Origin of the sequence: Xanthomonas hawaiiensis (genome assembly GCF_031834635.1) — a bacterium.
Classification (GTDB): domain Bacteria; phylum Pseudomonadota; class Gammaproteobacteria; order Xanthomonadales; family Xanthomonadaceae; genus Xanthomonas_A; species Xanthomonas_A sacchari.
Map to the genome: position 1 here is coordinate 3,579,825 of NZ_CP115873.1, position 57,671 is coordinate 3,637,495.

The window sequence follows — 57,671 nt, forward strand, 5'->3', positions numbered from 1 at the left end:
GGCATGCGCGCCGAGCGCTGCGACAGGTTGTCGCCTTCCAGCGCCGACAGCGGGATGCACTGCACGTCGGCGATGCCCAGTTGCGCGGCGAGCGCACCGTACTCGGCGGCGATGGTCTCGAAGGTCTCCTGTGCGAAGCCGACCAGGTCCATCTTGTTGACCGCCAGCACCACGTGGCGGATGCCCAGCAGGGCGACGATGTAGCTGTGCCGGCGGGTCTGGGTCAGTACGCCCTTGGCGGCGTCGACCAGCACCACCGCCACGTCGGCGGTGGACGCGCCGGTGGCCATGTTGCGGGTGTACTGCGCATGCCCGGGGCAGTCGGCGACGATGAACTTGCGCCGGTCGGTATCGAAATAGCGGTAGGCCACGTCGATGGTGATGCCCTGCTCGCGCTCGGCGGCCAGGCCGTCCAGCAGCAACGCATAGTCGATCGCCCCACCGCGGGTGCCGTGGCGCTTGCTGTCGGCGCCGAGCGCGGCCAGCTGGTCGTCGAACAGCCGCTTGCTGTCGTACAGCAAGCGCCCGATCAGCGTGCTCTTGCCGTCGTCGACACTGCCGCAGGTGATGAAGCGCAGCAGCGGCTTGTGTTCGTGTTGCTGCAGGTAGGCGGCGACTGCGTCGCCTCCTACGGGAATAGGGAATGGGGAATGGGGAATGGAAACAGCGGTCTCCTGCGACGCGTCAGATGGCGGCGATGCTTCTTGCTTTTGCACTTGCGATTCCCGATTCCCGATTCCCGACTCCCTGCTCATCAGAAATAGCCCTCCACCTTCTTCTGCTCCATCGAGGCGCCCGGATCCTGGTCGATGATCCGGCCCTGGCGTTCGGAGGTGGTGGCCTGCAGCATCTCGGCGATGATCTTCTCCAGGGTGTCGGCCTGCGACTCGATCGCGCCGGTCAGCGGGTAGCAGCCGAGGGTGCGGAAGCGCACGCGCCGCAGGTGCGGGGTTTCGCCGGGACGCAGCGGCAGGCGCGCGTCGTCGACCATGATCAGCGCGCCGTCGCGCTCCACCACCGGACGCTCGGCGGCGAAGTACAGCGGCACCACCGGAATCGCTTCGCGGTAGATGTACAGCCAGATGTCCAGCTCGGTCCAGTTGGACAGCGGGAACACGCGCACGCTCTCGCCGGGATGGATCCGCGGGTTGTACAGATTCCACAGCTCCGGACGCTGCTGCTTGGGATCCCAGCGGTGGTGCGCGTTGCGGAACGAAAACACCCGCTCCTTGGCCCGCGCCTTCTCCTCGTCGCGGCGCGCGCCGCCGATGGCGGCGTCGAACTTCCACAGGTCCAGCGCCTGCTTCAGCGCCTGGGTCTTCATCACGTCGGTGTGCACGCTGGCGCCGTGACTGAACGGGCCGACGTCCTGGGCGACGCCGTCGGGATTGATGTGCACGCGCAGTTCCACGCCGGTCTCGGCGGCGCGGCGGTCGCGGAAGGCGATCATCTCGCGGAACTTCCAGCGCGTGTCCACGTGCAGCAGCGGGATCGGCGGCGGCGCCGGCGCGAACGCCTTGAGCAGCAGATGCAGCAGCACCGAACTGTCCTTGCCGACCGAATACAGCAGCACCGGGTTGCGGAACTCGGCAGCGACCTCGCGCAGGATATGGATGCTCTCGGCCTCGAGGCGGTCGAGGTGGGACAGGGAAAACGCACTCATCGAGACGGCGGCGGCAGGCAGTGGAGGGACGGACCCGAAGCGTAACAGCGGGCGTGACGATCGGGGCGGCAGTGTGCGCGGCGTCTACCAACTGCAGAAATAAGCCACGGGCATGAGCCGATAACCCCTGTTCCTTTCTGTCGCGCGCAACGAATCCCTAACATCGGTCATCCCTTCCTCCTCCCCGGACCGGCCATGACCGCCGCCTCGCCCGCGTTGCCGCCCAGCCCCTTGCCCGAGGAGCGCAAGGCGCTGCTGGCGCGGACCGTGGAGGGCCTGGACGCGGCCGGCCTGTGGTGGCTGTCAGGCTATGCCGCCGGCCTGGCCCAGGCGCAGGGGCCGGCGACCCCGGCGCTGGCCGTGGTCGCCGGCGCCGCCGCGGCGCCTTCGCCCGCGCCGCAGCTGAGCATCGTCTACGGCAGCCAGACCGGCAACGCACGCCGCGCCGCCGAACAGGTGGCCGCCGAGGCCGAAGCGGCGGGACTGGCGGTACGCCTGCTGCGCGCCGACGCCTATCCCACCCGCGAGTTGGGCAACGAACGCCTGCTGTACGTGGTCATCAGCACCCAGGGCGAGGGCGACCCGCCGGACGATGCGATCGGCTTCGTCGAGTTCCTGCAGGGTCGGCGCGCGCCGAAGCTGCCGCAACTGCAGTACGCCGTGCTCGGCCTGGGCGATTCCAGCTACGCCGATTTCTGCGGCATCGCCCGGCGCCTGGATGCGCGCCTGGCCGAACTCGGCGCGCAGCGGCTGCTGCCGCTGGGCGAGGCCGACCTGGAGATCGAGACGGTGGCCGCCCCGTGGCGCGCGCAGGCGCTGGCGCAGGCGCGCGACATCCTCGGCCGCACGCCCGCGACGCCGTCGGCCACGGTGACGCCGCTGCGCGGCGCCGCCGCCGCGACCTGGAGCCGCACGCAACCGTTCGCCGCCGAGGTCCTGGCGAACCAGCCGATCAGCGGCCGCGACTTCAAGGGACCGCGCTACGCCGCGCACGGCCAGGCCGACAAGGACGTGCGCCACCTGGAACTGTCGCTGGCCGGCAGCGGCCTGCACTACGAACCCGGCGACGCCCTCGGCGTGCGCCATCGCAATCCGCCCGCGCTGGTCGAGGCGGTCCTGGCCGCGACGCGCCTGGACGGCGACGTCGCAGTCACTGTCGATGGGCAGACACTGCCCCTGCACGAGTGGCTCGCCAGCCATCGCGAACTGACCCGGGCCTCGCGCCCGTTGCTCGCCGCGGTGGCCGAACGCGCCGGCGCCAACGCGCTGACCGAGCTGCTCGCCCCCACCCAGACCGCCGGCCTGGCGGCGCTGCTCGCCGATCATCAGGTGATCGACGTGCTGCGTCGCTGGCCGGCGGATTGGGACCACGCCGCGCTGCTGCAGGCGCTGCGGCCGATGGTCCCGCGCCTGTACTCGATCGCCTCCAGCCGCAAGCGGGTCGGCGACGAAGCCCACCTCACCGTCGACGTGCTGGCCTACGACGCTCACGGCCATGCCCACGGCGGCGCCGCCAGCGGCTATCTGGCCGCCCTGGCCGAAGGCGACAGCGCCCCGATCTACATCGAGCCCAACGAACGCTTCCGGGTGCCGGCCGACGGCAGCCGCGACATCCTGATGATCGGCCCCGGCACGGGTGTGGCGCCGTTCCGCGGCTTCGTGCAGGAACGCGCCGAAAGCGGCGCCAGCGGCCGCAACTGGCTGTTCTTCGGCGCCCGCCACTTCAACCGCGATTTCCTCTACCAGGCCGAATGGCAGCAGGCGCTGCGCAGCGGCGAACTGCACCGGCTGGACCTGGCGTTCTCGCGCGACGTGCAGCCGCTGCGCGGCACCGCCGCCCCATCCAAGGTGTACGTGCAGCAGCGCCTGCGCGAACACGGCCGCGCCGTCTACGACTGGCTGCAGAACGGCGCGCATCTGTACGTGTGCGGCGCCATCGCCATGGGCAAGGACGTGCACGCGACCCTGCTGGACCTCGTCGCCGAACACGGCGCCCACAGCCCCGAAGACGCCGCCGCCTACCTCAGCCAACTGCAGCGGGAGGGGCGGTATGCGCGTGATGTGTATTGAAGCCGGGAATCGGGAAACGGGAATCGGGAATGGGGAACAGCCCACGTCGACAGGCTTTCCGTAATCCGACGCACCCGCTCTTGCCATTCCCTATTCCCCATTCTCGATTCCCTCCCCAATGTCCCACTCCGTCGAAGACATCAAGCACCACAGCCAGCGCTTGCGCGGGTCGCTGCTGCAGAGCCTGGCCGATCCGGTCACCGGGGCGCTGCGCGAGGACGATCAGACCCTGATCAAGTACCACGGCAGCTACCAGCAGGACGACCGCGACCTGCGCGAGGAGCGGCGCCGGCAGAAGCTGGAGCCGGCCTACCAGTTCATGATCCGCACGCGCACCCCGGGCGGGGTAGTGGATCCGGCGCAGTGGCTCAAGCTCGACGCCATCGCCACCACCTACGGCAACCACTCGCTGCGCATCACCACGCGCCAGGCGTTCCAGTTCCACGGGGTGATCAAGCGCGAGCTGAAGGCGACCATGCAGGCGATCAACGCTGCGCTGATCGACACCCTGGCCGCCTGCGGCGACGTCAACCGCAACGTGCAGGTCGCCGCCAATCCGCTGGCCTCGCAGGCGCACGCCACGCTCTACGCCGACGCCGCGCGGGTGTCCGAACACCTGCTGCCCAACACCCGCGCCTACTACGAGATCTGGCTGGACGAAGAGCAGGTCGCCGGCAGCGGCCAGGAGGACGAGCCGATCTACGGCAACGCCTACCTGCCGCGCAAGTTCAAGATCGGCTTCGCGCTGCCGCCGATCAACGACGTGGACGTGTTCGCCAACGACCTGGGCTTCATCGGTGTGCTCGATGCCGACGGCACGCTGGCCGGCTACAACGTCAGCCTCGGCGGCGGCATGGGCGCCAGCCATGGCGATGCCGAGACCTACCCGCGCGTGGCCAACGTGGTCGGCTTCATCGACCGCGCGCAGTTGCTCGACGTCGCCACCGCGGTGGTGACCACCCAGCGCGACCTGGGCAACCGCACGGTGCGCAAGCGCGCACGCTTCAAGTACACCATCGACGATCACGGCCTGGACACGGTGGTGGCGGAGATCGAGCGCCGCGCCGGCGTACGCCTGCAGGCCACGCGCGACTTCGCCTTCGCGCACAACGGCGACCGCGAGGGCTGGCAGGCCGGCGAGGACGGCCGCTGGCACCTGACCCTGTCGCTGCCGGCCGGACGCATCGCCGACCACGCCGATGGCGCGCAGCACCTCAGCGGCCTGCGCGCGATCGCCGCGCAGCTGCGCGACACCGGCGACGGCGCGCACTTCCGCATGACCTCGAACCAGAACCTGGTGATCGCCGGCGTCCCCGCCGCGCAGCGCGAGGCGATCGACGCCCTGGTGCGCGCGCATGCGCTGGACGTTGGCAACCGCGCGCCCACCGCGCTGGCGCGCGCGGCCATGGCCTGCGTGGCGCTGCCCACCTGCGGCTTGGCGATGGCCGAGGCCGAGCGCTACCTGCCGGCCTTCGCCGCGCAGCTGCAGCCGTTGCTGGCCCGCCATGGCCTGGAGGACGCGCCGATCCTGCTGCGCATCTCCGGTTGCCCGAACGGCTGCTCGCGGCCGTACCTAGCGGAGATCGCCCTGGTCGGCAAGGCGCCCGGCCGCTACAACCTGATGCTCGGCGGCGACCACCGCGGCCAGCGCCTCAACACCCTGTACCGCGAGAACATCGCCGAGCCGGAGATCCTCGCCGCGCTGGAGCCGCTGTTCGCGCACTATGCCAACGAGCGGGAAGAGGACGAGCGCTTCGGCGACTTCCTGCACCGCACCGGCGTGGTCGCCTTGCCCGCCTACCCCACCCACCGTCACCTGATTCCGTCGGAACTGCACGCATGAGCGCTCTGCCCGCCGCCTCCCAAACCGCCTCCGCCAACGCACCGGTGCCAGCCCTGGATCTCGATGCCGCCAATGCGCTGCTGGCGACGCTGTCCGCGCCGGAGCGGGTGGCCTGGGCGCTGCAGCACGGACCGGCCGAGGCGGCGCTGTCGTCCAGCTTCGGCGCGCAATCGGCGGCCACCCTGCACCTGCTGACCCGGCAACGCCCGGACATCCCGGTGATCCTGATCGACACCGGCTACCTGTTCGCGGAAACCTACCGCTTCGCCGATGCGCTCACCGAGCGGCTCAAGCTCAATCTCAAGATCTACCGCCCGCTGGTCAGCCGCGCCTGGATGGAAGCGCGCCACGGCCGCCTGTGGGAACAGGGCATGGTCGGCATCGAGCAGTACAACAACCTGCGCAAGGTCGAGCCGATGCGCCGCGCCCTGGACGAACTGAAGGTGGGCACCTGGTTCACCGGCCTGCGCCGCAGCCAGTCCGACAGCCGCGCGCAGACCCCGTTCGTGCAGAAGCGCGGCGAGCGCTACAAGATCAACCCGATCGCCGACTGGAGCGATCGCGACCTGTGGCAGTACATGCAGCAGCACGACCTGCCCTATCACCCGCTGTGGGAACAGGGCTACGTCTCCATCGGCGATTTCCACACCACCCGCCGCTGGGAACCGGGCATGCGCGAGGAAGACACCCGCTTCTTCGGCCTCAAGCGCGAGTGCGGGATCCACGAGGATCTGTGAGGCGCGCCAGCACCCGTTCGGGCTTTTTGTAGGCGCGGCGTCAACCGCGACGGGAGTTACCGACCACACCGCGTCGTTTCCGTAGGAGCGGCTTCAGCCGCGACCGGGTTTCGTGGGAACGCCCGATCGCGGCTGAAGCCGCTCCTAGAAGGGCAACCCCGTGTCTCCTGTGCAAGCCCTGACCACGAGTCGCTCCTTGTGGGAGGGACTTCAGTCCCGACTGCAGCCGATTCGGATGCACCGATGGTTTTGCTTATCGCCGCAGAATCACAGTGGATTCCTACACCAACGCCCTAAGCCCCCACCACCCGCTCGCGCCGCAGCACCAGCGCCCAGTCCAGCGCCAACATCAGCAGCAACGACACACCGACCAGCGGAAACAGCACTCCGCCCAGCACCAGCAGCGCGACCACGCCGCGCAGCGTGCGCCGGTCCGCCGGTAGCGGCGGCACCCCGAGCCCGCCCCGCGGACGCCGCTTCCACCACATCACCGCGGCGCTCACGCACAGCAGCATGATGCCCAGGCAGGCCACGATCAGCACGAGCTGGTTGAGCGCACCGTACTCCTGACCCAGGTGCACGTTGATGCCCCACTCCAGCGTCTTGGCCAGCGGACCGTAGTCGGCATAGCGCATGTCCAGCAACGCCTGACCGCTGTACTGATCCAGGTGGATCACCCGTTGCTGCGCCAGGTCCGGCGGATACACCGAGGCGGTATAGACCCCGCGTGCGCCGCGCGGCAGCGCCACGCTGTAGCCGGGCGCGATGCCGCGCGCCTGGAACCGCGCCACCGCCGCATCCAGGCCGATCGCGCCGACCACCGGCGCCGCATCCGCCATGCCGGCCATGCCGCCGTGGTCTCCGTGGTCTCCGTGGTCTCCGTGACCACCGTGCGCCACGTGCATGTCCGCGGCCGGCGGCGACGACTGCGGCAGGCGCGCCTGGCGCAGCGACCACGCCGGCACTTCGCTGTCGCTCAGCCGCTGCGTCGACATCGGCACATCCACCCGCACCCCCGACGGATAACCGTAGTGGTGGCCATTGGCCAGGCGATTGACCTGCGCGCCCCAGAAACACGACCACGGCATCCCGGTCAGCGCCAGGAACAGCAGGGCCACGCCGACCACGCTGCCGGTCAGCGCGTGCAGGTCGCGCCAGAACACGCGCTGCGGCGGCCGTCCGCGCACCGTGGCCACGCCGCCACGGCGCCCGCGCGGCCACCACAGGTACACGCCGGTCAGCACCAGCAGAATCGCCCAGCCGGCCGCCACCTCGATCAGCGCGTTGGCGAACCAGCCGACGTAGTCGAGGCTGTGCAGGCGGCGGATCGTCCAGGCCACGGTGCCGTGTTCGGGCAACTGGCCCAGCACCCGCGCCCGGTACGGATCCACGTACACCACGGCGTGACGGCCATCGGCGGTGGCGATGGTCACTTCCGCCGAGGCATCGCGCCGCGGCGGCGTGGTGTAGCGCAGCGCCTGGCCCGGTTGCGCGGCCAGCGCCGCATCCAGCAACCGCTGCGGCGCCAGCGCCTGCGCATGCGCCGGTACCGGTACGGTCTTCAGCGCGCGGTGGAAGTAGCGGTCGATCGGCTGCTGGTAGACGAAGGCCGCGCCGGTCAGCGCCAGCCACACCAGCAGCGGCAGCACCAGCAGGCCGGCATAGAAATGCCAGCGCCAGACTGCGCGGTAGAAGCGGGCTGGCGCCGCGTCGGCGGAGAGGGCGCGCGCAGCCATCACCAACCCCAGCTCAGCGTGGCGTACAGCGCGCGGCCGTCGCCGGGCGAGTAGCCCGAGGATCCGCTGTCGTACCAAGCGTAGACGTAGTGCCGATCGGTCAGGTTCTTCAATTGCAACGACACCTCGCGCTGCGCGCGCCAGCGCCAGGTCGCGCCGAGATTGGCCAGCGCATAGCCCCCGTAGCGACCCAGTGTGTTGGTGCGCTCCACGTAGTAGTCGCCCTGCGCATTGCCCCAGGCCGACAGCGTCAGCCTGGGCGTGGCCTGCCAGTCGATCCCCGCCGTCGCAAGGTAATGCGGCACGTTCTCGATCTCCTTGCCACGTGTATCAGGCGCACTCGGGTCGGGCGTGACGATCGACGCGCGTTGCCGCGAATACGCCAGCCACAGCGTCCAGCGTTCGTCCGGACGCAGGTTCAGTTGCGCATCCCAGCCGCGACGCAAGGTCTTGCCGACGTTTCCGACCTCGCCGGTGCCGACGCTGCCGTTCACGCCGAGGATGGTCGCCACCTCGTCGGAGGCGCGCTGCTCCCAGTAGGCCACGCGCGCGTCCCAGCGCTGCTGCGCGCCGGCGAACTTGAGGCCGGTCTCCCAGCCGTCGTTGTAGGACGGTGCCAGATTTCCTGCCTGGGTGCGGTAGGCGCCGTTGCCGCTGCCGATCTGGAACGTGCGGCCGATATTGGCGTACAGGCTGGACTGCGCGGTGAGCGCGTACACCGCGCTCAACTTGGGTTGGCGGATCGTGCCGTAGGCGTAGGTCGGATAGCGCGCGCCGCTGGCGAGGTCGCGGAACTGCCCGCCGACGCGGTCCACCCGATAGCCCGGCACCAGTTGCAGGCGCGCGGTCGGGCGCAGCACCGCCTGCACGTAGGCGCCTTCGGTGTGCAGATCGAAGTCCCAGTCGCGCAGCGGCGCGGTGCGCACGCGCGCCACCGTGCGGTAGCGCTGCGAGATGTTGTCCTGCCACTGCGCATCGACCCCACCCTCCAGCGCGAAAGCGTCGGCGCGGGCCAGCGCCGGACGCCAGCTGAGCCTGGCCAGCACGCCGCGCTGGCGCTCGTCGGTATCGCGCTCCTGCTGCGCACCGGCCGCGGTGAAGCGCACCCAGCGCTGATTGTCGTAGCGGTTCCAGTACGCCTTGGCGCTGCCCTGCACGGTCTCCGCCAGGCGCGCGTCCAGGTGCAGCGACACCTGCGTGGTGTGGCGCTGGCTGCGGTCGTCGCGCGCGTAGTCGGGGGAACTGCGCGGCGCACGCTGCGCGGTCGCATAGTCCAGATACCCCGCCTCCAGCGCCGTGTTGCGGTAGTCGCGCGCGCTGAGTCCGGCGCGCCAGCGCCCATCCGGATCGGTGTAGAACCACTTGCCGGAGAACGCGTGCTTGCGCGCGTCGGCGTGGTCGCGGTAGCCGTCGCTGTCGCGCCAGGCGGCGAAGTAGTTCTGGCTCCAGGCGCCGCGCTCGATGCCCTGCGTCGCCTGCACCTCACGGGTGCCGAAGCTGCCGACGGTGACGCTGGCGCGGCCGTCGTTGCCGCCGCTGCGGGTCAGCACGTCGACGCTGCCGGCGATCGCGTCCAGGCCATAGCGCGGGTCGTTGGTCCCGCGCACGATCTCGATCGCGGCGATGTCCAGCGGAAACACCGCATCCAGGTACGGCATGGCGCCGGCATTGTCGTTGCTGGGCACGCCGTCGATCAGCAGCTTGACCGCATTGACCCGGCCTTCGCCATTGAAGCCGCGGAAGGAGAAACGTCCGGCGTCGGTGCCCATCTTGAACTGGGTCACCTGCACGCCGGGCGCGCGCATCAGCAGCTCCCAGCTGTAGTCGACGTGCTGGTCCTGCAACAGGTCGCCGCCGAGGATGTCGACGGAACTGAACACGCTGCGCGCGTTGGACCCGGCGGCGAGCGGCGAGGTGGCCTGGACCTTGCCCAGGGTCAGCACGGAATCGCCGGCGCCTGGTGGCGCATCGGCGGCGAGGGCAGGCATGGCCGCTGCGAGATACACGCAGCAGCAGGCCGCCACGGGCGGCATGGCAGGAAAACGAAGCATGGCAACACTCCATCGGCACGAGGACGTGCCGCAGCGGCGCCGCGGCACGGAAACGGCAACCCGTGGATCAGGAGAACAGCGGCGGTCCGCGTGCCGGGTGTGCGCGGTGCAGGGTGGCCGTGACGACACGGCGGCGCAGCGCCGCCACCGGCGCCGGCGGACAGCGCCAGGGCAGCAGCGCCAGCAACAGCGCCACCCACGGCAGCAGCCGCGCGGCGAGCAGGCAGTAATCGCAGGCCGGCGCATGCGCCAGGCCGGCATCGTCGTGGTGGCCGCCATGCGCCGCCGCGACGGCACCCGCCAGCGCCGCCAGGCGCAGGCCGCCGCTGGTGCACAGCGCCTGGTCCTGCAGCGCGGTCGCCTCGGCCTGCGCCTGGCGCCACTGGCTGATCGGCGGCGCCAGCAGCAACAGGCCGAGCGCCAGCGCGGCGAGCGCGGCCCAGAGCGATGATGGCTGGCGGAGACGGGACATCGGCGCATTCTAGAGGCTGCGCCGGCCATTGAACCGCGTGCGATGCCATGTGCGGCGAAGTGACGCACGGACCGCGCGGCGGTGCAGGACGGCCACGTCCTGGGTCGGCAGGCCGCAGCCCGCCATGGCGGCCGCTGCCTCTGTCCGACCATGGCCGCAGCGTCGTCGTCTTGCCGCCCGCCGGGCGCCCGGCAAGGGCGTCCATCCGTGCCCGGCTGGACCATGCCGTCTGCGCAGATCGAAGACAGGCTGGCCGTTCCCATCCCGCGACGACCGCCAGGGGCGCCGTGCACGTGGCGTGTCCGACGCGCGCGGCCCTTGCATGGCGCCGCGATTGCGGCACCATCGGCCGCGGCCCCGCGGAGGATTCCGGCACGGCCGCCTGTGTTCCACCCCAGTCAGCGAGCCGCCCCATGCCCCCCATCACGATCTACCACAACCCCGCCTGCGGCACCTCGCGCAATGTGCTGGGGTTGATCCGCAACAGCGGCGTCGAGCCGACCGTGATCGAGTATCTGAAGACCCCGCCCGACCGCGCCACCCTGCAGGCGCTGGTGGTGGCCAGCGGGCTGCCGCTGCGGGAGCTGATCCGGCAGAAGGGCACGCCCTACGCCGAACTGGGACTGGACGACCCGACGCTGGGCGAGGACGCGCTGCTGGACGCCATGCTGCAGCACCCGATCCTGCTCAACCGGCCGATCGTGGTCACCCCGCTGGGTACGCGCCTGTGCCGGCCGTCGGAGACGGTGCTGGAGATCCTGCCGACGCCGCAACGCGGCGCCTTCGCCAAGGAGGACGGCACGCCGCTGGTCGACGCGCAGGGCCGCTGGGTGGGCTGATCCAGGCGACGCCGCCGGCGCAGCCGATTCGCTAAGCGCAGGTGCAGCGCACGCGAGCGCCGTGTGAACGCCGCGTCGGCATAAACCGTGACAGGTACCATAGACTGCGTGCCTTTCTGACCGAGTCGCGCTGCATGTCTCCTGTTGAACCCGCCGCCGACCCGGTGTACTGCGCGGCCAAGCCGCGCAACGAAGCGCTGCGCCTGGACGCGCTGCACAGCTACGCGATCCTGGACACCCCGCGCGAGCCGGCGTTCGACGACATCACCCGGCTGGCCGGCCTGATCTGCCAGGCGCCGATCGCGGTGGTCAACCTGATCGACAGCGAGCGCCAGTGGTTCAAGAGCGAGATCGGGCTGGGCACGCGCGAGACCCCGCTGGCGACCTCGCTGTGCGCGCACGCCCTGCTCGAGGACGACCTGCTGCTGGTGCCGGACACCCGCGAGGATCCGCGCTTCGCCTGCAACCCGCTGGTCACCGGCGACATGCGCCTGCACTTCTACGCCGGCGCGCTGCTGAAGACCTCCGACGGCCTGGCCCTGGGCACGGTGTGCGTGCTGGACCGGCGCCCGCGCCAGCTCAGCTACGAACAGATCGAAGCCCTTCGCGCGCTGGCGCGGCAGGCGATGGGTCAACTGGAACTGCGCAAGGCGCTGCATCTGGCGCAGGAATCCAACCACTACCGCAGCCGCCTGATGGCGATCGCCGGCCACGATCTCAAGACCCCGCTGCGCACCGCGTCCTATGCGTTGAGCAAGCTGCAGCGCCAGCACGACGCCGCGCTGGATGGCCCGCTGGACACCGCACGCGCGGCCCTGAACCAGGTCGCCGTCGGACTCGACCAGCTCGCCACCAACGCCGCCGCCGGCGAGCTGCGCCTGCCGGCGCTGCAGCCACTGGCCCTGGCCGACGTGCTGGCGCCGATCCTGGCCACCTGGCAGCCGCAGGCCGCGGCCAAGGGCGTGCAGCTGCGCAGCGTGCCGACCTCGCTGCGCGTGCGCAGCAGCGCGGCCCTGCTGTCCACCTTGCTCGGCAACCTGCTCGGCAATGCGGTCAAGTACACCACGCAGGGCAAGGTGCTGATCGGCTGCCGGCGCCGCGGCGACCAGGTGGCGGTGGAGATCATCGACCGCGGCATCGGCATGGACGAAGACGGCCTGCGCACACTGTTCCAGGCCTTCCGCCAGGCCGACCCGCGCAGCGACGGCCTCGGCCTGGGCCTGTGGATCGTGCGCCGCGCCGCCGAGACCCTGGGCTGCACCGTGGAAGTGCGCAGCCAGCCGGGCCAGGGCACCCGCTTCAGCGTGCTGCTGCCGGCGGCGGGCGCGGGCGCCTGAGCTGCGCTGGGTGCGGGTGCTGGCATTGGTGCTGGCACCCGCACCCTCATCCGCCCCTTCGGGGCACCTTCTCCCGAAGGGAGAAGGAAGATGTCAAGCGCAGCCGCGCAGCGTTGAGTCGCTAAGGCCCGGCAGGAACCAGTGAGGTACCAAGGTCTTCCGGCAGCATGCAGTCGGGACTGAAGTCCCTCCCACAACGCGCACGGCCGCTCAGTGTGAGGAGCCGGAGTGCAACCGCCGCGGAGATCCCGCTTTTGCGAATCCCCAATCCCGGCTTCACCCCATCACTCCTTCAACACCATATCGATGCACAACACCGCCGCCATGATCAGGATCCGCCGCGGATCCTCGGCCGGCACGCTGTCGGCGATAGACAGCATGTAGTTGTCGGCGCTGGTGAACAGTTCCTTGCCCAGCCCGGCCCACTTCTTGGACACCTGCGCCAGTTCGCGCTCGCCCTGCACGAAGCGGAAATCCCAGCTGGTCCACTTGCCGCGCAGCGTGCACACCGGCGCGCCCTGGGCATCGAGCACATCGAACTTGCCGCCGATGGAGAAGAACTTCTGGCTGAAGGAACCGACCAGCCGATCGTGCTCGTCCAGCACCTCCACCCTGGACAGGAACAGCGAGAAGCCGCGCTTCACCGTCAGTACCTTCTGCCCGTCCGGCGTCCGCACTTCCACCTGGAACGGGGTCATGCGCTTGTAGTCGGAGAACCGGAAGATCTTGGTGAACAGGCCCAGGTTCGGCTCGCGGCATTCCAGCAGCTTGCGGTTGCTGTGCGGATCGAACACGTCGTAGTTGTTGGCGGCCTTGAACATGCCGACCTGTTCCTTGACGAAGAACAGGTTGTGCTGAAGAACAGGATGCATCGGGCGTCCTTGCGTTGGGAAAGTCGACGCGCCCTGGGCGGCGGCCGCACAGCGGCGGCGCGGTGCCGGCAGGCGCCGGCACGTCCAGGGTCACGGTCTGCCGGATGGCAGAAGGGGCCGCATGATAGGGGGCGGCTCGGGCCGCGGCAACGCGCGCGGCAGGCAACCGCGCCGGTGCGGGGTCTTCATTCCAGTGCAGGCCGCAACGCCGTTGCCCTTGCTTCTTTTGCCAGACGTCTGTCCGAAGCCAATCGACGCATCAAGCACGGGGCATCGCTGTTGCCATTCCCCATTCCCGATTCCCTATTCCCGGCTTCTAGCTGGTAATGGTCTGGGTCAGATCTTCCCAACTCGGCGGCGCCGGCCAGTCCGGCTGCTGGTTGCCTTCCATCACCCGGCGCAGGTCGCGCGTGTCGATCTGCGGCGCCAGGACATGCACCAGTTCCAGCGCGTAGTCGCGCAGCACGCGGTCGCGCGGCAGCACCGCCCAGGCGATGCATTCGGGAATCTCCGGCGGCGCCGGCCATGCGCGCAGGTCGGTGTCGTTGGCGCTCACCGCCATTTCCGCCAGCAACCCCACGCCGAGTCCGGTGCGCACGTAGGTCTTGATCAGGTCGGCGTCGAGCGCGGTCAACGCGATCCGCGGCTCCAGCCCGAGGCGGCCGAAGGCGCGCTGCAGCGAGGAGCCGGCGCGCGTGGAGGATTCGTAGCTGATCAACGGCTGCGCGGCCAGTGCGGCCATGTCCGGCACCCGTTTGGGCACGTCCAGCGCATGCCCGCGCGGCACCAGCACCAGCCGCCGCCAGCGGTACAGCGGCACGGCGATGCCGGCGGCCGGCGCGGTGCCGGCGGTGCTGACGATGGCGATGTCGGCGTCGCCCTGGCTGAGCAGGTCCAGCGCCGCGCTCTCGGCGGCCTGCTGCAGGTGCACGCTGACCTGCGGATAGGCCTGCTTGATCTGCGCCACCGCCGGCGGCAGCACGAAGCGCGCCTGGGTGTGGGTGGTGGTGAGGGTCAGCTGGCCCTGGCTCTCGCGGCGCTGGTTGGCCGCGTAGGTGCGGATGTTGTTGGCTTCGGCCAGCACCGCACGGGCGCGTTCGATCACCTCGCGCCCGGCCGGGGTCACCGTCTCCAGGCTGCGGCCCTTGCGCACGAACAGCAGGAAGCCCAGTTCGTCCTCCAGTTGCTTGAGCTGCTTGGACAGCCCCGGCTGGGTGGCATGCACGCGCGCCGCCGCCAGGGTGATGTTCAGATCGGCATCGGCAATGGCGACGAGGTAGCGGAGTTGGGTCAGCGTCATCGGGACGAGGGCGAGGCGCCGCCTGGCGGGACGCTCGACTGTAGTGGAATTCGGCCTTTCACCTTATAACCGAAAGCTATCTGCGGTGGGCATGAAGTCATTTCCTGGGGCTATGAGCCGGCGCTACGGTCGTCGCTCCCGCCTGCCCCGCGTTGCGAGCCGTCCCTGTGAGCCCTGCCCCGATTGCCCTGTATCCGGACCTGCACGACCGGGCCGTGCTGGTGATCGGCGGCGGGACCGCCGCCGAGCGCCAGGTGCAGGCGCTGCTGGCCGCGGGCGCCCTGCCATGGGTGGCCGCGCCGACCCTGACCCCGGCATTGCAGGCGCTGTCCGCGCAGGGCCGGCTGGCGTGGCTACGCGGCGCCTTCGACAGCGCCTGGCTGGAGAGCGTGTGGTTCGTGATCGCGGCCAGCGAGGATCCGGCGCGCAACCGGCAGGCGCTGCAGGCCGCTGCGGCACGGCGTGTGCTGGCGCAGGCCGTGCCGGCCACGCCGGCGTCCGCCGCAGAGACCACCGAAACCGCCTCCCCCCAGGCGCTGCCGCTGCGCCCGGGCAGCGTGACCCTGGTCGGCGCCGGCCCCGGCGATCCCGGCCTGCTCACCGGCAACGCGCTGCAGGCCCTGCGCCAGGCCGACGTGGTCCTGCACGACCGCCTGGTCAGCGCGGCGATCCTGCAGTTGCTGCCGGCCGGCACCGAACGCATCGCGGTGGGCAAGTCGGCCGATGGCCACAGCGTGGCCCAGGAGCAGATCCATGCCTTGCTGCTGGAACACGCGCGGCGCGGACGCCGGGTGGTGCGGCTGAAGGGCGGCGACCCGTTCGTGTTCGGCCGCGGCGGCGAGGAACTGGAATACCTGCACGCGCACGGCGTGGCCTATGCCGTGGTGCCCGGCATCACCGCCGCGCTGGCCTGCGCCGCCTATGCCGGCATCCCGCTGACCCATCGCGACCACGCGCAATCGCTGCGCCTGGTCACCGCGCACTGCAAGGCCTCGCTGGACACCCTGGACTGGGCCGCGCTGGCGCAGGAACGGCAGACCCTGGCGGTGTACATGGGCGTGGCCGGGCTGGACACGGTGCGCACGCGTCTGCTCGCCGCCGGTCGCGCCGCCGGCACCCCCTTCGCGTTGGTGGAGAACGGCTCGCGCCCAGAGCAGCGGGTGGTGCGCGGCACCCTCGCCGACCTGCCCGACACCGCCCGCGCGCATGCGGTGCGCGCGCCGGCGCTGCTGATCCTGGGCGAAGTGGCCGCGCTGGCCGACACCCTGCACTGGTTCGGCGCCGCGCCGCTGGGCACAGTGCCCTCACCTTCCCCGACGCCGGCCGTGCCTACCCTGGCCCACGCCGCCTGACCCGCACTTTCCGGAGACCCCACGCATGGCCATCTACGACAACATCCTCGACACCATCGGCCACACCCCGATCGTCAAGCTGCACCGCCTGGCGCCGGCGCACGTGGACCTGTACGTCAAGGTCGAGGCGTTCAATCCCGGCGGCTCGGTCAAGGACCGCCTGGCGCTGGCGATCGTGCTCGACGCCGAGGCGCGCGGCCTGCTCAAGCCGGGCGACACCATCGTCGAAGCGACCTCCGGCAACACCGGCGTGGCCCTGGCGATGGTCGCCGCCGCGCGCGGCTACAAGTTCGTGGCGACGATGGTGGAGACCTTCTCGATCGAGCGCCGCAAGCTGATGCGCGCCTACGGCGCCAAGGTGATCCTGACCCCGGCCGCCGAACGCGGCAGCGGCATGGTGCGCAAGGCCGAGGAACTGGCCAGGCAGCACGGCTGGTTCCTGGCCCGGCAGTTCGCCAACCCGGCCAACCCGGCCTATCACCGCAGCACCACCGCCGCGGAGATCCTGCGCGATTTCGCCGGCCGCCGGCTCGACCATTTCGTCAGCGGCTGGGGCACCGGCGGCACCCTCACCGGCGTCGGCGAAGTGCTGCGGCTGGCCCGCCCGGACGTGCACATCACCGCCACCGAGCCGGCCGGCGCGGCCCTGCTGCAGGGCCAGGAGTGGAAGCCGCACAAGATCCAGGGCTGGACCCCGGACTTCGTGCCCGAGGTGCTCAACCGTGAGGTCTACGACGAGGTGCTGAGCGTGGAGGACACCGACGCCATCACCGTGTCGCGCCGCCTCGCCGCCGAGGAAGGCATCTTCACCGGCATCTCCGGCGGCGGCACCGTGGCCACCGCGCTGCGCGTGGCCGAGACCGCCGCGCCCGGCGCGGTGATCCTGGCGATGCTGCCCGATACCGGCGAGCGCTATTTCTCCACGCCGCTGTTCGCCGACATCAACGAAGGCAGCGACGACGACTGGCTGGCCGGCCTGCCGTAACCGCGCAGCGACAGACAGGCGCACTGGCGATGCCGCCCCGGCAGGGCGTCGCTACTGTGCGTGCGGATCGAAGTACGCCGTCCACGATACGGGCGCGGCATGCAGGCTGGCCGCGTGCTGGAACGCCGCCATGGCCTCGGCCTCCCGACCCGCGTTGAGCAAGGCCACGCCGAGATTGAAGTAGGTAGTGCGATCGTCGGACTGCAGGCGCACGGCGCGGCGCAGTGCCGCCACTGCGCGCCGGGAGTGCCCGCGATCGCACAGCACCGCGCCCAAGCAGGTGAGTGGGTGTGGATCGGCGGGTGCCGCCCCGGCCGCGGCGCGCAGCAGCGCCTCGGCCTCGGCCAGCAGCGCGTCGGCACGCTGCGGCTCGCGGACCGCCGCCATGGCCAATGCCTTCGCCTGCGCGAGGCGGTCATCGGGCACGGACGCGCTCATGCCGGCGCACCGCAGGCCGGCGTCCCGCCTGCGCCGCACGTCAGCGGCAGGACGACGACTCCGCTGCGCAGCAGGACGACGTGGCATGCACCGGACTGCACATCCGCGTACCCAAGCCTCAGCCCGGCAGCGGCGCGCCCAGCGCCGGCGGCTGCGGCGCGGTCAGGCGCTCCACCAGCAACCGCTCGATCGCGTCCACATCGACCTCGCGCACCACCTGCTGCGCCTGTTCGCCCAGGCCCGGCTGGTAGCCCGGCGCCCACGACAGGATGTCGCCATAGCCGGCGCCGAACTCGGTGTTGGTGTCCACGTACAGGGTCTCGCTGACCGTGGCCAGCTCCGGGCGCAGCCACAGCGCGGTGGCCAGCTCGTCCCACATCGGGAAGCCGGGTTCGCGCCGGCGCAGCGCATGGCCGATCGGCGTATCGGCCGCGCTCATCCGCGCCAGTAGCTGCGGGGTCAGCTCGGTGGCGGTGGACGGATCCACCGGCACCATCACCATGCGCCGCCACGGCGCGCGCATCACGATGCTGGCCGCTTCCGGATCCCAGCGGATGTTGAATTCGCGCCGCGGCGAATTGACGAACTCGCGCGCGAACTGCGCCGCCGAGACGCTGTCGCGGCGCTGCCGCGGATTGAGGCTGCCGCCCATGTAGACCAGCTCCTTGGCCAGCGCCGCGAACTCGGGGTCCAGCCGCTGCGCCAAGGCCAGGTTGGTCAGCGGCCCGGTGGCGACGATGCTGACCTCGCCGGGGAACTCGCGCACCTTGCGGATCATGAACAAGGCGGCCGGCTCGCTGGCCGCCTGCACCACGGTGGGATTGCCCAGCGGCAGGTCAGGGACCACGTCGTGCGCGTGGTAGCGCGGCGCGCTCTGCACCGTGTCGTGCTCGACCCATTGCCGGGTCCAGGCGCCCTTCCACAGCAGCTTGCCGTACAGCGCTTCCCAGCGCTCGGTGGCCAGTTCGCTGTTGAGCAGCGGGAACACCGGGCCGGGCAGCACCGGCACCTCGCCGCGCCCGGCGATTTCCAGCAGCCGGCGCGTATGCGCCAGCGCCTCGTCGCGCCAGATGTTGCCGCTGACCACCGAGATGCCGAGCACCTCGACGTCGGGCGATTGCAGCAACAGCAACTGCGCAGGGGTGAAGCCGTCGATGTCGTCCTCGAGGATGACCCGGCGGCGCGGGGCGGTGGGGGTGCTGGCGGTAGCGATCGGCATGAGGCGGGACAGTGGGTGGCGAAATGGGAGACAAGGCGCGATCGGCGTGTCGGGCGCGATCGACGTGGAACGAGGCGACACGTCGAGACGCAAGCGCCGGCGACGTACCGCGTGGGCGCTAGGGTAATCGGGTTTGCGCGCACTGCCACGCGGGGCGAGGCGCCGCCGGGCGCCGTCGGCTCGCGCCCGTGCCTATCCGTGACGCGCTAGCGCGCGTGCGCCGAGGGCAGCGGCGTAAACTTGCGTGGCCGTAACCGAACCAGGGAAGGACTGATGCACGAACGAACCGACCGCACCGAGCAACCGCCTGCGCGCGCACAGGCGCGCGTGCCGTTGCTGGTCCGCACGACCTCGCCGGCGCACTTCCTGCTGGCGCTGCTGCTCGGCGCCAGCCTGCAGCACGCCCTGCCGCTACCGCTGCCGCAGGGCGCCGCGCTGGCCTGGCTGCAACTGGGGGGCGGCGTGGTCGCGCTCGCCGGCCTGCTGCTGGCGTGCTGGTGCTTCGTGCTGTTCGCACGCGACCGCACCACCCTGCTGCCCGAGCGCGCGCCCTCGCACCTGGTCTGCCATGGTCCCTACCGGCTGACCCGCAACCCGATGTACGTCAGCCTGACCCTGAGCTACCTCGGCCTGAGCGTGCAGATCGGCTGGCCGTGGTCGGCGCTGTTGCTGCCCTTGCCGTTGCTGGCCTTGCAGTGGGTGGTGATCCCCTACGAGGAAGCGCGCCTGCGCGAGCGCTTCGGCAGCGCCTATGCGCGCTATTGCGCGCAGGTCGCGCGCTGGCTGTAGCCACCGGCCCGGCCGGCGCGCCTCAGCGTGCCAGCCACCAGGCCGCCGCCGCGGCCAGCAGCAGTGCCAGCAGCGCCCAGCGCCAGCGTCCGCCGCGGTCGCCGGCGACCACGGTCGACGCGGTGCCCAGCGTGGGCGACGCGCGCAGATGCCGCTGCACCATTTCCAGCGCCTCGCGCAGCGACATGTCCGGATACTGATCGAACACCAGCTTGGCGGCCTTGCGCCGCTCGCCGCGACGCAACGCCAGTTCCGCTGCCGGCGGCAGGCGCCGTTCCTCGGTCGGCGTGCATGCCTGGGATGACGTCGCCGGCGTCGCCCCCGCTCCGGCAGCGGACGCGTGGCGGTCGAGCAACTCCGTCACCGAGCGCGCCGCGCCGGCCAGCAGCCAGGCATCGACCTGCTCCTTGGCACTGCGCAGGTCCATGCCGCTGTGCCCGCGCAGCAGCTTGATCGCCTTGACGATCTGGCCCTGCGCGAGGGCTTCGGCAACCTGTGGCGGCGGCGGGTTCGGGGTCATGTCGCAGGTGCTGAGATGGGGGCGCGTCAGTCTTGCCGCTGGCCGGTTAAGCGACCGTGGCAGCGCGCGGCGGCGGTGGCGACACCCTCACGCATCCATCATTCGGCTCCCCTAAAGATCGGCGCATGAAGATCGAAATCTGGCAAGGCGACATCACCCAGCTCGACGTGGACGCGATCGTCAACGCCGCCAACGAGTCCCTGCTCGGCGGCGGTGGTGTGGACGGCGCCATCCACCGTGCCGCCGGCCCGGAACTGCTGGAAGAATGCCGGCGCCTGCCGGAACTCAAGCCGGGCGTGCGCTGCCCGGTCGGCGAGGTGCGCGCCACCGCGGGCTATCGGCTCAAGGCGCGGCAGGTGCTGCATACCGTCGGGCCGGTGTGGCGCGATGGCGCCCACAACGAACCGGCCCTGCTCGCCAACTGCTACTGGCGCACGCTGCGCCTGGCCGAGCAGATGGGCCTGCACTCGGTGGCGTTCCCGGCGATCAGCTGCGGCGTCTACGGCTACCCGCTGCACCAGGCCGCGCGCATCGCGGTCGCCGAAACCGACGCCTGGCAGCGCGCGCACGCAGTGCCGAAGCGGATCATCCTGGTGGCCTACAACGACGCCACCGCCAAGGCGTATCGGCAGGCGCTGCGCGACGCGCAGTGCGCCACCGCGGCCTGAGCAATCGACGTCTGGCGGAGCCACGCCAGACGTCGGCACCTGCCCCACGCCGGGCTTGCACTGCCCCGATCTCAGGCATCCGTTGACCGACTGACGTTGCGAGGTCTTGCAGTGTCAGTGTTTCCCCGACACCGTGTCGGGGGACGCCGCAAAGAGTGATTGCGCGCTCAGATTTGCTCAGATTGACTCACGGCGGGACGGCTACAGTGCGCGAGCCTCAATCCTAACGCCGCCTTAACATCATGACGATCTCCTGCCGCCCGCGCCCAAGCACGCTGGCGAATGCGCTGTTTGCGCTCCCGTGGGCCGCCGGCCTGGCCTTGACCCTGACCTGCGCGACGGCACTTGCCCAGGAGGCCGCCCCGGCCGCCGGCACCACCACCGACGCGGCGGCGCCGATCGCGGTCCAGGCGATCCGGGTGACCGGGGTCGGCGCGCATCCGCGCGAGCGGATCGACCCGGCGCGGCTGCAGGCGCTGGCCGATGCCCGCCTGCGCGCGCTCGGCGGCGGCACCCTGCCGGCCCAGCTCAGCTTCGCACAACTGCAGCAGATCGCCGACACGCTGACCCAGGCCTATCGCGACGCCGGCTTCCTGGTCGCCCGCGCGTATCTGCCGGTGCAGACCCTGGGGCCGGACCAGGTGGTCGAGATCCGCGTGGTCGAAGGCCGGGTCGGCAAGATCACCGTCGAGGGCGCGCGCCGCTACGACGACCGCCTGATCGCCAGCCCTGCCCTGGCCCTGCAGGGCCAGATCCTGCGCCAGCAGGACCTGCAGTCGGCGCTGCTGTATGCCCGCGACCTGCCGGGCGTCTCCGCGACTTCCGTGCTCAAGCCCGGCGCCAACCCCGGCGAGACCGACGTGGTGATCCAGGCGCGCGAGGAGCGACCGCTGCAGGTCAGCGTCGGCGCCAGCAACTACGGCACCCCGAGCATCGGCCGCTACCGCGCCCAGGTCGGCGTGGACTGGAACAACCCGCTGGGCCTGGGCGACCACCTGTCCGCCAGCTACGCCTATGCGCTGGATCCGGCCAACACCTGGCAGGGCAGCCTCGCCTACCAGGTGCCGATCGCCGGCGTCGACGGCCTCAGCGCCAGCGCGTCGTACACGCGCAGCGTGGTCAACCTCGACAACGGCGCGTTCGCCGCGCTCGACATCCAGGGTCCGACCCAGCAGAGCGCGCTGGGCCTGGACTGGAAGTTCGTCAATTCCGACGCCTGGCGCGTGCAGAGCTGGCTGCACCTGGTCAAGGAAAGCTCGCGCCTGCAGGGTCTGGGCGTGCTGTTGTCCAAGCAGAAGTTCGACGTGGCCGAGCTCGGCACCAGCGTGCGCCACGACGACCGCCGGCTTCACGCCATCGACCTGCTGCAGCTCAGCGTGCGCGGCGCGCTCGACGACGATTCGCCGCAGACCGACTACCTGTATGCGCGCCACGACCGCCACTTCACCGTCGCGCGCCTGAGCTACACCCGGCTGCAGGGGCTGACCGCCACGCAGCGTCTGCAACTGCGCGTCAACGGCCAGTACAGCGACGACACCCTGACCCCGCTGGAACAGTTCTCGCTGGGCGGACCGACCAGTGTGCGCGCCTTCCCGCTCGGCGCCGCGCTCGGCGACCGCGGCTTCGACTCCGGCCTGGAGTACCAGGTGGACGCACCGGGCTTCGCCAGCGCCGCCTCGCCGTTCGGCGGCCGCGCCTGGGGCCAGCTGCTGACCGCCAGCGTGTTCTACGACTACGGCCGGGTCTACCCGAACGGGGCCAACCGCGCGGTCTACGACAGCGTCACCACCTTCGAGGGTGCCGGTGTCGGCCTCAGCTTCCGGCTGCCCGACTGGCACGGGCTCTCGTTCGATCTGGCCGCGGCCAAGCCCACCGGCACCACCAAGCCGGGCGACGGCAAGGATGTGCGCTACTGGGCCCGCTTCGGCCTGACCTTCTGACCTGGGGATCTCCATGAACCGCATCTACCGCCTCGTCTTCAACCGCCACCTCGGCGTGCTCCAGGTCGCCTCCGAAGTCGCTACCGGCCACGCCGGCGCAACCGGCACCGGCGCGGCGCGCCTGGCCGCGCCGCTGCTGCCCTTCGCCCTGGCCTGCGCGCTGGCCGCACCGGCCTACGCCAGCGGCGTGCCGTCGCTGTCCAGCGCCACCGGCGCCACCGTGTCGCAGAACGGCGCCACGCTGCAGATCGACCAGAACGCCGCCAAGGCCGTGCTGAACTGGAACAGCTTCAACGTCGGCAAGGACGCCAGCGTGGTGTTCGTGCAGCCATCCAGCTCGGCGGTGGCGCTCAACCTGATCGACGCCAGCCGCGGCGCCAGCGTCATCGACGGCAGCCTGCGCGCCAACGGCAACGTGTTCCTGATCAACTCCGCCGGCCTCCTGTTCGGCAACCACGCGCAGGTGAACGTCGGCGGCCTGGTCGCCAGCTCGCTGGGCCTGGCCGGGGACGATGACAACGGCTACCTGCTCGCCCGCGGCGCGCATGGCGCCGCCAGCGTGGTCAACCAGGGCAGCATCCACGCCGGCAACGGCGGCTCGGTGAACCTGGTCGGCAACCATGTCGACAACCGCGGCAGCATCACCGCCGACGGCGGCGCCATCCGTCTGCTCTCGGCCGACCAGGTCAAGGTGACCATGGACGCGGCCGGCGCGATCGGCATGCAACTGGTCGCGGCCGCCAGCCAGTCGGTGGACGGCGCCGCGGCGGTGGAGAACAGCGGCAGCCTGCGCGCCAACGGCGGGCAGATCCTGCTGCAGGCCGGCAGCACCGGGCTGTCGCAGTTGCTGGTCAACAACACCGGCACGCTCGAAGCCACCGGCGTGGACACTTCCGGCGGCAGCGTGCGCCTGGTCGGCAGCGGCGGCGACGTGGCCAGCAGCGGCCGCATCGATGTCTCCGGCAGCCACGGCGGCAGCGTGCAGGTGCTGACCGATGGCGCGGTGCACGTCGATGGCCGCATCGATGCCAGCGGCACCGCGGCCGGCGGCAGCATCCGCATCGGCGGCGGCTACCAGGGCGGCGAACAACTGCAACACGCCAGCGCGGCCACCGTCGCCAGCGGCGCGACGCTCGACGCCAGCGCGACCGGCCAGGGCAATGGCGGCTCGATCGTGGTCTGGTCCGATGGCCACACCGCGGTGCACGGCGCGCTGCGCGCCGACGCGGCCGGCAGCGGCAACGGCGGCCTGCTCGAAACCAGCGGCCACACCGTCGACTTTTCCGGCATTGCCGTCGGCGCCAAGGCCGCCGGCCCCGGCAGCGCCGGCACCTGGCTGGTCGACCCGGAAGACCTGACCGTGGACAGCGCGGCCGCGAGCACCATCAACAGCACGTTGAATGGCGGCACCAACGTCACCCTGCTCACCAGCCTCATCACCGCCAGCGGCCCGGGCACCGTGAGCACCGGCAGCGGCGACATCAACGTGAACGCGGCGCTCACCTGGAGCGGCAACTCCACGTTGACCCTGGACGCGTACCACAGCATCTACCTCAATGCGCCGGTCACCGCGACCGGCGCCAGCGCCGGGCTGGTGCTGAACTACGGCGGCTACACCGAAAACGGCAGCGTCGGCGGCACGGGCGACTACTACGTCAACACGCCGGTCTCGATCGGCGGCGCGCAGGCCAGCCTGGCGATCAACGGACAGGCCTACAGGCTGATCCACTCGCTGGCCGACGCGGCCATCTATTTCAACAGCCCCGGTTCCTATGCGCTGGCCCAGGACATCGACCTGGCCGGCGTCACCCGCAGCAGCGCGCTGGTGTCCTCCTTCCAGAGCAAGCTGGCGGGCCTGGGCCACAGCATCAACAACCTGACGATCTCCGGCGCCAGCGGCTATGTCGGCCTGTTCGGCACCACCAGCAGCAACAGCCTCGTCCGCGATGTGCACCTGGGCAACGTCTCCATCTCCGGCGGCTATTACGTCGGCGGCCTGGTCGGCTACGGCCAGGGCACGATCAAGAACGTCACTGTCGACGGCAGCGTGACCGGCACCTCCGGCGGCGTCGGCGGATTGGCCGGCTACAACCTGGGCCTGATCGACAACGGCGTGTTCAACGGCACCGTCAATGGACAGTCCGCGGTCGGCGGCCTGGTCGGCAACAACGTCGGCGCCACGATCCGCAATTCCCACAGCACCGGCAGTGTGACCGGCAGTTCCAGCAACACGGGCGGCCTGGTCGGCTACAACGACGGCGGCACCCTCACCAACACGTATTCCACCGGCACCGTGAGCGGCACCAGCGATGTCGGCGGCCTGGTCGGAACGAACCAGAACGCCGGCACGATCAAGAACAGCTATGCCAGCGGCAGCGTGATCGGCACCAGTTCCATTGTCGGTGGGCTGGTCGGCATGAACTACCAGAGCACCATCGCCAACACCTACGCGACCGGCAGCGTCACCGCGCCCACCTCGGTGGGCGGGCTGGTGGGCGTCAACAATCCGGGCGGCGCGGCCGTCACCTCCGCCAGCGTCAGCAACAGCTACGCCACTGGCGCGGTCAGCGGCACCAACAATGTCGGTGGGTTGATCGGCGCCAATACGGGCAGCGTCAGCAATGCGTCCTGGGACGTCGGCAGTACCGGCCAGGCCAATGCCATCGGCAGCGCCGGCGGCAGCGTCACCAACCTGACCAGCTTCGGCAGCGGCAACCGCTACAACCACAGCAGCTACGGCAATCTCGGCACCTGGTCGCTGCTCGCCGGTACCAGCAACGTCTACGTCGCCAGCGATGGCGTCGGCAGCCCGGCCTGGATCATGATCGAGGGGCAGACGCGCCCGTTCCTGGCCAGCGAGTACAGCACCACCATCGCCAACGCGCACCAGTTGCAGTTGATGGCGTACAACCTGGCGGCCAACTACAGCCTGTCCGCCGACATCGATGCGAGCCAGACCGCCGGCAGCAATGCCAGCGGCATGTGGAGCAGCGCCGGCTTCAGCCCGGTCGGCGACAGCAACAGCGCCTTCACCGGCAGCCTCAACGGCGCGAACCACACGATCTCCGGGTTGACCATCGCCCGCGGCAGCGCGTCCTATGTCGGCCTGTTCGGCAATACCGGCACGGCCAGCCGGATCGGCAATCTGGCCCTGACCGGCGCCACCGTCGTGGGTACCGCCTACGTGGGCGGGGTCGTCGGCTTCAATGCCGGCACCCTCAGCGGCATCAGCGTCAACGGCACCATGAGCGGTACCGGCAACTTCGTCGGTGGCCTCACCGGCTACAACAATGCCGGGACGATCGCCGGCGTGCAGACCAGCGGCAGCGTGATCGGCAGCGGCGGCCCCTACAGCGGCAACTATGTCGGCGGGCTGATCGGCAGCAACACCAACGGCACGATCGGCGCCTCGTCCTCGTCGAGCACGGTGTCCGGCGGCAGCAGCGTCGGCGGCTTGGTCGGCAACGACTACCAGGGGACCTATACCGGTGCCTTCGCCACCGGCAACGTCAGCAGCACCAGCACCACCACCGGCAACAACGTCGGCGGGCTGATCGGCAATGCCATCCAGAGCACGCTGCAGAACGTCCACGCCACCGGCAACGTCACCGCGACCACCTCGAGCGCCGGCGGCCTGGTCGGCATGGCCGGTGCCGGCACCATCCAGAACGCGTATGCCAGCGGCAACGTGTCGGGAACCCGCAGCGTCGGTGGCCTGGTCGGACGCAGTTCCGCCACGATCGCTACGGCCTATGCGTCCGGCACGGTGAATGGCAGTTCTTCCGAGATCGGCGGGCTGATCGGTACCCTGGACCACGGCAGCCTCGCGTCGACCCATGCCACCGGCACCGTCTCCGGCGGCAGCTTCGTCGGCGGACTGGTCGGCTACAGCGACACCGGCAGCGTGAGCGCGTCCTACGCCACCGGCGCCGTGTCCGGGACCAACTACCTCGGCGGGCTGATGGGCTACAACGACGGCGGCGCCATCGGCAATGCCTACGCCACCGGCAACGTCTCCGGCAGCATGTATGTCGCCGGGCTGGCCGGCTACAACGACAACGGCACCATCGCCAACACCTACGCCAGCGGCGATGCCACCGGCACGGCGTATGTCGGCGGGCTGGTGGGCGTCAACTACAACAACACCGTGCGCAACTCCTACGCCACCGGCAACGTCTCCGGTACTAGCGCGGTCGGCGGCCTGGTCGGCTCCAATTCCAACGGCAATATCGTCGCCAGCTTCTTCGCCACCGACATCGGTGGGAATCCGCGGAACGTGGGCCTGAACACGGTCGGCAACAGCGGCGGCAGCATCGATGCGATCAGCGGCGGCCGGTCCTGGAGCGCGCTGAACACGCTCTCCACCTTCACCGATGCCGGCTGGGCGATCGACGACCGCGGCGGCACCGGCCTGACCTGGCGCCTGTACGAACACATGGGCACGCCGCTGCTGCGCAGCTTCCTGACCCCCTTGACGATCACCACCGCCGTCTCCGGCCTCGACAAGACCTACGACGGCAACGGCGTCAGCGGCACGCTCGCGTCCTACACGGTCGGCGGCGCCTTCGACCCCAGCCTGCTGTTCGGATCGTCGCTGCGCTACGCGACCGCAGGCAATGGCGTCGGCAGCTACACCACCGGCAACGGCATGCTGCAACTCGGTGGCCTGGCGTCCTCGCAGCAGGGCTACGACATCGGCTACGTGGTCTCCGGCGGCATCGCCATCACCCCGGCGACGCTGACGGTGACGGCGACCTCGGGCTCCAAGACCTACGGCGACACCGCCAACCTCAGCGGCTACAGCGTGGCGGGCCTGTTCGGCAACGACACGGTGTCCGGTGTCGCGCTGAGCAGCACGGGCGCGGGCAGCGGTGCCGCGGTCGGCAACTACGCCATCAACGCCTCCGGCGCGACCGGCGCAGGGCTGTCCAACTACGTCGTCACCTACATCGATGGCAGCCTGCGCGTCGATCCGGCCACCTTGCGCATCGTCGCCAACGACGCCAGCAAGACCTACGGCGGCACCGCCACCCTCAACGGCTACAGCGTCGCCGGGCTGCGCAATGGCGACACCGTCTCCGGCGTGACGCTGGGCAGTGCCGGTGCCGGTGCCGGCGCCGCGGTGGGCAACTACGCCATCACCGCCTCCGGCGCGACCGGCACAGGGCTGTCCAACTACGTCGTCAGCTACGTCGATGGCAGCCTGCGCGTGGATCCGGCCACCCTGCGTATCGTCGCCAGCGACGCCAGCAAGACCTACGGCAGCGCTGCCACCCTCAGCGGCTACAGCGTCTCCGGCCTGCTCAATGGCGACACCGTCTCCGGCGTGACGCTGGGCAGTGCCGGTGCCGGCACCGGCGCCGCGGTGGGCAACTACGCCATCACCGCCTCCGGCGCGAGCGGCGCAGGGCTGTCCAACTATGTCGTCAGCTACGTCGACGGCAGCCTGCGCGTCGATCCGGCCACCCTGCGCATCGTCGCCAGCGATGCCAGCAAGACCGTCGGCAGCACCGCCACGCTGACCGGCTACCGTGTCTCCGGCCTGCTCAACGGCGACACTGTCTCCGGCGTCGCCCTGGACAGTGCCGGCGCCGGCAGCGGCGCGGCGGTCGGCAACTACGCCATCACCGCCTCCGGTGCGTCCGGTGCAGGGCTGTCCAACTACGCCATCACCTACGTCGATGGCCTGTTGAACGTGGTCGCCGGTAGTGGCGATGGCGGCGGGAACGGCATCCAGTTGCCCACCACGACCGTGCAGACCATCAACACCGCGGTCGCCGCCGCCACGGTGACCAGCGATGCCGGCAGCACGACCGGGACAAGTCCGCAAAAGGCCGACGAAACGGCCCGGGAGCTGGCCGCCGCGGCACGCACCGGCAGCAGCGGCAAGGTGACGGCCGCCACCGACTCGATCCTGATCGTCGACGGCGGCATCCGCGCCCCGGCGGTCGCGTGCAGCCCGGGCGCGTCCGACGCCTCCGCGGACAGCTGCATCATCCGGCAGTAACCGGGGCTGCGCTGACGACACCGCGCAGCGGTGTCGTCGGGTCGCGGCGCCGCTTTCGTCACGGCGCTCGCCGGCGAACCAGGCCGCACCACGCGCGCCCTGCCATGCGGCCCGGCGCAGCCGCGCCCAATCGTCTTCACTGCGGGCGCAGACTGCGCATCCAGAGCGCGCCTCCGCACACGGTCAGGCATCGGCCCGCGGTGGCAACCGCGGCAACACGTGCTGTGCATCCGGGCGACGCGGCAGCAGCAACACGAAGCAGACCGATGCGTCGGGCGCCTGCGTGGCCAGCTGCACCGAGCCGCCAAGCCGCTCCGCGATCCGCCGGACCAGATACAGGCCGAGTCCCGCGCCCGGCGCATCCTGCGCGTTCTCGCCGCGGTAGTACTTCTGGAACAGCCGCGCCTGTTCCGCGGGCGCAATGCCTTCGCCGGGGTTGGCGACCTCCAGCCGCAGGCCTTCGCCAGTGCTGCGCACGCGCACGCGGATGGCCATGTCCTCGGGGCAATGGCGGTCGGCATTGGCGATCAGATTGCGCAATGCCACGCGCAACAACCCCGCATCGGTGAGCAGGCCGTCGTCGTCGGCGAGGATCTCGCAGACCACGCGCTGCGGCGGAAAATCCCGGCACAACTCCTCCAGCAGCGTGCGCAGCGCACACGGCCGCAGCCGCAGTTCCGATGCCGCCTCGCCCATGCGGTCGTCGGCGAGATACTCGTCCACCAGCGCCAGCAGCCGTTGCGCGGCATCGCGGATGTTGCCGCAACGCGCGCGGTTGCGTTCCGGCGGCGCATCCAGCTTGCGCGCCAGTTGCTGCGCCGAGGTCATGATCACCGCCAGTGGCGTGCGGAACTCGTGCGACACCATCGCCACGAAATCGCGTTGGTCCTGCGCGACCTTGCGCTCGGTCTGCAGCAAGGCGCGCAAGTCGTCCTCCAGCGCCTGCCGCCGGTTGATCTCGTTGCGCAACTCGGCGGTGCGCAGCGTCACTTCCTGCTCCAGCGCCAGGCCGTGCCTGCGCGCCAGCTTCACCGCGGCATCGGCATGCCGGCGTTCGCGCAGCCGGCGCTGCCGCTCGTAACGGCCGATGAGGAACACGCTCAGCAGCGTCATGTGCAGCATGGTGCCGAACGTGGTGGCGTACTGGGTCCAGGCATTGACCGGGACGAAGCCGAGGTTGCGCAGGAACCCCAGCATCACCCCGAGGTAGAACGGAAAGAACGCGAGCACGAAGAACCGCGCGGGCCGATAGCGGCGCCACAGCAGGTGCAGCCCCAGCCCCGCCAGCAGCAGGATCTCCAGCAGGCCCAGCGCCTGCACCGGTTGCATGCCCCAGGCGTAGTGGCCGGCGAGCACGGCCGCCGCGCCGGCAAGCGCGACCGCCCACAGCGCGCACGTGCCCCAGCGCACCAGTTGCGGATGAAAGGCGCGCAGGTTCAGTTGCCGGCAGGCGACCTGGAATCCCACCGGCAGACTGCAGGCGATGCCGATGCCCAGCAGCGTGTCGCTCCACGCCATCGGCATGCCGGTGACCTGCTGTACCAGGCCGATCGACAACGCCTCGTTGAGCACGCAGCCGCCAAGGTAGGCCACGAACAGGCCGCTCATGCGCGCGCGCGTGGCGAGCCAGAACAGCACGTGCAGGCACAGCAGCAGCAGGTAGAAGCCGAAATACAGGCCGAACTGCAGTCCTTCGCGCCGCGACCGGTTGTCGAACGGCAGCCGTTGCCACACGTCCAGACGGGTGACCAGCGCGTTCTTGCTGCGCAACCGCAGCAGCACCTCGTAATCGCCCGCATGCGTTGGCGCGAACTGGAAGACCGGGCTGCGGTAGTCCACCGGCCAGTCGCGTCGCGGCAGGCGCTCGCCGCTCTCCCCGAGCGCGCGCCAGGCGCCGCCGGCGGGACGCACATAGGCCCGCACGTCATCGAGCAAGGCATTGCTCAATCGCACCATCCAACCGCCCGGCGGTACACTTTCGACATGAACAGGCAGACGCAGCCACACGGCACCGTCGGCGAATCCCGCGTTGAGGCCGGCGGGCAGCCGCGTCCAGCCGCGCGCCGCGGCGGCCTGCGTGGCGTCGAGTCGGCCCTGCGGATCGTCCAGGCGCTGCAGGTATCCGCTCGCATCGTGGTGCGCGGCGGTCAGCGGCAGCGCCGCGGCCGGGGATGGCGCCGGCTCGGCGGCCACGCACACGCCCATTGCCGCCACGAGCCATGCGCACACCCGCCAGCGCCACCATTGCGCCATCATTCGCCATACCGCACCGTTGCCAGCCGATGACGTTACAGCAAACCGCACTGCGCGAGGACGCGCCGCCATGTCCGAAGTGATCCTGCTCGAGGACGAACCGGTGCTGTGCGAGGAACTCGGCGAGTTCCTGCAGGATCTGGGCTATACCGCCGTGTGCGTGGACAGCATCGCCGGCTTCCGGCAACGATTCGATCCGGCGCGCCACAGCATGGCCGTGATCGACGTGGGCCTTCCCGATGGCAGCGGCCTGGAGTTGATCCGCGACCTGCGCCGCGCCGGCCATCGGCTGGGCATCGTGGTGTTCAGCGCGCGCAACACCGCCAGCGATCGCATCGCCGGGCTGGAATTCGGCGCGGATCACTATCTGGGCAAGGGCATCGACCTGGACGAACTGGCTGCGACCCTGGCCGCGCTCGGCCGGCGCTTGGCGCTGCCGCCACCGGCGGCGCGCTGGGTGCTGGAATTGGCCGCTGCGCGCCTGAACGTGCCCAACGCGCCGCCGGTGCCGCTGTCGCGCCAGGATCTGCTGGTGCTGGCGTGCCTGATGCGCCATGCCGGCGAGAGCGTGGGCCACCGCGAGATCGCCGACGCGCTCGGGGTGAACTTCCTCGAGTACGACCGGCGGCGCCTGGACACGCAGATGTACCGCTTGCGGCGCCGCGTGGAGGAGATCAGCGGACGCCCGCTGCCGGTGAAGACCTTGCGCAACAGCGGCTATCGCTTCCACGCGCCGGCGGCGATCGCACCCTGAACGCAGCGGCGCGGCGTGCCGCGCCGACGCGCCCTGCGGCCTGCCACCGATGCGCAAGCGCCGCTGCGGGCTCCCGCAAGTCGCTGAGCCCCGAAACGAAAAACGCCGGCGATGCCGGCGTTCTTCGTAGGCGTTACGGGGCGATCAGCCCTGCCACTTGCCCAGCGCGGCCAGGCCGTTTTCCTTGGCGCGCTCGTACACCACCTGCTGCGCCTTGGCGAAATTGCCCTTCATGTCCTGCGCCCACAGCTTCAGCGCGGCCTGCTGCATGGCGCGGCCGTAGGAGAAGCTCAGCGGCCACGGCAGGTTGCCGAGCTGGTTCATCGCGTTGAGGTGCGCGGTGGACTGCTCGTCGGTCTGGCCGCCGGACAGGAACACGATGCCCGGCAGGATCGCCGGCACGGTGCTCTTGAGGCACATCACGGTGGACTCGGCCACTTCCTCGACGCTGGCCTGCTCGTCGCAGTCCTTGCCGGCGATGACCATCGAGGCCTTGAGGATGGTGCCTTCCAGGACCACGTTCTGCTCGTACAGCGCACCGAACAGCGAACGCAGCGTGGCTTCGGTGACCTCGTAGCAGGTCTCGATGTCGTGGTCGCCGTCCATCAGCACTTCCGGTTCGACCATCGGCACCAGGCCCTGCTCCTGGCACAGCGCGGCGTAGCGGGCCAGCGCATGCGCGTTGGTTTCGATGCACACGCCGGAGGGGATGTCCTCGCCGATGGTGATGACCGCACGCCACTTGGCGAAACGCGCGCCGAGCTTGTAGTACTCCTCCAGGCGCGCACGCAGGCCGTCCAGGCCTTCGGTGATCAGTTCGCCCGGCATGCCGGCCAGCGGATGCGTGCCCTTGTCGACCTTGATGCCGGGGATGATGCCGTGCTCGGCCATGTACTTGGCGAACGGCACGCCGTCCTTGGTCTTCTGGCGGATGGTTTCGTCGTACAGGATCGCGCCGGAGATGTGGTCGCTCAGCTTCGGCGTGGTCAGCAGCAGCTCGCGGTAGGCACGGCGGTTCTCTTCGACATTCTCGATGCCCACGCCGGCGAAGCGCTTGGCGATGGTGCTGGTGGATTCGTCGATCGCGATGATGCCCTTGCCCGGGGCGACCATTGCCTGTGCGGTTTCGGCAAGCTGTTCGATGCTCATACGGTTCCTGATGGCTGCAACGGGGGAACCCCCAGTATACCGGGCCGGCCTGCATGCATTCCGTTACCGCCGGCATTGCAAGCGGTTACAGGCGTAGACCGCGTAGGAGCCCGGCACCTCAGGCCAGCGCATCCGTCATCGCGTCGCACGGCACATGCGCATCGCCCTGCGCTGTCTTCAGCGATGCTGCGTCCGCGGTCGGCGCCTGCGCTGCTGGCAGTGCGATGTCGAGCGCATCGAGCAACGGCCGCCAGTCCTCGGCGCTGCGCGCGCGGCGGTGCGCCAGCAACGCGGCATGGCGGCGCAACCCCGGCAACTGCCAGCGCAGTTCGCAACAGACGCGATCGACTTCCTCGGCCGCCTCCGGCGCGGCGATCAGCCACGGCAGTTGCTCGACCATCTTGCCGGCGCCGGAATCGTGGATGGCCATGATGTAGCCCACGATCAACAGCAGCAGATGCTGCAGGGCCGCGCGCTCGTCCTCGCGCAGATCGCCGCCGCGCTGCAGGCGCAGGGCTTCGTCGCGCGCCCGCTCCAGGCCGTCGAGCAAGGCCGCCACCACTTCGCGCAGGTGCTGCGGATCGTGCGTCGACGCCGGCTCCGGCGCGCAGTCGCGCAGGCGCTCGCTCAGCAGGTCGACCACCTCGCGCGGGAACTGCCCGGGCACCACGCGCAGCGCGATGCGCATCCGCGCCAGCGCCAGCGCATGGCCGCGCTCGCGCTCGAACAAGCCATCCAGCGCTTCGGCGCAGGAGATCAACCGGCCCAGGGGCGAGAGCGCCGGCGTGCCGACCGGGTAGCCGGAACCGTCGATGCGCTCGTGATGCTCGCGCGCGGCGGCGGCCTGCTGCGCCGAATACACGCCGGATTCGCCGAGCAGCGCGGCGCTGATCACCGGGTGCACGCAATGCATGCGCCACTGCGCGAAGTCCTGCTGCGCCTCCGGCAGTTCCAGTACCGCCGGATCCACGTACATCTCGCCGAGATCGTGCAGCAGACCGACCTCCGCGGCCTCGCGCATCGCCGCGTCCGAGCGCGACAGCAGCGCCGCCAGCCAGGCCACCAGCATCGCCACCCGCACCGCGTGCGAGAACGCGGCCGGCCGGGTCTGGCCGAGGGTGGTCAGCAAGGTGCCGGGCGCGCCCAGCGTGCGGGCGCGGGCCAGCGTGGCGATCACCGGCGGCACTTGGTCGCCCAGCAACTGGCGCAGGTGCGGGTGTTCGTCCAGTTCGCGCTGCGCGGCCAGTTGCACTTCGCTCGGGCGCAGCTCCTCGCAGAACGCCAGCGAGGATTCCAGCGGACGCAGCAGGCGCCGCGCGATCAGGCGCTCGCGCAGCCCGGCGTTGATGCGCTGGCCCTTGGCGACCAGCAGGATGCCGCGGCGATCGCGGATGTCTTCGGTGACCACCAGCTCGCGCGTGGCCGAGGCCTGGATCAGGTGTTCAAGGCAATGCGTGCCGGGGCGCTCGGGCAGGTCCAGCCCGAGTTCGGCGTGCGCGCTTGGGGACGTCATGGGGGTGTCGCACGATCAGGGAACGGGAGGGCGCCGCGCCGTTCCATGCGCGATCGAACAGGTGTTGCCGACGGCGCGGCGGCCGAAGCCGCCGCGCCGCGTCCTTCAGAGTTCGCCCAGGCCGCTGGCGCGGCCGTCCGGGCCGACCTCGAGCAGGCGCAGGGTGTTGGTCGCGCCGTGGGTTTCCATGTGCTCGCCGCTGGTGAACACCACGCGGTCGCCCGGCGCCAGCAGGCCGGCCTCGACCAGCACGCGGATCGCGCCGCGCGCGGCCTCGCGCGGGGTCAGGCCGCGGCTGTCGAAGTTGATCGGGAACACGTCGCGCATCATCGCCATGTGCCGGCGCGCGCCATCGTGGCGGGTCACCGCGAAGATCGGCGCCTTGGCGCGGAAGCGCGACAGGTAGCGCGGGGTGCCGCCGGATTCGGTCATCGCCACGATCGCGCGCACGCCCACATGCTGGGACAGGAACATCGTGGCCATGGCGATGGCCTGGTCGGCGCGCTCGAGGTTGCGCGGGGCCATGCCGAAGTCGGTCTCGGTCTCGAACTGGCGCTCGGCGCCCAGGCAGATGCGCGCCATCGCCTCGACCGCGCGGATCGGATAGGCGCCGGCGGCGCTCTCGGCCGACAGCATCACCGCGTCGGTGCCGTCGATCACCGAGTTGGCCACGTCCAGCACTTCGGCGCGGGTCGGGATCGGGCTCTCCACCATCGACTGCAGCATCTGCGTGGCGGTGATCACCACTTTGTTCTGCGCCAGCGATTCCTTGATGATCTTCTTCTGCAGGCCCGGCAGCTCGGCGTCGCCGATCTCCACGCCCAGGTCGCCGCGCGCGACCATCACCACGTCCGAGGCCTCGACGATCTCGCTGAGGTTCTCGATCGCCTCGGTGCGCTCGATCTTGGACACCAGCGCCGCGTCGCAGCCGTGCGCGCGGGCGATGCGCCGCGCCTCGTTCATGTCCTCGGCGTTGCGGCAGAACGACACCGCGATGAAGTCGACGCCGATCTTGGCGACGATGCCGATCAGTTCCTTGTCGCGCTCGGTCAGCGCACCCAGCGACAGCCCGCCGCCCTGCTTGTTGAGCCCCTTGCGATCGGACAGCACGCCATCGTTGAGCACGCTGGTGACGATGCGCTCGCCCTGCACCTCGACCACCTTCAGCTGCATCAGGCCGTCGTCCAGCAGCAGCACGTCGCCCGGGGCCACGTCCTGCGGCAGGCCCAGGTAGCTGACGCCGACCTGGCTGGCATCGCCCGGCGCGGCATTGGGGTCGGCGATCAGGTCGAAGCGGTCGCCGAGCTTGAGCGAGACCTTGCCCTGGGCGAAGCGCTCGATGCGGATCTTCGGGCCCGGCAGGTCGGCGAGGATGCCGATCTCGGCACCGACGCGGGCCGCGGCGGCACGCACTTCGGCGGCGCGCTTGGCCTGGCCGGACGGATCGCCGTGGCTGAAGTTCAACCGCACCACGTTGACGCCGGCGCGGAACAGATCCTCGAGCACGCCCGGCGGGTCGGTGGCAGGACCGAGGGTGGCGAGAATCTTGGTGCGGCGCTGACGTTCGATCATGATGGCATCCTTGGAAAAAGCGCTCAAAGCTAGCACACGCGCCCCTCACACAGCATGGCATTTCGGCATAGACGCACGCGCGGCCCGGCATAGGGAGCGGACAATGCGGGACAGTATGTGGTCATGCCGCGCCAACCGGCGCCGGCCCGCGGGCGCCACCTGGACGAGATGACATCAGGCCACACGCCGTGCGCGGCCAGGACCCTGTGCGCCGGATGCACCGGCGCACGTACCCATTCAGGCCGCGACCAGCGCCGGCAACTGCGTCGGCGTCTGCGCCAGCACATCGGCGCCGGCCTGGCGCAGTTCCTCGGCATCGCCGAAGCCCCACAGCACACCGATGCTGCGCATGCCGTGGTGGCGCGCACCGTCGATGTCCATGCGCCGGTCGCCGATCATGCGGCATTGCGCCGGCACCACCGCGAGCCGCCGCAGCGCCTCGGCGATCAGGTCCGGCTTGGCCCGGCGCGCGCCGTCGTCGCTGGCGCCGACGATCTCCTCGAAGCGACCGCCGAACGGCAACTGTTCGACGATGCGCCGTGCGAAGCGCTCGTTCTTCGAGGTCACCACCGCCAGGCGGTGGCCCGCCGCGGCAATCGCCTCCACCGCCGCGCCGATGTCCGGGAACACCGTGTGCTCGCGCCAGCCGTGGCTGTCGTAGCGGCTGCGGTACAGCGTCAAGGCCTGCTCCACCAGCGCAGCATCGTCGCCGAAGTGCTGCTGGAAGCTGTCGCGCAGCGGCGGGCCGATCCAGGCGCGCAACTGCGCCGGGGTCGGCAACGGCTGGCCCAGTTCGGCGAAGGCATGGCGCAGGCTGCCGACGATGCCGGCCTCCGAATCGACCAGGGTGCCGTCCAGGTCGAAGAACAGGACGTCGGCGGCGCTCACGCGCCGCGCGCCTGCAGCGCGGCCACCGCCGGCAGGGTCTTGCCTTCCAGGAACTCCAGGAACGCGCCGCCGCCGGTGGAGATGTAGCTGACCTGCTCGGCGATGCCGTACTTGTCGACCGCGGCCAGGGTGTCGCCACCGCCGGCGATGGAGAACGCCGACGAGGCGGCGATCGCCCGCGCCAGGGTCTCGGTGCCCTTGCCGAAGGCGTCGAACTCGAACACGCCGACCGGGCCGTTCCAGACCACGGTGCCGGCCTTGGCGATCAGCTCGGCGTAGTGCGCGGCGGTCTGCGGGCCGATGTCCAGGATCAGGTCGTCGTCGGCGACATCGGTGACCGCCTTCACCGTGGCCTCGGCGTCGGGCATGAACTGCTTGGCCACCACCACGTCGCTGGGCAGCGGGATCGCCGCGCCGCGCGCGTTGGCGTCGGCGACGATCTTGCGCGCGGTCTCCAGCAGGTCCGGCTCGCACAGCGACTTGCCCACCGCGTGCCCGGCCGCGGCGATGAAGGTGTTGGCGATGCCACCGCCGACGATCAACTGGTCGACCTTGTCCACCAGGTTGGACAGCAGCTCCAGCTTGGTCGAGACCTTGCTGCCGGCGACGATCGCCAGCAGCGGCTTGGCCGGTTGCTCCAGCGCCTTGGCCAGCGCGTCCAGCTCCGCCATCAGCAGCGGGCCGCCGGCGGCGACCGGGGCGAACCTGATCACGCCATGGGTGGAGGCCTGCGCGCGGTGCGCGGTGCCGAAGGCGTCCATCACGAACACGTCGCACAGCGCCGCGTACTTCTTCGCCAGCGCCTCGTCGTCCTTGCCCTCGCCGACGTTCATGCGGCAGTTCTCCAGCAGCACGATCTGCCCCGGCTGCACGTCCACGCCATCGACCCAGTCGCGGATCAGCGGCACGTCCACGCCGAGCAGCGCAGCCAGGCGGATGGCCACCGGCTCCAGCGAATCCTCCTGGGTCCACACGCCTTCCTTGGGCCGGCCCAGGTGCGAGGTCACCATCACCGCCGCGCCCTGCGCCAGCGCGTGCTTGAGCGTCGGTACCGAGGCCAGGATGCGCTGCTCGGAGGTGATCAGGCCATTGTCGATCGGCACATTCAGGTCTTGCCGGATCAGCACGCGCTTGCCGGACAGGTCGAGATCGGTCATTCGCAGGATGGACATGTGATTGCTCGCTTTCGTGGGGTTGCAAAGGGAAAACCGCGCCATCGGTGCAGTGTCGACGTCGGCGGCGGAACGCCAGGTGCAGGCGCGCCGGCCGATCGCCGCGCGGCGGCGAAACCGCCATTGTCCGGCGTCGGCCGCACAGCGGCAAATCGGTGCGCTGGCGCACGCACGGCGCAGCGTGCGCGCGCTCGCCTGCCCGCGGGTCAGCCCGCGCCGTCGGCGGCGCCGGGTTTGCGCAGCAGGCTCAGCGCGAAACCGACCACCAGCAGCGCGCCGCCGATCAGCAGCGCCCACAGCAGCCAGGTCTTCCAGTCGCGCGGCGGTGGTGGTGCCTGCAACGCCGCGGCCCCGGCCAGGGGTTGCGCCGCGCCGAGGCTGGCGGTGGCCGGCGCCCATTGCGGCCCGCGCTGGGTATGCAGGGCCTGCAGTGCGGCGGCCAGCGGCGCCGGCGCACGCTGGGTGCGCGCACTGCCGGCGGCCAGCGCATAGGGCGGCGCGCCCTGCGCCAGGAACACCAGCGTCTCCGGCTGGTAGCCCAGGCGCAGCGCCGGCCGCTGCCGGCCCGGATCCTGCGCCGCCAGCAGCCGCCAGTAGCGGTCGCGCACCGGCGCGGTCAGCGCCTGCGGCGGCGAACGGCTGCCGCCGCCGACCTGATAGGCCAGCCACGGACCGGCGCGGTCCTGCCATGGCGCCTCGGCGCTGTCGCGGCTCTGCACGCGCCATTCGATGGCGTTGTTGCCGGGCAGGGCGATATCGATGCGCGTCACCGGATAGCGCCCCGGCGACACGAACGCATAGCTGTGCTGCGCGGGATCGCTGCTCGCCGCGTCCAGTTGCTGCCAATGCCAGTCGGCGGCGACCGGTGCCGGCGCCAGTTCGGCCTCCACCCCGGTCAGCGGCGGTGCGCTGGCGCCGGCCAGCGGCAGCAGGCGCAGGTAGCGCACCTCGCGTCCGATGGGAATGCGCAGTTGCTGCAGGCGGTGCCCCTGGTTGCTGAGGTCGACCAGGGTCGCCTCGTCCACCACCACCTCCCACTCGCGCAGGTCGTCGCTGCCCTCGACGCGGTAGCGGGCCTGCTGTGGCTGCGCAGCGGCGGCCCATTGCAGCGACAGCGCACGCAGTGGCGCGTGCAGTGCGCTGGCATCGACCAGCCAGCCCGCAACGCCTGCGTCGGGACCGCCGCCCGCCACACGGGTCTGGATGCGGCGCACGCTGCCGTCGCGGTCGCGTTCGGCGATCAACTCCAGGTCCGCGGCGCGCCCGTCGCGCGCGGCAGGCAACGGAAACCACGGCAACGGCTGCCGGCGCGGCGCGGTCTCGGCCTGCTCGGCGGCGAACAGCGCCGCCGGCAACGGGTCGCCCGCGGCGTTGAACACCTCCACGTCGCCCAGCGAGGCGCGCTGCGCGCTGCGGTAGACCGCATCGTCGAGTTGCACGCGATAGGCGCCGGCAGCGGCGTCCTGCAGGGTCAGCGGCCACTGCTGGGCGTAGTCGTCGCGCTGGCTGGCGGCGAACGCGCACAGCGGCAACCCGGCCAGCAACAACGGAAACAGCGCACGTCGGATCATGGAATGGCCTCCTCGGCCGGTTCGGCGGCGCGCGGCGGTGCCGGCGCCAGATAGCCGACCACCGTACACAACAGCCCGTAGGCGATGAACGAGGCGATGCCGGCGACGTTGCCGAGGTTGCCGCGGTCCACCAGCAACAGCTTGCCCAGCACCACCGCCATCAACACCGCGCCGGCCAGCCACAGGCCGCGCTGGCCGCGTCGCGAGCCCAGCACCCAGCCGAGCACGCCCAGCACGCTCCAGACCACGGTCAGGCTGGTCTGCGCCACGCCATCGCCGAGCACGCCGGGCCACGGCACCGCCGCCCAATAGTGCACCGCATGCAGAGTGACGCTGGTGATCCACAGGAAGCCGGCAGTGGCCAGCAGATGCGTGCGCCATGGGCGCAGCAGCGCCGGCAGTTCGGGGCTGCGGGTCCAGCGTACGCCCAGGACCAGCAGCGCCAACTGGCTCAGTTCCAGCGGATTGAGCAGCGGCACCCAGGGCAACGGCGCGCTGCTGCCGGGCAGGCTCAGGCTGTACAGCCAGGCCACCGTCAGCAGCCCGAAGTAGGTGCTCTGCAGCGCGCTGCGGCACGGCGCGAAGGCCGTGCCCAGCGGCGCCGCCAGCCAGTTCCAGCGCCACAGCGACAGCGCCGTCGCCAGCAACCAGGGCGCCAGCAACAGCATCCAGCGCCAGCCGGCGGCGAGGTCGCTGTGCAGCGCGATCCAGGTGCACAGCAGCCCGACCACGGTGGGCCACACCAGCCACCACACGAACTGCGCCGCGCGCGCCACGCCGCCCCCGCTGTCGCGCAGGCACAGCAGGCTGCGCACGCCGAGCACCGCGAACAGCGCCCAGGCCCAGGCGCCGTGCCCGGCGAACGGTTGCCCGTGCGCATCGGCCTGCCAGGCCGCCAGCGGCAACGCCAGCGCCAGGCCGCCCAACGTGGTCGCGGCCAGCGCCGGCGCCGGCCAGCGCCGCTGCGCTTCGGCCGCGAGCCAGCCGCTGACCGCCGCCCAGGCCAGCAACACGTCGGGCCGCGCGTCGGCGTCGACGAAGCGCAGGATCTCGGCGACGCCGATCCCGCACCACCAGGCCAGCCCCCACAGGTAGTAGCCCAGCGCGGGCATGGCGGCACGCTCGCGGCGATAGCACCAGGCGCTGGCGAAGCCGGCCAGGGCCAGCAGCAGCGCGCTCATGCAGGTGGCATTGGCCACGGCCTGGCTGTCCTGCACCGCCGCATCCAGGCCCAGGGTGAAGCCCAACGCGGCCGCCAGTTGCAGCCCGGCGCCGCTGAGCTGCGGCAGCCAGCGCCGCTGGCGCAGGCCCAGCCACACCAGCGCCGCCCCCTCCAGCGCGAACACGCTGGCGGTCGCGCGCGCCGACAGCGCCAGCGGCACCGCCAACGTGGCGAAGCCCACCGCCAGCACCGCATACGCCTGCCCCAGCAGGGCGAAGCGCGCGCGCCGGATCAGCGCCGCGGCCAGCAGCGCATAGAGCGCCGCCAGGCCCAGCGCGCACAAGGCCAGCGGCAGGCGCTCGCCGCGCAACAGCCCGGCCTGCAGCGAGAACGCGATCAGCGGTGTGCCGAACAGCAGGCTGCCGTCGATCAGCGCGCTGCGCGCGGCCTGCTGGCGCCGCGCGTACAGGATCGGGATCAGCAGGTAGAAGGCGAAGAACAGCAGCAGGAACGGCTCGGTGCTGGCGAACTTCTCCGGCCGGTACTGCAACACGCCCCACAGCGTGCCGATGCCGAAGGTGAAACCGAACCCGAGCAGGTTCAGCACCCGCCACGGCCGGTACCAGGCGATCGCGAACACCGCCGCGTTGAGCAGCGCGTAGTAGGAGAACAGCGCCACGTGGTTGCCGCTGCCGGTGGACAGCCACAGCGGCGCGAGGAAGCCGGCCAGCGTGCCCAGCACCGCCAGGGTGCGCGATTCCTGCGCCACCGCCAGCACGCACATGCCCGCGACCAGGGCGATGCTCAGCGCCAGCGCCGCGCCCGCCGGGATCAGCCCGGACAGCTTGAACGCGGCGAACACGGTCAGCAGCAACACGCCGATCGCCCCGCCCTGCAGGGCCAGCGCGAAGCTGCGCTTGCGCGCGCGCTGGCGCCAGCCGAAGGCCAGGCCCGCCAGCGACGCGGCGGCGATGCCGGCGTAGCGCAGTTGGATCGGCATGCGCAGCCAGCCCTGGTCGCCGGCGTACTTGAGCAGCGCGGCGACGCCGGCCAGCAGCACCAGCATGCCGATCTTCACCGGCACGTTGCCCTCGGTGAACCAGCGTTTGACCCCGCTCACCAACCGCTCGATCGGGTCGGGCCGGTGCGGCGCGGCGATCGCGGCCGCCGCGGCGGCACGCGCCTGCGCTTGCGCCTGTTGCTGCTCGGCGCGCTCGACCGCGGCGGCCAGCGTCGCGAAATCGTCGGCGTGCTGCGGCATCGGCAAGGGCGGCGGCAACGGCGGCGGCGCGCCCGCGTCCTCCACGACGAGGGGCGGACGCGCGGGCTCGGGCGACGCCGCGATCGGCACGTCCTCGGCCTGCGTCCCGGCGTCGACGGCGGATTCCGGTTCCCCCGCCGCAGCCGCAGGACCGGCCCAGGCCGTCGCAGGCGCCACCGGGGCGGCCGCCATCCGCGCGACCTTCGCCTCGAGCGCGGCGAGCCGCTGGCGCAGGCGCGACTGCCCGACCAGGGCCACGATCAACAGCACCGGCATCGCCAGCACCGCCAACACCACCAGCACGACCAACATCTCCATTCGACTCGCATCTCCACGGCGGTGGCACGGCGCGTCTGACGCGCACCAGGTGCCCGGCGGCGCCGGACCTGGCGCAGATGGTAGACGAGTTCGGGACCGACATCGGCCCACAGACGAGGCCGCAACCCAGGCAGGGCAAGCCTCGGCGTTCCGACGAACGGTCTTCACACCACCCTCAAGTCGATGAATCGACGGCCGCTACACCCCTTACCGCGTCGTCCGTCTGCTGTTCCCTCCCACCCCTCCGGCAGCATGAATGAACCTACCCGCCCACCCCGCCGAAACGGGGATCGATGACCATATCCGCGCCGTCGTCGGCCTGTCCGACCAACTGCTCGGCCAACTGCGCCGCTCCTTGCAGGGCATCGACGCGATCAACCGCACCACCCACATGATCTCGATGAACGCGCGCATCGAATCGGCGCGCATCGGTGCCGCCGGACGCGGCTTCAGCGTCATCGCGCAGGAAATGGACGGGCTGTCGCGGCGCGTGGCCGAGGCCACCCAGGACCTGGACAAGGTCGCCGCGCGCACCAGCGCGGAGATGCGGCAGACGCTGAGCCGGCTGCAGGACGACGTGCGCCGCACGCGGCTCAGCGAACTGGCCTTGAGCAACATCGACCTGATCGACCGCAACCTCTACGAGCGCAGTTGCGACGTGCGCTGGTGGGCCACCGACGCCGCGGTCGTGGCGGCGGCGCGCACCGACAGCGACGCCGAGGCGCTGGCCTACGCGTCGCGGCGCATGGGCCAGATCCTGGATTCGTACACGGTCTACTTCGACTTGATCCTGGCCGGCAGCGATGGCCGCATCCGCGCCAACGGCCGGCCGCGGCAGTTCGCCTCGGTCGGCAGCGACGTCTCCGCGCAGCCGTGGTTCGAGCAGGCCATGCGCACCCGCAGCGGCGAGGACTTCAGCTTCCAGGGCGTGCACGCCAGTGCGCTGGCCGACGGCGAGCGGGTCCTGGTGTACGCGTGTACGGTCCGCGAGGGCGGCCGCATCGATGGCCGCGTGCTGGGCGTGCTGGGCATCGTGTTCCGCTGGGACGCGCTGGCGCAGACGATCGTGCAGCGCACGCCGCTGTCCGAATCCGAGTGGGGCCGCAGCCGGGTCTGCATCGTCGACGCGCAGGGCCAGGTGCTGGCCGACTCGGCCGGGCGCATGCTGCAGGACCGGATCGACTTCGACGGCCGCGACGCCTTGTTCAAGCAGCCGCGCGGCGCCGTGCTGATCGACCTCGACGGCCGGCCGCACTGCATCGGGCATGCCGCCTCGCCCGGCTACGAAACCTACCGCACCGGCTGGCACTCGCTGATCCTGCAGGCCCTGTAGCCCGCCCACAACGCAACGGCGCCCTGCGCAAAAAGCGGCAGCGGATCACGGAGCAGCGCGCGCTCCGTGATCCGCTGCGCGCGCAGCTGCACGCCGCATCGCGCTCGCGATCCCGCCATCCGCCTTGCCGACAGGGGCGTCGTCGCTGCCTGAATGCCGCTGCGCGCTGTATTGACGACGTCATTTCGCCATGCCTAAGCTCGCTGCGCCGCGCTGATGCCGGACCGGCACATCGCCTTGACGCGGCCGGTGCATTCTGGATTGCAGACGCCCCTTCCCAGGTAAACGGACATGACCATGAAACCCTTTCGCACCCTGCTGATCTCGGCCATGCTGGCCGCGTCCTTCGCCGCTCCCGCCCTGGCCGAAAAGGTCGACAATCCGGAGCTCTACACCCCCGATGCGGTGAAGAAGAACATCGTCATCGGCAAGACCACCAAGGAACAGGTGCGCGCGATCTATGGCGAGCCCAAGCACGTTTACAGAACATCCGGAAAGGAAGGCGGTTACGAAAAGTCGTGGACCTACCGGCCGGGCGAGTCGCACGGCGAAAAGATCCGCGGGACGGCAACCACCGTACTGAAGCGCATGCTGCCCGGTTACTACACCGGCCAGGCGGTCAACGAAGCCCAGGATCACGGCGTCGGCGCGCGCAACGTCAAGTCCTACGATCTGGAAGTGGAATTCGATGCCAATGGCGTCGTCACCGACTATCGGCAGTCCGAAAGCAACCAGTCGCGCGACGCGCTGTAACTGCCTGCGGCATCCAGCGCGCCGCGGCAGATCCAGCGGCCTGCCGCAACGAAAGAGGAGCGCTCACGCGCTCCTTTTTCGTTACCTCGATCTCGATGACGGCGGCGCAGGCCAACCCGAACGCCACCACATGACCGCGGCTTACTTCGCCACCACCTTGACCATCTCCAGGCACTTGTTGGAATAGCCCCACTCGTTGTCGTACCAGGACACCAGCTTGACGAAGGTGCCGTCCAGGGCGATGCCGGCATCGGCATCGAAGATCGAGGTGCGCGCGTCGCCGCGGAAATCGGTCGCCACCACCTTGTCTTCGGTGTAGCCGAGGATGCCCTTCAGTGCGCCTTCGCTCTGCGCCTTCACTTCGGCGCAGATCTCGGCGTAGGTGGCCGGCTTTTCCAGTTCCACGGTCAGGTCGACCACCGACACGTCCGAGGTCGGCACGCGGAAGCTCATGCCGGTGAGCTTCTTGTTCAATTCCGGGATCACCACGCCGACCGCCTTGGCCGCGCCAGTGCTGGACGGAATGATGTTCTCCAGGATGCCGCGGCCGCCGCGCCAATCCTTGTTGCTCGGGCCGTCCACGGTCTTCTGCGTGGCGGTGGCCGCGTGCACGGTGGTCATCAGGCCGCGCTTGATGCCCCACTTGTCGTTGATCACCTTGGCCAGCGGCGCCAGGCAGTTGGTGGTGCAACTGGCGTTGGAGACGATGGCCTGGCCGGCGTAGGTGCTGTCGTTGACGCCGTACACGAACATCGGCGTGTCGTCCTTCGACGGCGCCGACAGGATCACCTTCTTGGCGCCGGCGTCCAGGTGCTTTTGCGCGGTGTCCTTGGTCAGGAACAGGCCGGTGGACTCGATCACCACGTCCACGCCGACCTCGCCCCACTTCAGCGCCGCCGGATCGCGCTCCTGGGTCAGGCGGATCTTCTTGCCGTTGACCAGCAGGTGGTTGCCGTCGACCGACACCTCCGCCTGGAAGCGGCCGTGCACGGAGTCGTACTGCAGCATGTAGGCCAGATAATCCGGCTCCAGCAGGTCGTTGATGGCGACGATCTCGATGTCGCTGCCGAAATTCTGCACCGCCGAGCGCAGCACGTTGCGCCCGATGCGACCGAAACCGTTGATGCCGACCTTGATTGCCATTTCAGTAGCTCCTGCGGCCGCGTCTGGCGCGGCGGATGGAAGGGGAACCGCATTCTAGCAGGCCGGCCGCGCCACGCCGGACACGCCGGTTTGATCAGGATCAAGGCGGCGCGGCGGCGCGCGCCGGACACTGCGGCCACACCCAACCGAGACTCCACCATGCGCACCACCTCCCCCCTCCTGCTCACCGGCCTGGCCGCCGCCCTGATCCTGTGCGCCCTGCCGGCGCTGGCGCAGTCGCAAGGCGACTGGACCCTCGGCATCGGCGCCCACCAGGTCAATCCGAAGTCCGACAACGGCACGCTGGCCGGCGGCACCCTGCCGCTGCGCATCGACAGCAATGTCCGCCCGACGGTGACCTTCGAGTACTTCGTGCACCAGGACCTGGGCGTGGAAGTGCTGGCGGCGCTGCCATTCGAGCACGACATCAGCGTCAAGGGCGTGGGCAAGGTCGGCAGCACCAAGCACCTGCCGCCGGTGGTGTCGCTGCAGTACCACTTCAACAGCGCCGGCAAGGTCTCGCCGTTCGTCGGCGCCGGCCTCAACTACACCACCTTCTTCAGCGAGAAGACCACCGGCGCGCTGGCCGGCAGCAAGCTCAAGCTGGACGACTCCTGGGGCCTGGCCGCGCACGCCGGCGTGGACATCGCGCTCACCGAGAAATCGGCGCTGCGCGTGGACATGCGCTGGATCGACATCGACAGCAAGGTCAAGGTCAACGGCAGCGACCTGGGCACCGCGCACATCGATCCGCTGGTGTACGGCCTGGCCTACGTGATGAAGTTCTGAGACAGGCACCGGCGCCGCTGCGACCTGCGGCGCCGGTGGCAGCAGGATCGGCGCCGTGCGTCGCAGCGGCGCCATCGCGCGCGGCGGCCCAGGCCGACGCCGCATGCCGTGCAAGCGGCAGCCCCGGAGCGCAGCGCGTCCGCGGCGCTTCTCTGGCAGACTACGCGCCACACGGATGTGGATCGGCGCCCTTCGGGCCGACACGGGGTTCGCATCCGCCCACTCGTCGTCCACCGGGGTCTCCCATGCCGCCACGCCTGTTCCGTCGCCTCGCCGTCGTCGCCTTCGCCAGCATCGCGCTGCCCGCCGCGGCGCAGTCGGCCGGCCACTTCACCACCAGCTACGGCCTGCACGGCATGGTGCCGGGGTCGTCCAACGGCACGCTGCGCGGCAGCGACCAGCGCTTCGAAGCCGACGTCGCGCCGGCCGTGTCGTTCACGTACGAGTACTTCTTCCGCGGCAACCTCGGCATGGAGATCCAGGGCCTGGTCGGCCAGCAGAAGATCGGCGTGGACCGCGGTGGCGACATCGGCAGCGCCTGGATGCTCTCGCCCACCATCTCGCTGCAGTACCACTTCAACGGCAACGGCGACATCTCCCCGTTCGTCGGCGCCGGCCTCAACTACACCGCCTTCCTCGGCAGCGACGGCAAGGGCGCGTTTTCGTCCGACGACGTCAAGTTCAAGGACAGCGTCGGCCCGGCGCTGCATGCCGGCGTGGATTTCGCGGTCGGCGAACGCAGCGCGATCCGCGTGGATGCGCGCTGGATTGGCATGCGCAGCGACGTGGAGGTGGACGGCGGCACGCTCGGCAAGGCCAAGCTCGATCCGGTCACCTACGGCGTCGCCTACCTGATGTATTTCTGAGCCGGCGGCCGGGCCGCGTCCACGGACGCGGCTCGGCGCGGTCGGCGACGCCGCTTGGCACGGGCGTCCGTCGTGCTGAGCGGCAACGCAACAGACCCGGCGCGCGTCATGGCCGCGTCGTCGGCGCCGGCTAGAATCGGCGCATGAAAATCTCTCCCTTCGTTTGCACCGCGCTCGCCGCGGCCCTTGCCGCGGCGCCGTCCGCCGCCTTCGCCTGGGGCCCGCTGGGCCACCGCCTGGTCGCCGATCTCGCCGACACCCAACTCACCCCGCAAGCCCGCGCGCAGGTCCGTACCCTGCTGCAGGGCGAACCCGACCCGACCCTGGCCGGCGTCGCCAACTGGGCCGACCAGCTCCGCGAACACGACCCCGACCTGGGCAAGCGCAGCGCGCGCTGGCATTACGTCAACCTGGCCGAGAACGACTGCCACTACGAGCAGACCCGCGACTGTCCGGACGGCAACTGCGCGGTCGAAGCGCTGCGCCGCCAGGCCGCAATCCTCGCCGACCGCAGCCAGCCGCAGGCCGCGCGTGCGCAGGCGCTGAAGTTCGTCGTGCATTTCGCCGGCGACGTGCAACAGCCGCTGCATGCCGGCTACGCCCGCGACAAGGGCGCCAACACCGTGCAGATCCAGTTCGAGGGCAAGGGCAGCAATCTGCACTCGCTGTGGGACAGCGGCCTGCTGCGCAGCCGCGGGCTGGACGAACAGGCGTACCTGGCCGAGCTGGAGAAGCAGCCGTTGCCGGCGCCCTCGCCGGCGAGCAGCGCGCTGCCGCCGCCGGCCGCGGCGTGGGCCGAGGCTTCCTGCAAGATCATGCTGCGTCCGGGCTTCTATCCGCCCGGCGCCACGCTGCCGGCCGATTACGTGACGACCTGGCGCCCGGTCGCCGAGGCGCAGTTGCGCCAGGCCGGTGCCGATCTGGCGGCAACCTTGAACGCCGCGCTGGGCAAGTAAGCCTGTTGCGGATCGTAGGAGCGGCTTCAGCGGCGACAGGGCGTTCCCAGGAAAGCCCCATCGCGGCTGAAGCCGCTCCTACAAAAGCAATTACGCCACACCCAACTGCGCGCGCGTCCAGCGCACGATCTCGGCGGTGCCGATGGCGCCGCTGTGTCGGCCGAGTTCGCGGCCTTGCCGCAGCAGAAGCAGCGTCGGGATGCTGCGGATGCCGAAGCGCCCGGCCAACGCCGGCTGCGCGTCGCTGTCCAGCTTGCCCAGGCGCAGCCGCGGCTCGAGGTGCGCGGCCGCGGCCGCGAAGTGCGGGGCCATGGTCCGGCACGGGCCGCACCACGGCGCCCAGACGTCCACCAGCAACGGCAGGTCGCTGCGCTCGGCATGCGCGGCAAACGTCTCGGCGGTCAGCGTGACCGGTGTGGCGTCGAACAAGCCGCGATGGCAGCGTCCGCATTGCGGCGCGTCCGCCAGTTTCGCGTCCGGCACCCGGTTGAGCGCGGCGCAGTGCGGGCAGGCGACATGCAGCGGCGTGGTCATGCCCCGGCCTCGATGCTCTTGTCGCCGAGCAGCACGGTGCCCTGCGCATCCTTGACCGTGACCTGCACGTCGATGCCCTGGCGCACGCTCTGGGTGACCACGCAGAACTGCTCGAACTGGGCCAGGATCCGCTCCAGTTGCGCGTAGTCCTGGTTGGCGCCGGGCAGTTGCAGTTCCACCGACGCCTGCGGAATGCGCCAGAACCCTTCCGGGTTGCGCATCGGCGTGGCGGTGATGTGCGCGACCACACCGGCCGGATCGTTCTTGTACTTGCGCATCGCGAACAGCAGGCTCGCCGCCAGGCAATTGGCGATGCCGGCCAGCAGGATGCGCGTGGGATTGGGGCCGCGCTCCTGGCCCAGCGGCGCGGTTTCGTCGCTCAGCCAGGGCTCCAGCGCGGTTTCGTCGAAGCGAATGCGGAACGCGAAGTCCGTGTCCTGCTCCAGGGTGACGCGGATCGGATCGCCGATGGGCATCGTGGAAACTCCACTTCGATCAAAGGGATTTCGACTCTACGCCGGCACCGGTAACGGCGTGTGGACGCAGCGTCGTGCTCACGCAGCCGCTTCGCGCCGTGCCAACGGGTAGTACAGCAACGGAATGACCAGCAGAGTCAGCGCCGTGCTGACCAGGATGCCGAACAGCAGCGCCACCGCCAGGCCGTTGAAGATCGGATCGTCGAGGATGAACAGCGCACCCAGCATCGCCGCCAGGCCGGTCAGCACGATCGGCGGGGCGCGCACCGCACAGGCCTCGATCACCGCCTGTTCGGCGCTGCGCCCCTGCGCCAGGGCATGACGGATGAAGTCCACCAGCAGGATCGAATTGCGCACGATGATGCCGGCCAGGGCGATCATGCCGATCATGCTGGTCGCGGTGAACTGCGCGCCGAGCAGCGCATGGCCCGGCATCACCCCGATCACCGTCAGCGGAATCGGCGCCATGATCACCAGCGGCAGCAGATAGCTGCGGAACTGCGCCACCACCAGCAGATAGATCAGCAACAGGCCCACCGCGTAGGCGATGCCCATGTCGCGGAAGGTCTCGTAGGTGATCTGCCATTCCCCGTCCCACTTCACCGCGAAGTCGGCGGTGTCGGTCGGCGGTGCGATGAAATGCTGCTGCAGCGTCTGCCCATCGAGCGGCTGCCGGCGCAGTTGCCCGACCAGGTCGAACATGCCGTACAGCGGGCTGTCCAGGCGCCCGGCTTCGTCGCCGGTGACGTACACCACCGGCCGCAGGTCCTTGTGCGCGATGCTGTCGTCCCAGGGCAGGCGCTGCACCGCGACCAGTTCCGACAGCGGCAGCAGTTGCCCATCGCCGCCGCGCACGCGCAGCGCCAGCAGGCGTGCGCTGGCGGCCTGCGCGGCGCCCGGCAGGCGCAGCCGTATCGGCTGTGCCACCTTGGAGATGCCATCGTGCAGCCAGGTGACGTCCAGACCCTGTACCGCCGTGGTCAGGGCATCGGCGATGGACGCCTGGCTCACGCCCAGACGCGCGGCGCGCACGCGGTCGACCACCAGCGTTTCGCGGGTGGCCGCACTCTCCACGCTGGTGTCGACATCGACCACGTTCGGCGTGCGCAGGAAGCGCCGCTCCAGCGCCAGGGCGAGCTGGCGGCTGCGCGGATAGTCCGGCCCGTACACCTCGGCCACCAGCGGTGACAGCACCGGCGGCCCCGGCGGCACCTCCACCACCTTCAGCGACGCCCCATGCCGGCGTGCGATCGCCGCCAGCGGCGGACGCAGCGCGCGGGCGATGGCATGGCTGTGGCGCGTGCGCTGGTGTCTGTCGACCAGGTTCACCTGCAGGTCGCCGACGTTGTTGCCGCTGCGCAGGAAGTACTGCCGCACCAGGCCATTGAAGTTGACCGGCGCCGAAGTACCGGCATAGCCCTGGTAGTCGTGCACCTCGGGCGTGCGGTCGAGCACCCCGGCCAGGTCCACCAGCAACGCATCGGTGTCCTGCAGGGTGCTGCCCTCGGGCAGGTCGACCACGATCTGCAGTTCCGACTTATCGTCGAACGGCAGCATCTTCAGCACCACCCATTGCAGTCCGACCAGGCCCACCGCGGCCAGCAGCAGCGCCGCGATGCCGGCGAACAGCCAGCCGCGCCGGCGCGCGCCGCGGGCCGGATCCAGGAACGGGTGCAGCAAGCGCGCGAACAGGCGCTGCAGGCGCGGCGGCGCATCGCCACCGGTTTCTGCCTGCGCGGTGCGTACCGGCACATGGCGCTTCAGCAGCTTCAGCGCCAGCCACGGCGTCACCACCAGCGCGATCGCCAGCGACAGCAGCATGCCGACCGAGGCGTTGATCGGGATCGGCCGCATGTACGGCCCCATCAGGCCGCTGACGAAGGCCATCGGCATCAGCGCCGCGATCACGGTGAAGGTGGCGAGGATGGTCGGGCCGCCGACCTCGTCCACCGCGGGCGGGATCGCCTCGCGCAAGGTCTTGCCGCCGGCGCGCAGATGGCGGTGGATGTTCTCCACCACCACGATGGCATCGTCGACCAGGATGCCGATGGAGAAGATCAGCGCGAACAGCGACACGCGATTGAGGGTGAAGCCCATCGCCCACGAGGCGAACAGCGTCAGCGCCAGGGTCAGCACCACCGCGCTGCCGACCACGATGGCCTCGCGCCAGCCCAGCGCGAACAGCACCAGCAGCACCACCGAGGCGGTGGCGAACACCAGTTTGTGGATCAGCTTGGCGGCCTTGGCCGCCGCGCTGGCGCCGTAGTCGCGGGTGACCTCCGCATGCACGCCCTGCGGCAGCAGTTCGCCGCGCAAGGCCTGCAGGCGCGCGCTCACCGTCCGGGTAAGCGCCGAGGCGTCGCTGCCCGGCTTCTTGGCGATGGCCAGGGTCACCGCCGGCGCGCGCCCCTGCGCCGGGCCACCATGCGCGGGCGGCGCGCCGTACCACACGTAGGCCGTAGGCAGGTCGGCACCGGCCTGGATCTGTGCCACATCGCGCAACTGCAGCGGCCGGCCGTCGTGCACGCCGATCACCAGCTCGCGCACGGCGTCGGCATCGGCCAGGAACCGCCCGGCACTGAGCGGCACCGCACGGCCGCCGCCGATGCGGTCGCCGAGCGGGCGCACCACGTTCGCCCCCTGCAGCGCCTGGCCGAGATCGGCCACGGTGAGGTCGTAGGCGGCCAGTCGCGCCGGATCCAGCGTCACCGTGACCACCCGCGGCGGCGCGCCGATGCTGTAGATGTCGCGCGTGTCGGGAAGGCGCTTGAGTTCGGCTTCCAGCGTGCGCGCGATCGCGCCCAGGTCGGCGGCGCTGCGCTGCGGATCGTCGCTCCACAGGGTCACGCTCATCACCGGCACGTCGTCGATGCCCTTGGGCTTGACCAGCGGCGCGCTGGCACCCATCTGCGTCGGCAGCACGTCCAGATTGGAATACACCTGGTTGTACAGGCGCACCAGCGCGGTCTGCCGCGGCACCCCGACCTGGAATTCGACGGTCAACACCGCCTGTCCGGGGCGGCTCACCGAGTACACGTGCTTGATGCCCTCGATCTCGTCGAGCTTCTGTTCAAGCGGCGTGCTCAGCAGGTGTTCGACCTCGCGCGCATCGGCGCCCGGCAGCGACACGAACACATTGGCCATGGTCACGTCGATCTGCGGCTCTTCCTCGCGTGGGGTGATCGCCACCGCGGCCACGCCGAGCAGCAGGCCGAGCAGGGCCAGCAGCGGCGTCAGCGGATTGGCCTGGAAGAACGCCGCCAGCCGGCCGGACATCCCGAAACGGGCAGCCATCTCAACGCTCCGCCAGCGCGCGCCGCTGCGCGGCCAGCGCCTGCCCGGCGGCGACCGGATCGCGCACCACCCGCTCGCCCGCGCGCAGTCCGGCCAGCACTTCCACCCGCTGCGCATCGCGCTGCCCGATCCGCAGCTGCCGCAGGCTGAGCCGACCGTCGGCCAGCACATAGGCCGCGCTGAGTTCGCCCCGTTGCAGCAGCGCCGACAGCGGAATGCTCAACGGCATCGCCGCCGCGGCATCGCCGGCCGCCAGCGGAAAACCGACCTTGGCCGTGGTGCCGGGTGCCGGGGCCGGCTGCAGCGCCGGCAGCGGCAGCCGCACCGTCACGCTGTGGCTGCGCGGATCGGCGGTGGGAAACACCGTCACCTGCGGGACCTGCAGGGTACGCCCATCGTCCAACCGCACCTGCGCGCGCGGCGCGGCGCGAATCGCCTCCGCATCCGACTGCGGCACCTGCACTTCGATGCGCTGCGCGCCGGGCACGAACAGCGACAGCAAAGCCTGCCCGGCCGCCACCGCCTCGCCCGGCTGCACCCGGCGTGCACTGATGACGCCCGCAAACGGCGCGCGCACCACGGTGTAGGCGGCCGGCTGCTGCGCCTGCGCCAGCTGCGCGGCGGCGGCAGCGCGTGCGGCGTGCGCCGCATCGCGGGTGGCGCGAGCCTGATCCAGTTGCGCGCGCGAGACGTACTGCGCCCCGGCCAGGGACGCGTAGCGGCGATAGCTGGCCTCGGCCTCGTCGGCGCTGGCCGTCGCGGCGCGCACTTGCGCCTGTGCGCTGACCACGCCGGCGCGCTGTTCCACTGCGCTGAGTTGCAGCAGTACCTGGCCGGCGGCGACCCGGTCGCCCACGTCCACTGCGACGCTGCGCACGCGGCCGCCGGTCTGCGCGCTCAGATCGGCGTATTCCACCGCGGCCACCACACCGTCCCAGGAGCGCGGCGCCATCGCCTCGGACTCCACCGGCGCGGTGGCCAGCTGCGGCAACGGCGGCGGCGCGACCGTGGCGGCGTCGTGGCGACAGCCGGCGAGCGTCAGCATCGCCAGCGACGCGAGCGCGCCGATCGCACGACTGCTGACGCGGGCCGGCGCAACGGCGGGCGCAACCGTCCCGCGCAGCCGTCCGCCACTCCCGGCAACCCGAATCGGCCAACGAAGCACACGCATGATCGAACTCCAGAAGAAAGGACGCATCCGCGCCGTCGGTGGGCACCCGCCGCGACGGGGCAGGCGTGGCCGCCCGAGGCTGGCCGCAAGATAAATTAGAATTTTCTTATATTAGAGTCAACTGATATGATGGACGCACTTTCCCGCCGAGCACCCCCAATGCCCGCCTCCTCCGCTCAAACCCTGGTCGACCGCGCACGCGCGCAGATCCACGAAACCCCTGTCCACACCGATGCCGCCGCCACGCCACTGCCCGGCGAATGGATCATCGACGTGCGCGAACCCGGCGAGTTCGCCATGGGCCACCTGCCCAACGCGATCAACATCCCGCGCGGCATCCTCGAATTCCGCCTCGATGCCGATCCGGCGCTGGCCCGACGCGACCAGCCGATCCTGCTGTACTGCGCCAGCGGCGGCCGCTCCACCCTGGCGGCGCTGAGCCTGCAGCACCTGGGTTACACCGCGGTGCGCTCGCTCACCGGCGGCTTCCTGGGCTGGACCGCGGCCGGTGGCCCGGTCGATTTCTGAGCCCATGCCGCGCCGCGCCGCGCCCGCCCTGGACCCTGCCGCGATGCGCGCGCACGCCAGCGAGGCGGCGCGCCTGCTGAAGGCGCTCGGCAACGAGAAGCGGCTGCTGCTGTTGTGTCTGCTGGTGGACAGCGAACAATCGGTCGGTGAACTCAACGCACGTGTGGAGTTGAGCCAGTCGGCGCTGTCGCAACATCTGGCGCTGCTGCGCGAGGATGGACTGGTGCAGACCCGCCGCGACGGCCAGACCATCTATTATTCGCTGGTGCCCGGCCCGGTGCAGCGCATCCTCGAGGTGTTGCACGGCATCTACTGCAGCGCCGCGCCACCTGCCGCCACCAGGAGCGATCGATGAGCCAGCATCCGCACGTCCACGCCTTCCACCACGCCGCTTCCGGCACCTGGAGCTACGTGGTCGAGGATGGCCAGGACGCCGCGGTGATCGACCCGGTGGTCGGCTACGACCCGCAGACCGGCGCACTGGACGACGCGCCGGCGCAGGCGCTGGCCGCGTGCCTGGACGCGCGCGGCCTGCACCTGCGCTGGATCCTCGAGACCCATGCCCACGCCGATCATGTCTCGGCCGCACAGTGGTTCAAGCAGCGCTGGCCGCAGGCGACGCTGGCGATCGGCGACGGCATCCGCGAGGTGCGCGCCCGTTTCGCGCCGCAGTTCGGTCTGGACGCGGACGCGCAGGCGCGCTGCGGCTTCGATCACCTGTTCGCCGATGGCGAGCGTTTCGCGATCGGCAGCGTGCAGGCGCAGGTGATCGCCGTGCCCGGCCACACCGGCGACAGCGTCGCCTACCTGATCGGCGATGCGCTGTTCCCGGGCGATTCGCTGTTCATGCCCGACAGTGGCACCGCGCGCTGCGATTTTCCCGGCGGCGACGCGGCCACGCTGTACCGTTCGATCCAGCGGCTGTACGCGCTGCCGGAAGCGACGCGCGTGTTCGTGTGCCACGACTACGGCGCCGGCGGCCGCGCGGTCGCCTGCCAGACCAGCATCGGCGAACAGCGCCGCAGCAACATCCACGTGCGCGACGGCATCGACGAAGCGGCCTTCGTGGCCCTGCGCCAGGCGCGCGATGCGACGCTGGCCGAGCCGCGGCTGATGCAGCCGTCGGTGCGCGCCAACATCCAGGCCGGCCGCACCGACGACCTGGCGCCACCAGCGGCGTGAGCAGGCGGCGCGCCGCCGGCGCGCTAGGATGCGGATCTGCGGCAGCGCTGCGCGACCGTACTCGCACGCGCCGCCGCGCACTGCCGCATCGCCTCCCCCGCCCCCGCTGGAGTGACCCATGACCCGACCGCTGCACCGCCTGCTGTGCCTGTGCACCTTGATCGTCGCCACCGCGATCGCGCCGGTCTCGGCGCAGACGCCGCTGACCGTGTTCGCCGCCGCCAGCCTCAAGGAATCGCTGGACGAGGCCGCCAGCGCCTACCAGCGCGCTCACGGCACCCCGGTGCAGGTGTCCTATGCCGCCAGCTCCACGCTGGCCCGGCAGGTGGAACAGGGCGCGCCGGCGGACGTGTTCGTGTCGGCCGACCAGGAATGGATGGACTACCTGCAGCAGCGCAAGTTGATCGATCCGGCACTGCGCCGCGACCTGCTCGGCAACACGCTGGTGCTGGTGGCGCCGGCCGCCACTACGGCGCAGGTCGACCTGCGCACACCGGGCGCGCTGCTTGCCGCGCTCGGTGCGCAGGGGCGCCTGGCGGTCGGCCAGACCGCCAGCGTGCCGGCCGGCAAGTACGCGCGCGCCGCACTGCAGGCGCTGGGCCAGTGGGACGCCGTGCAGCCGCGCCTGGCCGAAAGCGAGAGCGTGCGCAGCGCGCTGATGCTGGTGGCGCGCGGCGAGGCCCCGCTGGGCATCGTCTACGGATCCGATGCCCAGGCCGAACCGAAGGTGCGGGTGGTGGCGACCTTCCCGGCCGACAGCCACCCGTCGATCGTGTATCCGGTGGCCCCGCTGCGGGCGAGCGCACACGCCAAGGCCGCCGCCGAGTTCGTGCGCTGGCTGGGCACGCCGCCGGCACAGGCGATCTTCCGTCGCCACGGCTTCTCGCTCGCCCGCTGAGGCCTGGCATTGTTCGACTTCACCGCGCAGGAACTGACCGCGATCGTGCTGAGCGTCAAGGTCGCACTGGTCGCGGCGCTGGCCAGCCTGCCGTTCGCGGTGGCCTGCGGCTGGCTGCTGGCGCGGCGCCGCTTCTTCGGCAAATCGTTGCTGGACGCGCTGCTGCACCTGCCACTGGTGATGCCGCCGATCGTCACCGGCTATGCGCTGCTGCAGCTGTTCGGCCTGCAGGGCCCGATCGGCGGCTGGCTGTTCGAACATCTCGGCGTGCAGTTCGCGTTCCGCTGGACCGGCGCGGCGCTGGCCAGCGCGGTGATGGGCTTCCCGTTGATGGTGCGGGCGATCCGCCTGGCATTGGAGTCCACCGACCGTCGCCTGGAAGCGGCGGCCGCCACGCTGGGCGCCGGCCCATGGCGGGTGTTCTTCACCATCACCCTGCCGCTGGCGTGGCCGGGCGTTGTCGCCGGCGGCGTGCTCGGCTTCGCCAAGGCGCTGGGCGAGTTCGGCGCCACCATCACCTTTGTCTCCAATATCCCCGGACAGACCCAGACCCTGGCCTCGGCGATCTACAGCCTGCTGCAGGTGCCCGGTGCCGAGGCCGGCATCTGGCGGCTGGCGGCAGTGGCGCTGGCGATCTCGCTGGGCGCCCTGCTGGCCTCCGAATGGCTGGTCCGGCGCCAGCGCGGCGCGGAGGCGGATGCATGAGCCGCGCTTGCACTGGGAGCCTGCACCGATGCTGAGCATCGACCTGCAGCTGCAGCGCGGGCGCTTCGCCCGCCACGTGCGCATCGAGGAACAGGCGCGCGTGGTCGCCCTGGTCGGCCCGTCCGGCGCCGGCAAGACCAGCCTGCTCAACGCCATCGCCGGCGTGCTGCCGCCACGCAGCGGGCGCATCGCCATCGATGGCCGGACGCTGTACGACAGCGCGACCGGCATCGATCTGCCGGCGCATCGCCGCGGCATCGGCTACGTGTTCCAGGACGCGCGCCTGTTCCCGCACATGGACGTGCGCCGCAACCTCGGCTACGGCCGTCACGGCCGCGGCCGGCCGGCGCGCTTCGCGCTGGATGCGGTGGTCGAGCTGCTCGGCATCGGCGCTCTGCTGGAGCGGCGCCCCGACACGCTTTCCGGCGGCGAAGCGCAGCGCGTGGCGATCGGCCGCGCGCTGCTGTCGCAGCCGTCGCTGCTGCTGTTCGACGAACCGTTGTCGGCGCTGGACGCGGACCGCCGCAGCGACCTGATCCCCTACCTGCAGCGCGTGCGGGACGAAGTGCGCCTGCCGATGCTCTACGTCAGC

General features: G+C 70.8%; 46 protein-coding genes (2 of these 46 cut by a window edge). 23 read left to right on the plus strand and 23 right to left on the minus strand.

All coding sequences use genetic code 11. The features are described from left to right. Together cysN and cysD are read right to left on the minus strand one after the other, a co-directional pair. Positions 1–755, minus strand: the start of a protein-coding gene (cysN, locus tag PG878_RS15285) for a sulfate adenylyltransferase subunit CysN (RefSeq protein WP_209030992.1). The gene continues 1,243 nt to the left of window position 1, outside the view; only the first 755 of its 1,998 coding nucleotides appear in the window; its start codon is at positions 753–755; its stop codon lies off the left edge, out of view. Then, entirely contained in the window at positions 755–1,663 is a 909-nt protein-coding gene (cysD, locus tag PG878_RS15290) for a sulfate adenylyltransferase subunit CysD (protein ID WP_209030991.1), read from the minus strand. Before cysD ends, cysN begins: the two co-directional genes overlap by 1 nt. Before the next feature lie 195 nt (positions 1,664–1,858). On the opposite strand from cysD, the gene PG878_RS15295 reads away from it, so the two are divergent. The 3 genes from PG878_RS15295 to PG878_RS15305 all read left to right on the plus strand — a co-directional run bounded on the left by PG878_RS15295 (position 1,859) and on the right by PG878_RS15305 (position 6,313). Next, a complete protein-coding gene (locus tag PG878_RS15295) occupies positions 1,859–3,733 on the plus strand; it encodes an assimilatory sulfite reductase (NADPH) flavoprotein subunit (protein ID WP_209030989.1) in 1,875 nt (624 codons plus the stop codon). 118 nt (positions 3,734–3,851) lie between these two features. After that, positions 3,852–5,576, plus strand: a complete 1,725-nt coding sequence (cysI, locus tag PG878_RS15300) for an assimilatory sulfite reductase (NADPH) hemoprotein subunit (protein WP_209030988.1) — start codon at positions 3,852–3,854, stop codon at positions 5,574–5,576. Further along, a complete protein-coding gene (locus tag PG878_RS15305) occupies positions 5,573–6,313 on the plus strand; it encodes a phosphoadenylyl-sulfate reductase (RefSeq protein WP_209030987.1) in 741 nt (246 codons plus the stop codon). The genes cysI and PG878_RS15305 overlap by 4 nt, the downstream gene beginning before the upstream one ends. A 293-nt stretch (positions 6,314–6,606) precedes the next feature. On the opposite strand, the gene PG878_RS15310 is transcribed toward PG878_RS15305, so the two are convergent. The 3 genes from PG878_RS15310 to PG878_RS15320 form a co-directional block, all read right to left on the minus strand. Next, positions 6,607–8,049, minus strand: coding sequence for a PepSY-associated TM helix domain-containing protein (locus PG878_RS15310; protein ID WP_209030986.1), 1,443 nt, complete (start codon positions 8,047–8,049; stop codon positions 6,607–6,609). After that, a complete protein-coding gene (locus tag PG878_RS15315; protein ID WP_209030985.1) occupies positions 8,049–10,037 on the minus strand; it encodes a TonB-dependent receptor in 1,989 nt (662 codons plus the stop codon). The genes PG878_RS15310 and PG878_RS15315 overlap by 1 nt, the downstream gene beginning before the upstream one ends. Positions 10,038–10,167: 130 nt before the next feature. Further along, entirely contained in the window at positions 10,168–10,572 is a 405-nt protein-coding gene (locus PG878_RS15320; RefSeq protein WP_209030984.1) for a DUF2946 family protein, read from the minus strand. Between the two features lie 413 nt (positions 10,573–10,985). Here PG878_RS15320 and arsC point away from each other — a divergent pair, with 413 nt between their 5' ends. Both arsC and PG878_RS15330 read left to right on the plus strand, forming a co-directional pair. After that, complete coding sequence (gene arsC / locus PG878_RS15325; protein ID WP_209030983.1) at positions 10,986–11,411, plus strand: arsenate reductase (glutaredoxin); 426 nt, start codon at positions 10,986–10,988, stop codon at positions 11,409–11,411. A gap of 134 nt (positions 11,412–11,545) precedes the next feature. Then, entirely contained in the window at positions 11,546–12,748 is a 1,203-nt protein-coding gene (locus PG878_RS15330; protein WP_209030982.1) for a GAF domain-containing sensor histidine kinase, read from the plus strand. Positions 12,749–13,032: 284 nt separating this feature from the next. Here PG878_RS15330 and PG878_RS15335 read toward each other — a convergent pair whose 3' ends face one another. Next, positions 13,033–13,620 (minus strand): LURP-one-related family protein, encoded by a 588-nt coding sequence (locus PG878_RS15335; protein WP_209030981.1) that lies wholly within the window; start codon positions 13,618–13,620, stop codon positions 13,033–13,035. A gap of 316 nt (positions 13,621–13,936) precedes the next feature. Beyond that, the gene (locus PG878_RS15340; protein ID WP_209030980.1) at positions 13,937–14,920 is read right to left on the minus strand and encodes a LysR family transcriptional regulator; all 984 of its coding nucleotides are present in this window, start codon (positions 14,918–14,920) and stop codon (positions 13,937–13,939) included. 167 nt (positions 14,921–15,087) lie between these two features. Here PG878_RS15340 and cobA point away from each other — a divergent pair, with 167 nt between their 5' ends. Together cobA and cysK are read left to right on the plus strand one after the other, a co-directional pair. Beyond that, entirely contained in the window at positions 15,088–16,272 is a 1,185-nt protein-coding gene (gene cobA, locus PG878_RS15345; RefSeq protein WP_209030979.1) for a uroporphyrinogen-III C-methyltransferase, read from the plus strand. A gap of 25 nt (positions 16,273–16,297) precedes the next feature. Further along, on the plus strand, positions 16,298–17,257 hold the full coding sequence (cysK, locus tag PG878_RS15350) for a cysteine synthase A (RefSeq protein WP_209030978.1): 960 nt from the start codon (positions 16,298–16,300) through the stop codon (positions 17,255–17,257). A gap of 51 nt (positions 17,258–17,308) precedes the next feature. Here cysK and PG878_RS15355 read toward each other — a convergent pair whose 3' ends face one another. Beyond that, entirely contained in the window at positions 17,309–17,695 is a 387-nt protein-coding gene (locus PG878_RS15355) for a tetratricopeptide repeat protein (RefSeq protein WP_209030977.1), read from the minus strand. Positions 17,696–17,813: 118 nt separating this feature from the next. Continuing rightward, complete coding sequence (locus PG878_RS15360; RefSeq protein WP_209030976.1) at positions 17,814–18,914, minus strand: nucleoside hydrolase; 1,101 nt, start codon at positions 18,912–18,914, stop codon at positions 17,814–17,816. 273 nt (positions 18,915–19,187) lie between these two features. Here PG878_RS15360 and PG878_RS15365 point away from each other — a divergent pair, with 273 nt between their 5' ends. After that, complete coding sequence (locus tag PG878_RS15365) at positions 19,188–19,703, plus strand: methyltransferase family protein (RefSeq protein ID WP_209030974.1); 516 nt, start codon at positions 19,188–19,190, stop codon at positions 19,701–19,703. Between the two features lie 22 nt (positions 19,704–19,725). On the opposite strand, the gene PG878_RS15370 is transcribed toward PG878_RS15365, so the two are convergent. After that, positions 19,726–20,223, minus strand: coding sequence for a hypothetical protein (locus PG878_RS15370; protein WP_209030972.1), 498 nt, complete (start codon positions 20,221–20,223; stop codon positions 19,726–19,728). A gap of 125 nt (positions 20,224–20,348) precedes the next feature. On the opposite strand from PG878_RS15370, the gene PG878_RS15375 reads away from it, so the two are divergent. The 3 genes from PG878_RS15375 to PG878_RS15385 all read left to right on the plus strand — a co-directional run bounded on the left by PG878_RS15375 (position 20,349) and on the right by PG878_RS15385 (position 28,838). Beyond that, the gene (locus PG878_RS15375) at positions 20,349–20,891 is read left to right on the plus strand and encodes an O-acetyl-ADP-ribose deacetylase (protein ID WP_209030970.1); all 543 of its coding nucleotides are present in this window, start codon (positions 20,349–20,351) and stop codon (positions 20,889–20,891) included. Positions 20,892–21,133: 242 nt separating this feature from the next. Then, a complete protein-coding gene (locus PG878_RS15380; protein ID WP_209030969.1) occupies positions 21,134–22,831 on the plus strand; it encodes a ShlB/FhaC/HecB family hemolysin secretion/activation protein in 1,698 nt (565 codons plus the stop codon). Between the two features lie 13 nt (positions 22,832–22,844). Then, positions 22,845–28,838, plus strand: a complete 5,994-nt coding sequence (locus tag PG878_RS15385; protein ID WP_209030968.1) for an MBG domain-containing protein — start codon at positions 22,845–22,847, stop codon at positions 28,836–28,838. Positions 28,839–29,021: 183 nt separating this feature from the next. Here PG878_RS15385 and PG878_RS15390 read toward each other — a convergent pair whose 3' ends face one another. Next, positions 29,022–31,094 (minus strand): sensor histidine kinase, encoded by a 2,073-nt coding sequence (locus PG878_RS15390; protein ID WP_209030967.1) that lies wholly within the window; start codon positions 31,092–31,094, stop codon positions 29,022–29,024. 67 nt (positions 31,095–31,161) lie between these two features. On the opposite strand from PG878_RS15390, the gene PG878_RS15395 reads away from it, so the two are divergent. Then, entirely contained in the window at positions 31,162–31,845 is a 684-nt protein-coding gene (locus tag PG878_RS15395) for a response regulator transcription factor (protein WP_209030966.1), read from the plus strand. Between the two features lie 144 nt (positions 31,846–31,989). Here the strand turns inward: PG878_RS15395 and PG878_RS15400 are convergent, their stop codons facing one another. The 7 genes from PG878_RS15400 to PG878_RS15430 all read right to left on the minus strand — a co-directional run bounded on the left by PG878_RS15400 (position 31,990) and on the right by PG878_RS15430 (position 42,451). Then, positions 31,990–32,994 (minus strand): class I fructose-bisphosphate aldolase, encoded by a 1,005-nt coding sequence (locus tag PG878_RS15400; protein ID WP_010341500.1) that lies wholly within the window; start codon positions 32,992–32,994, stop codon positions 31,990–31,992. Between the two features lie 118 nt (positions 32,995–33,112). Continuing rightward, on the minus strand, positions 33,113–34,507 hold the full coding sequence (locus PG878_RS15405; protein ID WP_209030965.1) for an HD-GYP domain-containing protein: 1,395 nt from the start codon (positions 34,505–34,507) through the stop codon (positions 33,113–33,115). Positions 34,508–34,612: 105 nt separating this feature from the next. Further along, a complete protein-coding gene (gene pyk, locus PG878_RS15410) occupies positions 34,613–36,079 on the minus strand; it encodes a pyruvate kinase (protein WP_010341498.1) in 1,467 nt (488 codons plus the stop codon). 237 nt (positions 36,080–36,316) lie between these two features. After that, positions 36,317–36,967 carry an HAD-IA family hydrolase gene (locus PG878_RS15415; RefSeq protein ID WP_209030964.1) on the minus strand — a complete coding sequence of 217 codons (651 nt, stop codon included), beginning with the start codon at positions 36,965–36,967 and terminating at the stop codon, positions 36,317–36,319. Continuing rightward, a complete protein-coding gene (locus tag PG878_RS15420) occupies positions 36,964–38,139 on the minus strand; it encodes a phosphoglycerate kinase (protein ID WP_209030963.1) in 1,176 nt (391 codons plus the stop codon). The genes PG878_RS15415 and PG878_RS15420 overlap by 4 nt, the downstream gene beginning before the upstream one ends. 206 nt (positions 38,140–38,345) lie before the next feature. After that, the gene (locus PG878_RS15425) at positions 38,346–39,710 is read right to left on the minus strand and encodes a DUF3999 domain-containing protein (RefSeq protein WP_209030962.1); all 1,365 of its coding nucleotides are present in this window, start codon (positions 39,708–39,710) and stop codon (positions 38,346–38,348) included. Further along, complete coding sequence (locus tag PG878_RS15430; protein ID WP_209030961.1) at positions 39,707–42,451, minus strand: DUF2339 domain-containing protein; 2,745 nt, start codon at positions 42,449–42,451, stop codon at positions 39,707–39,709. The genes PG878_RS15425 and PG878_RS15430 overlap by 4 nt, the downstream gene beginning before the upstream one ends. Before the next feature lie 256 nt (positions 42,452–42,707). On the opposite strand from PG878_RS15430, the gene PG878_RS15435 reads away from it, so the two are divergent. Both PG878_RS15435 and PG878_RS15440 read left to right on the plus strand, forming a co-directional pair. Further along, on the plus strand, positions 42,708–43,784 hold the full coding sequence (locus PG878_RS15435; RefSeq protein WP_209030960.1) for a methyl-accepting chemotaxis protein: 1,077 nt from the start codon (positions 42,708–42,710) through the stop codon (positions 43,782–43,784). A 291-nt stretch (positions 43,785–44,075) separates the two neighbouring features. After that, the gene (locus PG878_RS15440; protein ID WP_209030959.1) at positions 44,076–44,537 is read left to right on the plus strand and encodes a hypothetical protein; all 462 of its coding nucleotides are present in this window, start codon (positions 44,076–44,078) and stop codon (positions 44,535–44,537) included. 141 nt (positions 44,538–44,678) lie between these two features. Here PG878_RS15440 and gap read toward each other — a convergent pair whose 3' ends face one another. After that, entirely contained in the window at positions 44,679–45,680 is a 1,002-nt protein-coding gene (gap, locus tag PG878_RS15445) for a type I glyceraldehyde-3-phosphate dehydrogenase (protein ID WP_209030958.1), read from the minus strand. A 159-nt stretch (positions 45,681–45,839) separates the two neighbouring features. Here gap and PG878_RS15450 point away from each other — a divergent pair, with 159 nt between their 5' ends. From PG878_RS15450 to PG878_RS15460, 3 genes are all read left to right on the plus strand, one after another. After that, on the plus strand, positions 45,840–46,469 hold the full coding sequence (locus PG878_RS15450) for an OmpW/AlkL family protein (RefSeq protein WP_209030957.1): 630 nt from the start codon (positions 45,840–45,842) through the stop codon (positions 46,467–46,469). Between the two features lie 245 nt (positions 46,470–46,714). Next, complete coding sequence (locus tag PG878_RS15455) at positions 46,715–47,335, plus strand: OmpW/AlkL family protein (RefSeq protein ID WP_209030955.1); 621 nt, start codon at positions 46,715–46,717, stop codon at positions 47,333–47,335. Positions 47,336–47,478: 143 nt separating this feature from the next. Beyond that, on the plus strand, positions 47,479–48,291 hold the full coding sequence (locus PG878_RS15460) for a S1/P1 nuclease (RefSeq protein WP_209030953.1): 813 nt from the start codon (positions 47,479–47,481) through the stop codon (positions 48,289–48,291). Between the two features lie 90 nt (positions 48,292–48,381). On the opposite strand, the gene trxC is transcribed toward PG878_RS15460, so the two are convergent. The 4 genes from trxC to PG878_RS15480 form a co-directional block, all read right to left on the minus strand. Beyond that, the gene (trxC, locus tag PG878_RS15465; RefSeq protein WP_209030952.1) at positions 48,382–48,825 is read right to left on the minus strand and encodes a thioredoxin TrxC; all 444 of its coding nucleotides are present in this window, start codon (positions 48,823–48,825) and stop codon (positions 48,382–48,384) included. Next, positions 48,822–49,301, minus strand: a complete 480-nt coding sequence (locus PG878_RS15470; RefSeq protein WP_019801935.1) for an OsmC family protein — start codon at positions 49,299–49,301, stop codon at positions 48,822–48,824. The genes trxC and PG878_RS15470 overlap by 4 nt, the downstream gene beginning before the upstream one ends. Before the next feature lie 78 nt (positions 49,302–49,379). After that, positions 49,380–52,595: an efflux RND transporter permease subunit gene (locus tag PG878_RS15475; RefSeq protein ID WP_209030951.1), complete on the minus strand. Its 3,216-nt coding sequence runs from the start codon at positions 52,593–52,595 to the stop codon at positions 49,380–49,382. A 1-nt stretch (position 52,596) separates the two neighbouring features. Next, the gene (locus PG878_RS15480; protein ID WP_209030950.1) at positions 52,597–53,640 is read right to left on the minus strand and encodes an efflux RND transporter periplasmic adaptor subunit; all 1,044 of its coding nucleotides are present in this window, start codon (positions 53,638–53,640) and stop codon (positions 52,597–52,599) included. 285 nt (positions 53,641–53,925) lie between these two features. Between PG878_RS15480 and PG878_RS15485 the strand changes: the two genes are divergently transcribed. The 6 genes from PG878_RS15485 to PG878_RS15510 form a co-directional block, all read left to right on the plus strand. Then, entirely contained in the window at positions 53,926–54,294 is a 369-nt protein-coding gene (locus tag PG878_RS15485) for a rhodanese-like domain-containing protein (RefSeq protein WP_209030949.1), read from the plus strand. 4 nt (positions 54,295–54,298) lie between these two features. Next, positions 54,299–54,649, plus strand: coding sequence for an ArsR/SmtB family transcription factor (locus PG878_RS15490; protein WP_184447052.1), 351 nt, complete (start codon positions 54,299–54,301; stop codon positions 54,647–54,649). Continuing rightward, entirely contained in the window at positions 54,646–55,476 is an 831-nt protein-coding gene (locus tag PG878_RS15495) for an MBL fold metallo-hydrolase (RefSeq protein WP_209030948.1), read from the plus strand. The genes PG878_RS15490 and PG878_RS15495 overlap by 4 nt, the downstream gene beginning before the upstream one ends. 118 nt (positions 55,477–55,594) lie before the next feature. Beyond that, positions 55,595–56,374, plus strand: coding sequence for a molybdate ABC transporter substrate-binding protein (gene modA / locus PG878_RS15500; RefSeq protein ID WP_209030947.1), 780 nt, complete (start codon positions 55,595–55,597; stop codon positions 56,372–56,374). Positions 56,375–56,383: 9 nt separating this feature from the next. Further along, on the plus strand, positions 56,384–57,079 hold the full coding sequence (gene modB, locus PG878_RS15505) for a molybdate ABC transporter permease subunit (RefSeq protein WP_209030945.1): 696 nt from the start codon (positions 56,384–56,386) through the stop codon (positions 57,077–57,079). A 28-nt stretch (positions 57,080–57,107) separates the two neighbouring features. After that, on the plus strand, positions 57,108–57,671 hold the 5' portion of the coding sequence (locus PG878_RS15510) for a molybdenum ABC transporter ATP-binding protein (protein ID WP_209030943.1). Its footprint extends 54 nt past the window's final position; the window shows 564 of its 618 coding nt (coding positions 1–564); the start codon lies at positions 57,108–57,110; its stop codon lies off the right edge, out of view.

Coding starts and splice junctions, on each gene's coding strand:
- cysD (WP_209030991.1), bottom strand. CDS start 1,663: ATGAGTGCGTTTTCCCTGTCCCACCTCGACCGCCTCGAGGCCGAGAGC.
- PG878_RS15295 (WP_209030989.1), top strand. CDS start 1,859: ATGACCGCCGCCTCGCCCGCGTTGCCGCCCAGCCCCTTGCCCGAGGAG.
- cysI (WP_209030988.1), top strand. CDS start 3,852: ATGTCCCACTCCGTCGAAGACATCAAGCACCACAGCCAGCGCTTGCGC.
- PG878_RS15305 (WP_209030987.1), top strand. CDS start 5,573: ATGAGCGCTCTGCCCGCCGCCTCCCAAACCGCCTCCGCCAACGCACCG.
- PG878_RS15310 (WP_209030986.1), bottom strand. CDS start 8,049: ATGGCTGCGCGCGCCCTCTCCGCCGACGCGGCGCCAGCCCGCTTCTAC.
- PG878_RS15315 (WP_209030985.1), bottom strand. CDS start 10,037: ATGCCTGCCCTCGCCGCCGATGCGCCACCAGGCGCCGGCGATTCCGTG.
- PG878_RS15320 (WP_209030984.1), bottom strand. CDS start 10,572: ATGTCCCGTCTCCGCCAGCCATCATCGCTCTGGGCCGCGCTCGCCGCG.
- arsC (WP_209030983.1), top strand. CDS start 10,986: ATGCCCCCCATCACGATCTACCACAACCCCGCCTGCGGCACCTCGCGC.
- PG878_RS15330 (WP_209030982.1), top strand. CDS start 11,546: ATGTCTCCTGTTGAACCCGCCGCCGACCCGGTGTACTGCGCGGCCAAG.
- PG878_RS15335 (WP_209030981.1), bottom strand. CDS start 13,620: ATGCATCCTGTTCTTCAGCACAACCTGTTCTTCGTCAAGGAACAGGTC.
- PG878_RS15340 (WP_209030980.1), bottom strand. CDS start 14,920: ATGACGCTGACCCAACTCCGCTACCTCGTCGCCATTGCCGATGCCGAT.
- cysK (WP_209030978.1), top strand. CDS start 16,298: ATGGCCATCTACGACAACATCCTCGACACCATCGGCCACACCCCGATC.
- PG878_RS15355 (WP_209030977.1), bottom strand. CDS start 17,695: ATGAGCGCGTCCGTGCCCGATGACCGCCTCGCGCAGGCGAAGGCATTG.
- PG878_RS15360 (WP_209030976.1), bottom strand. CDS start 18,914: ATGCCGATCGCTACCGCCAGCACCCCCACCGCCCCGCGCCGCCGGGTC.
- PG878_RS15365 (WP_209030974.1), top strand. CDS start 19,188: ATGCACGAACGAACCGACCGCACCGAGCAACCGCCTGCGCGCGCACAG.
- PG878_RS15370 (WP_209030972.1), bottom strand. CDS start 20,223: ATGACCCCGAACCCGCCGCCGCCACAGGTTGCCGAAGCCCTCGCGCAG.
- PG878_RS15375 (WP_209030970.1), top strand. CDS start 20,349: ATGAAGATCGAAATCTGGCAAGGCGACATCACCCAGCTCGACGTGGAC.
- PG878_RS15380 (WP_209030969.1), top strand. CDS start 21,134: ATGACGATCTCCTGCCGCCCGCGCCCAAGCACGCTGGCGAATGCGCTG.
- PG878_RS15385 (WP_209030968.1), top strand. CDS start 22,845: ATGAACCGCATCTACCGCCTCGTCTTCAACCGCCACCTCGGCGTGCTC.
- PG878_RS15390 (WP_209030967.1), bottom strand. CDS start 31,094: ATGATGGCGCAATGGTGGCGCTGGCGGGTGTGCGCATGGCTCGTGGCG.
- PG878_RS15395 (WP_209030966.1), top strand. CDS start 31,162: ATGTCCGAAGTGATCCTGCTCGAGGACGAACCGGTGCTGTGCGAGGAA.
- PG878_RS15400 (WP_010341500.1), bottom strand. CDS start 32,994: ATGAGCATCGAACAGCTTGCCGAAACCGCACAGGCAATGGTCGCCCCG.
- PG878_RS15405 (WP_209030965.1), bottom strand. CDS start 34,507: ATGACGTCCCCAAGCGCGCACGCCGAACTCGGGCTGGACCTGCCCGAG.
- pyk (WP_010341498.1), bottom strand. CDS start 36,079: ATGATCGAACGTCAGCGCCGCACCAAGATTCTCGCCACCCTCGGTCCT.
- PG878_RS15420 (WP_209030963.1), bottom strand. CDS start 38,139: ATGTCCATCCTGCGAATGACCGATCTCGACCTGTCCGGCAAGCGCGTG.
- PG878_RS15425 (WP_209030962.1), bottom strand. CDS start 39,710: ATGATCCGACGTGCGCTGTTTCCGTTGTTGCTGGCCGGGTTGCCGCTG.
- PG878_RS15430 (WP_209030961.1), bottom strand. CDS start 42,451: ATGGAGATGTTGGTCGTGCTGGTGGTGTTGGCGGTGCTGGCGATGCCG.
- PG878_RS15435 (WP_209030960.1), top strand. CDS start 42,708: ATGAACCTACCCGCCCACCCCGCCGAAACGGGGATCGATGACCATATC.
- PG878_RS15440 (WP_209030959.1), top strand. CDS start 44,076: ATGACCATGAAACCCTTTCGCACCCTGCTGATCTCGGCCATGCTGGCC.
- gap (WP_209030958.1), bottom strand. CDS start 45,680: ATGGCAATCAAGGTCGGCATCAACGGTTTCGGTCGCATCGGGCGCAAC.
- PG878_RS15450 (WP_209030957.1), top strand. CDS start 45,840: ATGCGCACCACCTCCCCCCTCCTGCTCACCGGCCTGGCCGCCGCCCTG.
- PG878_RS15455 (WP_209030955.1), top strand. CDS start 46,715: ATGCCGCCACGCCTGTTCCGTCGCCTCGCCGTCGTCGCCTTCGCCAGC.
- PG878_RS15460 (WP_209030953.1), top strand. CDS start 47,479: ATGAAAATCTCTCCCTTCGTTTGCACCGCGCTCGCCGCGGCCCTTGCC.
- trxC (WP_209030952.1), bottom strand. CDS start 48,825: ATGACCACGCCGCTGCATGTCGCCTGCCCGCACTGCGCCGCGCTCAAC.
- PG878_RS15470 (WP_019801935.1), bottom strand. CDS start 49,301: ATGCCCATCGGCGATCCGATCCGCGTCACCCTGGAGCAGGACACGGAC.
- PG878_RS15475 (WP_209030951.1), bottom strand. CDS start 52,595: ATGGCTGCCCGTTTCGGGATGTCCGGCCGGCTGGCGGCGTTCTTCCAG.
- PG878_RS15480 (WP_209030950.1), bottom strand. CDS start 53,640: ATGCTGACGCTCGCCGGCTGTCGCCACGACGCCGCCACGGTCGCGCCG.
- PG878_RS15485 (WP_209030949.1), top strand. CDS start 53,926: ATGCCCGCCTCCTCCGCTCAAACCCTGGTCGACCGCGCACGCGCGCAG.
- PG878_RS15490 (WP_184447052.1), top strand. CDS start 54,299: ATGCCGCGCCGCGCCGCGCCCGCCCTGGACCCTGCCGCGATGCGCGCG.
- PG878_RS15495 (WP_209030948.1), top strand. CDS start 54,646: ATGAGCCAGCATCCGCACGTCCACGCCTTCCACCACGCCGCTTCCGGC.
- modA (WP_209030947.1), top strand. CDS start 55,595: ATGACCCGACCGCTGCACCGCCTGCTGTGCCTGTGCACCTTGATCGTC.